Genomic DNA, 50,492 nt, shown 5'->3' on the forward strand with positions numbered 1-50,492 from the left:
TTTTCGCTGATTTCCCTTTATGGTGCGGAGTTCAATATAAATCGCTTTTTTGGTGGTTTCAGCTATTTTGTAGCTGAATCCTCCTCGCCGACGTACGGGACGAGCGGGCATGACGAAGACATGGCGCTCCTATGGGGTGACCGGGAACCTACGGCACCTTCCGTGGTGCGAATACCACGACACCTGGACCAAAGGCTCACTTCCCACTGGATAGCTTTGAAAGAGCGCCGTCAAGGCTCCCGGCCCGACGCCCCCCGAGTACCCCCGACGTACGGCATCCCGGTCGGATCGGAAGTCCCGTAAGCCCAACGCCTCGTCCAGCACCAGGAGGGTCACGTGAATTCCTTGGAGCTCGAACGCCGCCTGATCGAAGCGATCAACGCTCACGACCTGCACCGAGTACTCGACTGCTACAGCCCGGACGCCGTCCTCGTCGCACCGTCGGGCACGATGGAGGGACACGAGCAGATCGCCTGGCTCTACGAGCAGTACTTCAAGGCGTTTCCCGACTTCAAGAAGACGGTCTGGCTGGAGGTCCCCTGCGAGGATCCCGTGGTCGCGGAATGGACGCTCACCGGCACCCACACAGGCCCCTTCCTTCTGCCCGACGGGCGCGAGGTGGAGGAGACCGGCCGTCGCATCACCGTCCGCGGCGCGTGCATGGCCTACGTCGCCAACGACAAGATCATTACGCAACGGGACTACCTCGACCAGCTGGAGCTGTACAGCCAACTCGGCTTCGGCCTGGCCGACTTCGGTCTCCCCGACGTTTAGATCGGGTGTTCGCCCCACCCCCTGCCAAAGCTCCTTAGGTTAGGCTCTGCTAACTTCTACAGCGATGCAGTTGCAAGCGCCATGATCTAAGGAGCACCCCGGTGCCGACGTCCCTCCCCAGAACCATGCTCAAACTGGCCACCACGGGTGCTCTCCTCTTCGGTCTCGCCGCGTGCGGCGGCGAGTCCGCGGACACCGGCGATGCCGCCGGCCAGGCGGCCGAGAAGAAGATCACCGTCTACAGCGGCCGCAACGAGGCGCTGGTCAAGCCCCTGCTGGAGAAGTTCACCGCGCAGAGCGGCATCGCCGTCGAGGCCCGCTACGCCAGTACCTCGGCCATGGCCACCCAGCTCCTGGAAGAGGGGGAGAAGTCACCGGCGGACGTCTTCTTCGCCCAGGACGCCGGCGCGCTCGGCGCCGTCGCCAAGAAGGGGATGTTCGCCCCGCTTCCGGCCGCCGTGCTCGACAAGGTGCCCGCCACCTACCGCGCCAAGAGCGGGGAGTGGGTCGGCGTCACCGCCCGCTCGCGGGTGCTGGTCTACAACCCCGACCTGGTCCCCGCCGACCAGCTGCCCACCTCGGTGTTCGACCTCACCGCTCCGGAGTGGAAGGGCAAGGTCGGGGTGGCCCCGACCAACGCGTCCTTCCAGTCGTTCGTCACCGCCGTGACCGTGCAGCACGGAGAGGCCAAGGCGAAGGAGTTCCTCGCCGGGCTCAAGGCCAACGAGCCGCAGATCCGGGAGGGCAACGGCCCGATCCTGGAGGAGGTCGACTCCGGCAAGGTCGCCGTCGGCCTGATCAACCACTACTACCTGGGCGAGCTGGCCAAGGAGCGGGGCAAGACGCCCGACGGGCTCGCCGCCAAGCTGCACTTCTTCCCCGACGGGGACAGCGGCGCCCTGGTCAACGTGGCGGGCGTCGGCGTGCTGAAGAAGGCCGCCGGCAACCCCGACGTGCAGGCCTTCGTCGACTACCTGCTCGGCGCCGAGGCGCAGAAGTACTTCGCCGAGGAGACCTTCGAGTACCCGGTCCTGGCCGACGCCGCCCCGCCCGCCGGGGTGCCCGCCCTGGACGAGCTGAAGGTTCCCTCGGTCGACCTGAACGACCTCGACCAGCTTGAGGCGACGATCGCGCTCATCAAGGAATCGGGACTGGTCCCCTGAGAACGTCGCCGCTCTCCGTGAGGCGGCCGGGTCGCGGCGGATCCTCGCCGCGACCCGGCCGTCCCGGCGTCCCGGCAGGAGGTGCGAGGCGGCCCCGTCCGGCCAGGCCCGTGGTGCTGGCGCTGTCGGTGCTCGCCGTCGCGGTCGCCCTCATCCCGCTCGCCTACCTCGCCGTCCGGACCGCCGAGGCGGGCGGCGCCCGGATCGCCGAGGAGCTGCTCACCGCGCGGGTCGCGGCGCTGGCGGCGAGCACGCTCGCGCTCGCGGCCGTGGTGACCCTCGCCTGCCTGGTGCTCGGGGTCGGCTCGGCCTTCCTGCTGGTGCGCACCGACCTGCCGGGCCGCCGCGTCTTCGCCGTCCTCGCCGTCCTGCCCCTCGCGGTGCCGACCTACATCGCCGCCTTCGCCTGGGTGTCGGCGGTGGACGGCTTCGAGGGCTTCTGGGCGGCGGCCCTGGTGCTGACGCTCTGCTCCTACCCCTACGTCCTGCTGCCGACCGCCGCGGCCCTCGCCGGTGCCGACCCGGCGCAGGAGGAGGTGTCGCGGTCACTGGGCCACGACGCCTGGCACACCTTCACCCGGGTGACGCTGCGCCAGATCCGCCCCGCGATCGCCGGTGGCGGGCTGCTGGTGGCGCTGTACGTGCTGTCGGACTTCGGCGCGGTCTCGATCCTGCGCGCCGACACCTTCACCCGCGCCATCTTCCTCGCCTTCGACCTCGGCTTCGACCGTACCGGCGCGCTGGTGCTGTCGACCGTACTCGTGGTGCTGACCGTGTTCATCCTGGCCGGGGAGGGCGCGACCCGGCGGCGCGGAGCCCGCTACGCCCGGCTGAGCGGCACCCGCCGCCCGCCCGCCAGGGCCGCTCTGGGCGTGGCACGCCTGCCCGCCGCGGCCGCACTGCTCGCCGTCGCGGTCCTCGCGCTCGGCGTCACCGCGTACAGCCTCGCCCGGCGGATGGCCGAGGGCATCTCCCGTCCGGGAACCTGGCCGGAGGTGCTGGCCGCCGCGGGCAACTCCCTCCTGCTCGCGCTGGCGGGGACGGCGCTGACCATGCTGCTCGCGTTGCCGGTCGGGGTGTTGAACGCCCGGGTGCCGGGGCGCCTGTCCGCGACGCTGGAGCGGCTCAGCTACCTCAGCCACGCCCTGCCGGGGGTGGTGATCGGCCTGTCCCTGGTGTTCTTCGGGATCAACGTCGCCTTCCCGCTCTACCAGACGACCTGGCTGCTCGCGCTCGCCTACGCCGCGCTCTTCCTGCCGCTGGGCGTCGCCGCCGTCGCCACCGCGACGGCCCAGGCGCCGCCCGTACTCGAAGAGGTCGCCCGCTCCCTGGGCAAGGGACCGCTCGCGGTGCTGGGCACGGTGACCCTGCCGCTCACCCTGCCGGGGATCGGCGCCGGCGCGGCGCTCGTCTTCCTCACCTGTATGAAGGAACTGCCCGCGACGCTGCTGCTCCGCCCGACCGGTGTCGACACCCTCGCCACCGAGCTGTGGTCGAACACGGCGGTCGCCGCCTACGCGGGCGCCGCCCCCTACGCGGTTCTGCTCGTGGTGTTGTCATCGGTGCCCACCTGGCTGCTCGCCGCGCGTACCGGGATTCTCAGCAAGGAGGTTCAGCGGTGAGCCGGTTGGAACTGCGCGGGCTCGCCCGGCGCTACGGGTCCGTCGCCGCCCTCGACGGGGTCGACCTCACCGTGCCGAGCGGCACCCTCACCGCCGTCCTCGGCCCCTCCGGCTGCGGCAAGACGACCCTGCTGCGCTGCGTGGCGGGCTTCGAACGCCTCGACGCGGGCGAGATCACCGTCGACGGGCGGCTCGTCGCCGGTCCCGCCGCGCACACGCCGCCCCAGCGGCGCCAGATCGTGATCGTGCCGCAGGAGGGCGCGCTCTTCCCCCACCTGTCGGTACGCGAGAACGTGGGGTACGGGCTGAGCCGGGCCGAGCGGCGGGGCGACAGGATCGAGGAGGCGCTGAGCCTGGTCGGCCTGGCCGGGTACGGCGACCGGATGCCGCACCAGATGTCCGGAGGACAGCAGCAACGGGTGGCGGTCGCCCGCGCCATGGCGCCGCGCCCCTCCCTCATCCTGCTCGACGAGCCGTTCAGCGCGCTCGACGCCGGGCTCCGCGCCGAGTTGAGGCACGACGTACGGGCCGCGCTGCGCGCGGACCGCGCCACCGGGATCCTGGTCACCCACGACCAGGGCGAGGCACTGTCCACGGCCGACCAGATCGCGGTGATGCGCGAGGGCGTCATCGTGCAGAGCGGCTCCCCCACCGACGTCTACCACCGGCCCGCCGACGCCTGGGTGGCCGCCTTCGTCGGCGAGGCGATCCTGCTGTCCGCACAGGACGAGCCGGGTCACCACGGTGATCCCGCGGTGTTGCGCACCGCGCTCGGCCCGGTCATGGTAGCCGAACTCCCCCCGGGAGGCGGAGCGCTCACCGTGCTGGTCCGTCCGGAACAGGTCCGGATCACCACGCCACCGGCGCCGCAGGCCGTGATCGCGACCGTGGTCGGCGACGACTTCCACGGCCACGACGCGCTCGTCACCCTGAGCCTGTCCGACGGCACGCACGTCACCGCGCGGGTGACGGCCCCGACCGAGCCGATGACCGTCGGCGACAAGGTCGGTGTCCAGGTGGAGGGCGGCGGCCTGGCCTGGCCCGACCGGCCGGGCACGGGGTGACGCGGGAGGACACGGCCCCGCGATCAGGTCACGCCGAACGCAGGTCGCCGTCGAAGACCTTGTCCAGGAAGTTCTCCAGGTTGACGGTGGTCCTCGCGATCCGCTCCTCCATGGTGAGCGTCTCCTCGAACCGCACGCCGACCTCCGACCGCTTGATGTCCCGCATGTAGAGGGAGCAGGCGAGGTCGGCGCAGATGTAGGTGCCGACCGTGTTGCCCTGGCGGCCCGCGGCGCCGACCCTGGGCGCGACGAACAGGGCGACTCCGCTGCCGGAGTGGGGGGTCACGCAGATCGAGCACACGGTGCTCTTGGTGAAACTCCTGCGCACATCCTGCGCGACGCGCAGGGTGACGCCGACGAGCTCGCCCTGCCGCTCGGCGACCACGTAGCCCCGGTCGGGGGCGCCGGGATCACGCCAGCCGAGGAAGTCGAGGTCGGCCCAGGGGAACTCGGGCAGGCTCCTGGGCAGGTTGATCCTGCTCGCCTCCCCCTTGGAGCAGTTGACGAAGGCTCTGCGTATCTCTTTCTCGCCGACCGGATTCATCATTCACCTACCGTTACCACGATCATCGGAAAATCTCCCCGCGCCCCGCCTCCGTCGGCGCCGCGCTCGGCGCCTCCACCGGCCGCGAGTGGTCAGGTCATGGGCGACCAAGACAGGTTAGGCCAGTGCGCCGACCGATCGGACCAGGTCAGGCCTGGATGGGCAGGCCGGGGCAGGGCTCGGCCGAGCCGAGGTGCTCTCGGCTCTTCGGGCAGCGGCCAGTGTCTCAGCACGTCCCGGAGGACGTCGAGGGATTTTTCCTCGGCTCGGCGGCCGAAAGGCGACGGGAAAGAGACGACGGCCGGTCCCCATGGGGGCCGGCCACCGCTTCAACGGTCCTGACTCGGACGAGGTGTTCCGTTCCCCGAGGGAACCTCATGCCGTTGTCGGCCCTCGCCGAACAGCGGCCGTCAACGCGCTGAGCCCCGGTAAATCCAGCGCGGACGAGAACAGCATTCGGCATAGGCTGAGGTCAAGGAAACCTCGAAGCTTCCAGGGTGCTGTTAGGGCGGGTGGATGCGAACGATCCTCTTACAAGCCGAAGGCTCTGGCGCCGAACCGGCCGTCATCGAGCTTGCTCCAGGCCACGAGATCACTTTTGGTCGCGGGACGGCGAGTGTCCCCGTCGACTTTCCACTGGATCATCCGGAGATCTCCAGGCGGGCCGGGGTCATCCATGCCATGGAGGATTACTGGCTGCTCACCAACCTCAGCCGTAATTCCACCCTGGTCGTGGAGAATCCCGAAGGCGGAGGGGAGTTCCTCAAGGTGGCTCCGCGGCGGGTCGCGGCGCCCGTGCCGTTCGAGTTCGCCCGCGTGGTGCTTCCGGTGGCGGGCGGCGCCTGTTCCTTCCTGGTGTTCGCCTCGCAGCACAGTTTCATCGACCCCGACACACCCGAGAGTCTGACGGTCGGCGAGCCGACGATCTCCAGCTTCTCCCTGGACGAGACGGCGAAATACTTCCTCGTGCTGGTCGCGCTCTGCGAACCGCGCCTTCGCGACTGCGCCTCCTCGGTCATCCCGACAGTGCCGGAGGTGTTGGAGCTGCTGCGCGAGGTGCCCGGCTGCGAGGGGCTGACCCGCGCGGCGGTCAACTTCCACATCGACTATCTGGCACGTAAGAAACTGCGCGTCAAACCGTCGGCCGGTTCGCGCAAGGCCGACTGGCAACGCGCCGCGCTGGTCTCCGTCGCGCTGCGCTTCGATCTGGTGCGGGAGGAGCACCTGCAGCGACTGAGCCTGTGATCACGGCTGACGCCCGGCGCCCCCTCCGCCCGATCACGGCTGATGCCCTCTCCGCGCGATCACGGACGCCCCCTCCGCCCGATCACGGCTGACGTCCGACGCCTTTCCACGCGATCACGGCTGACGCCCGCGGCGCCCCTCCACGCGATCACGGCTGGTATTCGGCCCGGTGCTTCCGCACCCGTTCGACGAACGACCGGAACCGTTCGGGAACCCCGTTCTCCCTGCGGATCACCTCGTCGGAGGAGCGGAAGGCCGCGGCTCCCAGGAGGCCTGGATCTCCGGGCACCCCGGCCAGCAGGGGGAGACGTACGCACAGATAGCGGCCGACGGCGGGGATGGTGTCCTCCGGCGACAGGGGCGGGGTGAGAATGACGCCTCGGCGGTCGGCGGGCAGGTAGTACTGCAGCACCGACGGCGTCCAGCGCGCGAGGCCGTACTCGTCTTTCTCCACGTCGTGCAGTCGCGCGTCGAAGCCGCTCTCCGTCTTCAGTATCGCGGCGACCAGCGCCGGGCTCAGGCCCGGTTCGTCGCACATGGTGCCGGCTTCGACGATCAGGGCGCGATACTGCCGGGGAATGTCGGAATCGGCACGCAACCAGCGCCCGAACGGATCGGCCACGGACGCGTCGACCATCCCGGCCCCCGACGCGCCGGCCAGTACCAGAAAGGCCGCGGTCACCATCCCCGCCAACCGGATGCCCGTGCGCCGCGGCGGGGCCTCGGTGGTACCGGCCAGCACCCGCGCCCGGTAGAGCTGGCGGGCCGCACTGGGCCGGAGCCTCGCGTCAGGGGCGAGGCAGTCACTCACCCAGGAACGCCAGGTCTCGGGAAGCGAGACCGGGAGCGTCAGGGGGCGCTCGCCTGCCGCGTACTCGACGGCGGCGACGTAGCGCGCGCGGGCGGTCGGGGCGCTGAAGGGAAGATGGCCGGTGAGCAGCTGGCACGCCATCACGCCCAGCGCCCAGACGTCGGCCGAGAAGCGCACGGCGTGTCCCCGTTCGGTCACGGGCTCGCCCCAGCGTTCGGGAGGCACGTGGTCCACCGAGCCCATCGGGGGAAGATAGCCGTGGGTCCCGTCTATCTCGGTGGTCAGGCCGAAGTCGGCGAGACGTATCGAACCGTCGGCCATCATGAGCACGTTGTTGGGCTTGAGATCTCCATGCACCCATTTCTCGGCGTGCATGTACGCTATTCCCTCGCAGATCTCGGCGATCAGCCTCGGCGCGTCGGGAACGGGTTCCCCCGCTCGAATCAGATCGGCGAGCGACCGTTCCGCCAGGTCCATCACCAGAACACACGCGCCATCGAGATCGGGATTCTCCTGGTCGTCGACGACAAGCGTTTCGTGTAATCGAATCAGCCGGGAATGCTGGAGCCTGCTGTGCAGCCGTATTTCCCGCTGTGTCATTTCCATGAGATGTTTCAACTGCCGTCGGGTGACCGTCCCCGTCGGCAGAAACTTCAATGCCGAGGGCGTCGGGTCCTCCCCGTCCCGAACCCCCACATAGACGCTCCCCCAACTCCCCGTGGCGACGGGCCTGCCGACCCGCCATTCACCGACGCGATATCCTCGGGGAACATCGACCGCCCACCCCGTGTTGTCCATCGGTCTCCGCCCCCTTTGTCATCCTTCGATCGGAATCATCTCAGCAGGGTTCCTCGAATCGTTCGCCGGAATCATCGGCGCACAGTCCCTCGAATCGTTCATTGGTTTCACGTCGCGTAAATCGATGTTCTTTGCGAGCATCCTCCGCCGGGCTTTCCGCGGTGATCATAACAGGCGACTCGGGGTCGTTCCCCGTCCCGGATAACAGGCGCCCCGGGATCGCCCCCGCCCCGAATGCCGAGCGGCTCGGAATCACCTCCCGCATCGAACGGCGGGCGAACCGAAAACCCCCTCGCGTCACCGGCGTCGAAAGCCGATGATGAACGGGTGCCCGCCACCTCCCCCTCCGCCCCGCGCACCCCAGGCACGACCGCACCGGCCGCCCCCTTCGCCGGGCGGCCCGTCGGCGCGGTCGCGCTCGCCGCGTTCGCCGTGCTGCTGGTCGCGAGCCCACGCTACGGCTACCACCGGGACGAGCTGTACTTCCGGATGCTGGGCGAACACCCCGCCCTCGGATACTTCGACACCCCGCCGCTCACCCCGCTGATCGCGCGGGCCTCGGTCGCCGTGTTCGGCGACACCGTGGTCGCCCTGCGCGTCGTTCCCGCCCTGATCGCGTCGCTCACCGTCGTCCTGGTCGCCCTCCTGGCCCGGGAGCTCGGCGGCGACCGCGGGACGCAGATCGTCGCCGCGGCGGGAATCGCCACCACGAGCCTGCTTCTGATCGGCGGGCACTCCCTGCTCACCCTGGGTGTCGATCTTCCGTTCTGGGTCGCGGCGGCGCTTTTCGCCGTACGGGCGCTGCGTGGCGACGGCCGCTGGTGGCTCGCTGTGGGCGCCGTCGCGGGGGTGGCGACGTACAACCGGCAGCTGATCGTGTTGTTCCTGGTCAGCCTGGGGGTGGGGGTCTTGGTGGCGGGGCCGCGCGACGTGCTGCGGGAGCGTGGGCTCTGGCTCGGCGCGCTGCTCGCGCTCGTGATCGCCGCGCCCAACCTGGTCTACCAGGCGACCCACGGCTGGCCGCAGCTGGTGATGGCCGGGGCGCTGGAGGCGGACGAGGGCGCCGACAACCGTCTCGCCTTCCTGCCTCTGCAGCTCCTGCTGCTCGGCCCGCCGCAGGCGGTCCTCCAGGTGGTCGGCGCCGTACGGCTGTGGCGAGAACCCCGCCTGCGCTGCCTCGCCCTCGCCTATCCACTGGCCTGCGCGCTGACGCTCTACTCCGGCGGGCGCCCCGACTACGTGGCGGGCCTGCTCGTGCTGCTCTTCGCGGCGGGGTGCGGCCCGGTCGTCCGGTGGATGTCCTCAGGCGGGGGGCGGCGCGTACTGGTCGTCGGCGCGCTCGCGGTCAACGCGGTCACCTCCGTCGTCATCGCGCTGCCGGTGATCCCTCCCTCGGCCCTGGAGGGCACCCCGGTCGCCGGGATCAACGAGGTGGCGCGCGAGTCGATCGGATGGCCGGAGTTCGCCGCGCGGGTCGCGGCGGTGGTCGACGGGCTCACGCCCGAGGAGCGCGCACGGGCCGTGCTCCTCACCGACAACTACGGCGAGGCCGGGGCGCTGGACCGCTACGCCGACCGGTACGGCCTTCCCGAGGTCCACAGCGGGCACAACGAGCTCTACTGGCGCGGCCCGCCGCCCGCGTCCGCCCGGGTCGCCGTGGTGGTGACCGACTCCCCCGGCGGCTACGCCCGCGCGTTCACCGCCTGCGAGGAGCGCGGCAGGATCGACAACGGCGTCGGCCTGTCCAACGAGGAGCAGAACCTGCCCGTCCTCGTCTGCCGTGACCCGCTGCTGCCCTGGCCGCGACTCTGGCCCGAGATGCGGCACCACAGCTGACCTCCCCGGCGGCGAACCGGCCGTCTTTCCTGTGGCTCGGGTCCTCCAGGTTTCCCGGGGCTCGGGTCCTCCGGACGGGCTCACCGAGCGGGCAGGGTGAGCCCGCGTTCGGCGAGGGCCTCGCGTAGCAGGCGGATCGCCCTGGGACCCACGCCGTGCAACCGCAGAAGATCCTTCTCGGTCGTGGCGGCCACCTGGGCGAGCGTCGTGTAACCGGCCGCGGCGAGAGCCCGGCCCGCGGGACGTCCGATGCCGGCGGGGATGTCGGTGGGAACGTCGCCCTGGCCTGGGGTCGTCATGGCGTCTCCTCGGGGGAACGAACGCCGGTCACCCGGCGACGCGGGAGAACGCCGCGCCGTGGGAGCCCGGCATGCTGGGGACCCCGTGCCGTGGAAACCCGCGGCACGGTGGCGCGAGTTTGGCATGCTCCTACGACAAAACCGGCGAGGCGCGTACCGGGCGTCGAGTGATCACGAGCGTTGAACGATCGCGGGCATCCGGCGACCTTGGAGGAACCGTTCCCACGGAACCGGGCGCGTCGGAGCTCCTCGGGGATCCCGGCGTCGGCGGCGAGGTCCGCGCCGGGATTCCGGGTCAGGCAGTGATCATGAAAGCGAGTCCGAGCAGCACTACGACGGGGATCACCCAGACCACGGCCTCGATCGCGAACTCCTTGTACACGGTGAGCTTCTCCCTCTGGACGCTTGGCCCCTTTTAGGCACTGCCTGACATGAAGACGACGATGCGCAGCATATGCGCATCGGGAGATGTCCTCACATCCGGGCCGACCGACCCCCGCGACGAGGCGCGGCAAACCGGGGCACGCCGTCTCGGGGGAGCGTCACAAGGCGTTATGACCCGGTGAGGGGGAGCGTCACAAGGCGTTGTGACCCGGCGAGAACGCGAAACACCGGCCAACGACCGGTCCGCGGGAATGCCGGACGCGGGTGGTCGTGCTGTCGTGGTCGAGAGATCCGCGATCACCCTGGGAGCCGTCATGACCGTTCGAGAGCTGCGCCTGGTCGTCACCGCCGACGACTACGACGAGGCGTTGCGCTTCTACCGCGACGTGCTCGGCCTGCCCGAGCGGGCCGCGTACTCCTCGCCCGACGGCCGGGTGACGATCCTGGAGGCGGGGCGGGCCACCCTGGAGATCGCCGACCCGTCGCAGGCGGAGTTCATCGACCGGGTCGAGGTGGGGCGGAGGGTGGCCGGGCACATCCGGGTGGCGTTCGAGGTGGACGACTCGCCCGCCGTCACCGCCGAGCTGGCCGGGGCCGGCGCCACGGTGATCGCCGAACCCGTCCGGACTCCGTGGAACTCGCTCAACTCCCGCCTTGAGGGTCCGGCCGGGCTCCAGCTCACGCTCTTCACCGAGCTGGGAGAGGCCCCCCCAGGAAGCCCGCTAAGGCCTGTCTGACAATTCAAAACGGCGGAGCCAGAGCATGACGGATGCCGGGGTGACGCCTGCGAGGTAGCGGATGGCGAGCTTGTCGAAGCGGGTGGCGATGGCTCGCCACTGCCTCGCCTCGTCGCGTCACGAGCGATTATCCAACCGCATCCACCGTGATCATTTGTCAGGCAGGCCTTGGTCGCGTCACCACTGTCGGGTTGATCAGTTCGTCCTGGTGCCCATGGCTGGTCCCCTGTTCATGGCCTGGGCAGCCCTCAGGCCGTCCCGGGCCGGTGATGAGTCAGACGGGGTCGATCGCGAGGTCGGTGACCTGGTCGTCCTTGATGCCGAACACGAACGCGAAGGACAGAGGCCCGCCGGGGAACTCACCGTCCCCGGAGGCCACCAGACGGTCGCCCGCGAACGAGGTCGGTGTGATCACGATCTTGGGGTTGATCAGGTGCCCCTGGATCCACTCGCGGATCTCGGCCTCGCCGGCGTAGGTCGTCCCGTCATCGCGCACGGTGGCCCCGTCGCCGAAGACCGCGGCCAGCGCGTTAGCGTCGTGCGCGTTGGTGGCCGCGATGAAGTTCTCGACAGCCTTGGGAAGGGTGATGTCGTCCATTTCTGCTCTCCGGTCTTCTCGGGTACCAGGACGCGGGCGCGTCCTGGCACGTCCCTGCAGCACCTCAGCAGCACAATGACGATGCGGGCGGCGACCCGCCGCACGCCGTGCAAGGCGGTGACCAGCTCGAGGTGCCGAGCAGGGGTCAAGTCGGCATAGACATGCGCGGGGCGCATACTGACGAAGGCTTCGTCGGGTCGGTCGTGTGGTAACTCACCCCACCCCGACGAGGCTCCTCACGTTCTGGCAACAGGCTTAGAAGTCCGCACCGCGCGAGAGCTTTTCGTTCGCGCGCAGCTCCGCGAGTGCGTTCTCGTGCATCGCAACAACGACGTCGTAGCCAGAGTTGCCGAGCACGATCCGTTGCGGCGGAACGGGTGCGTTCATCGCGCTGATCACGGCCTGCACTCCGCGTTCAGGGTCACCTTCTTGCTTGCCGTCATGTTCCACGAACGCCGCCTTGACGCCCTCGACCAGCGGCACGTAGGCGTCGACGGTCTCGTTGACGGGCTCGTTCTGGAAGCCGGCGAAAGCCTTGGTGCGGAACGCTCCCGGCTCTACGACGAGCACGCGCACACCGAACGGCTCAACTTCATGGCGCAGTGTCTCCGACAGTCCTTCGAGCGCGAACTTCGCCGCCGAGTAGTAGCCGAACCCCTGTGCGCCGACAAGGCCCGCCACCGACGACATGTTCACGATCCAGCCGTCGCCGCGTGCCCGCATACCAGGCAGGACCGCGCGTATCACCTCGACCACGGCGAACAGGTTGAGGTCGAACGTGCGGCGGATCGTCTCGTCGGGGGCCCCCTCGACCGAGCCGAACCAGCCACGGCCCGCGTTGTTGACGAGCACGTCGATCCCGCCGAACCGCTCCTCCGCCGTCTTGACCGCCGCACGCACCTGCTCGGCATCGGTGACATCGAGCTGGAGAACCAGCACACGGTCGCCGCGCGGTTCAGCCCATTCCTGCAGTTCAGAGGGCCGACGTGCTGTCACCACCACCTGATCGCCCTGTTTCAGTGCAGCCTCGGCATAGACCAGGCCGAACCCTCCGGGTGTCCCGCCAGTGACGAACCAAGTCCTCACGGACTTCTCCTTTCGCTATAGCGAGCAATGTAGCGCTATATAAGCTACTGTAGCAAGCATGCAGAACGCACGGGATCGACTCCTGCTCGTCGCGGCGGAGTTGCTGGAGAGCGGCGGCACGGTGTCCACGAGGGCGGTGTGCGAACGCGCCGGGGTGCAGGCCCCGACGCTGTACCACCACTTCGGCAGCAAGCAGGGCCTGATCGACGCCGTACTGAACCACGGCTTCACCCAGTACACCGTGGTCGAGAGCTCTGGCGACCCGCTGGACGACCTGCGCGAGGGCTGGGACAGGCACGTGCGGTTCGGGCTGGAGCACCCGTCGTTCTACGGGCTGCTTTACGGCCGCGCCGAGCCGGGAAAGCCCTGCGCCGTCACCGCTCCCGCGCACGCCGCGTTGCGCGAGCGGTTGACCGCCGCCGCCGCCCAGGGCCTGCTCAAGGTGCCGGCGGACGAAGCCGCCGAACAGGTGCTTGCCGCCAACGTCGGCATCACGCTCACCTTGATCAGCCAGCCGGAGCCGGACTTCAGGCTGTCCGGACGCGTCCGCGAGGCCGCGCTGGCCGGAGTCCTGCACACGCCCTCCGCCGACGCCCCCGCGACCCGTGCGAGCGCCGCACTGACGTTGCGTGCGCTGGTCGACAACGACCCGGGCGACCTCACCCCTGGCGAACGCGCGCTGCTCGGCGAGCTGCTGGACCGCCTGGCCCGCTAGAGCACGCGGTGTTCCTCGGAGGGGCCGCACGACCTCGTCGCTCGGAGCCGGGCAGAGCTCCGAGTGCGGCGCCGGGCGGGGCTCGGAACGCGGCGCCGCACGTGGGGCCGGGAGGAGCTCAGAGGACGGCGCCACCGGTGGCGTCGATGGTGGTGCCGGTGACCCAGCGGGCGTCGTCGGAGACGACGAAGGCGACGACGTCGGCGATGTCCTCCGCTACGCCGACCCTGCCGAGGGCCGTCAGTTCGGCCGCGTAACCCTCGGCTTCGAGGTTGCCCCGCAGCCAGCCCGCGTTCATGTCGGTGTCGGTGAGGCCCGGCGAGACCGAGTTCACCGTGATCCCGCGCGGACCGAGTTTCTTGGCCAGCGTCCGGTTCAGCGTTTCTATCGCCCCCTTCGTCGCGACGTAGGCGGCGATATCGGGGGAGGCGATCCTGGTCACACCGGAGCTGATGTTGACGATGCGCCCGCCGTCGCACAGGAGTGGCAGTGCCCGCTGGATGATGAAGAACGGCGCCCTGACGTTGACGGCGAACATCCTGTCGTACGCCTCGGGCGTGGTCTCCGCGATGCCCGCGCGAATGACGATCCCCGCATTGTTGACGAGGATGTCGAGCCCTTCCACCTCCTTCTCCAGGGCGGTGAAGAGCGTCTCCACGTCCCCCTCCACACCGAGCTCCGCCCTGACCGGGAAGGCCTCTCCCCCGGCCTCGGTGATCGCCGTCACGACGTCCTCCGCCGCCGCCTCGTCCCTGGCGTAGTGGACGGCCACCCGCACCTTCTCACGTCCGAGCCGCAGGGCGATCGCCCTGCCGATTCCCCTGCTCGCGCCCGTCACCAACGCGGTTCTCACATCGCCTCCCATTTTTAGCGATCGCTACAAAACGGAACCGTAGCAGGGTTTTTTAGCGATCGCTATACAATGCTCCGGTGAGCAGGAAACGAGCCTTCGACCGTGACGCCGCGCTGGACACGGCGATGCTGGAGTTCTGGCGGCACGGCTACGAGGCCACCTCCATCGCCTCCCTCACCACCGCGATGGGCATCCGGCCGCCCAGCCTGTACGCCGCCTTCGGCGACAAGCGACGCCTGTTCGACGAGGTCGTCGCGCGCTACCGAACGCATGACTTCGCCCCGGCGGCACTCGCCGAGGAGCCGACCGCGCGGGCGGCGATCGCCAGGATGCTGCGTCAGGCCGCGATCGACTACGCGGACCCCAGCCATCCGCCCGGCTGCCTGGTCATCAGTGCGGCGGTCAACGTCGGCCCGGAGTCGGCCGACGTGCGGGAGGCGATGCGCGAGATCAGGGAGGCCGCCAAGTCGGCGATCGCGGCACGCATCGCCTCGGACGTGGCGGCGGGCCTGCTACCCCAGGACACCGACGTCGGAGCCCTGGCCATGTTCTACGCGGCCACGATCCAGGGCATGTCCACCCAGTCCCGCGACGGCGCGACCCGGCAGGAGCTGGAACGGATCGCCGAGCTCGCGATGCTCGCCTGGCCCGGGGAACGGGAAGGGGAACGCGGCGGAGAGCGCCACGGGGAGCGGGAGGTCGAGCGGAAAGGGAAATAGGACGGGAAACGGGACAGCGAGCGAGCCGGGGAGCGGGCCGGCCCGCAGGACGGCCACCCGGACGTGGTCCGGGGTGGTCTCCCGGCCGGGTCACTCGCTCTTGACCGAGGTCTCCTCCGGCGCCGCGTCGCGGAGGGAGGTACGGAGCCAGCGGGTGCCGTACGGCTCCAGGGTGAACTTCACCCGGCCGTCGGCGGGCAGATCGAGGGTGCCGTCCACCAGCAGGTCGACCAGCTTGTCGCGGTCGCCGAGACCTTCGAGCACGAGATCCACCTTCGCCTCGCGGTCGGCGAAGTTGTGGACGGCGACCACGGTGCCGCGCTCGGCGTCGGCCCGGTGGGCCAGCACCGCCGTGTCACCGGCGTCCAGGATCTCGTACTTCCCCCAGGCCAGCTCGGGCGACTCCCGGTAGCGCTCGATCAGCAGCATGATCCACTTCAGCAGCGAGTCCGGGTCGCGGCGCTGGTCCTCGACGTTGACGTTGCGCGGGCCGAACTTGCCGGCGGGCGAGGAGACCTTGGTCTTCGGGTTGGGCGAGAAGCCGCCCTTCGCCGACCACTGCATCGGGACCCGGACCGCCATCCGGCCCCCGGCCTTCAGGTTCTCACCGAGGCCGATCTCCTCGCCGTAGAAGAGCACCGGTGTGCCCGGCAGGGAGAACAGCACGCTGTAGGCCAATTTGATCCGCCGCATGTCGCCGCCGAGCATCGGCGGAAGGCGACGGCGCAGGCCCCGGTCGTACAGCTGCATGTTCTTGTCGGGGCCGAAGGCCTCGAAGACCTCGTGCTTCTGTGCCTCGGTGAGCTTGTCCAGGGTCAGCTCGTCGTGGTTGCGGACGAACATCGCCCACTGGGAGTCGTCGGGCGGGTCCGGCCGGTCGCGCAGCGCGTCGGCGAGGGCTTCGGGGTTCTGGCGGGCCATCGACAGGTAGAAGCGCTGCATGGCGATGAAGTCGAAGCACATGGTGACCTCGTCGCCGTTCCCCGAGTCACCGAAGTACTTCAGCAACTCCGGGTAGGGCAGGTTCACCTCGCCCAGCAGGATCGAGGAGCCGTCGCGGCGGTTCATGAAGGCGCGCAGGTCGGCGAGGAACTCGTGCGGGTCACCGCTGATCTCCTCGATCAGGAACGGCACCGCGTCCACCCGGAAGCCCGACAGGCCGAGTTCCATCCAGAACCCCACGATGCGCGCGATCTCGTCGCGGACCTGCGGGTTCGCCGTGTTCAGGTCGGGCTGGGTCTTGTAGAAGCTGTGGTAGTAGTACTGGCCGGTCTTCTTGTCCAGCTCCCAGAGGCTGTCCTCCTTGTCGGGGAAGACGATCGCCTTGGGATCGACGGGGTCGGGCTCGTCCTGCCAGATGTACCAGTCGCGCTTGGCGGAGTCGCGGCTGGAGCGGGCCTCCTTGAACCAGGGGTGCTCGTCGGAGGTGTGGTTGACCACCAGGTCGGCGATCACCCGCATCCCCCGGTCCCTGGCGGTGCGCATGAACTCCACGAAGTCGCCAAGGGTGCCCAGACGGGGATCGATCGAGTAGAAGTCGCTGACGTCGTAACCGTCGTCGCGGCTGGGCGTGGCGTAGAACGGCATCAGCCAGATGCAGGTCACCCCGAGCCGGTCCAGATGGTCGATCTCCTGGGTGAGGCCCCGGAAATCACCGATGCCGTCACCGTTCCCGTCCTTGTAGGTCTCCACGTCCAGGCAGTAGACGACGGCGTTCTTCCACCACAGATCAGCTGTATAGGTGAGGCGCATGCGTCCGCACTACCCTCCCTTGACCTTTTTATGAGACAACGCCGACACTGGGTCGACGTCGATGAGATCCCGGGGCCTCCGACACGTTACGGTGGATGGAATGGCCAGGAGGAGATCATGCGACAGCTGAGGCGCGGCGCGCCCTTCGGCTGGCTGCTCGCTCTCCTGCTGCCGATGCTCGTCTCCGGAGGGCTGAGCGGGGGCGGCGCCGCCGCCGTCCTCCTGCGACACTCCACCGTCGCCCAGGTCTCCGGCGAGCATCAGCGGCCCTCCCGCCCGGTCTCCGACGTCGGGCACAGGAACGCCCTCGCCTCCGGCCTCTCCGTCGCGGGGATCGGCCTGCTGGGTGGCGGGGGCGGCCATCCGCTCGCGACCCCGCCGTCCGACCTCCGGCACCTCTCCCTGGCCACCGGCCTGGGCACGCGCCCGGCCCGCGACGACGACACCCGTCCGCTCGCGGCCCTGCTCGTCAGGCCGGGGCGCGCACCCCCCGCCTCCACCGTCGGCTGAATCGTCCCGGAGCCCCTCCGGGCCTTTCGCCGTACCCGGAGAACGCCTTTCCTTCCCCCAAGAGCCGGAAGGCCGCCTTTTCGAAGGTCGTCCTTCCGGAGGCCGTCGCGCCTGGAAAGCGCTGCTCCCGTACGCGAGACATGCCGACGTCCACGAAAAGGCACCTCCGGCATTCCCGAGGACAATTTCCCAGCCTGTGGAGGCTTCCATGTCGCGTGCCCCGCTGGTACGCGCGGTGGCGGCGTTCGCCGTCATCGCCACCTCCCTGTTCATCGCCTTAACCATGTCGCCGCGCCTCGGTCTCGACCTGCGCGGCGGCACCCAGCTCGTACTGGAGACCCAGGACTCACCGACCGTCAAGGCCGACGCGGCGGCCACCGACCGCACCCTTGAGGTGCTCCGCCGCCGGGCCGACGGCCTGGGCGTCGCGGACGCGCCGCTGGCCCGCTCCGGCGAGCGGCGCATCATCGTGGAACTGCCGGGCGTGCAGGACCCGACCAAGGCCGCCGAGGTCATCGGCAAGACCGCGCAGCTCACCTTCCACCCCGTCATCGCCGTCCCCAACCCCGCCGACGAGACCAAGCCCAAGGACGGCGAGCTGATCCTGCCCGACGAGGACGGCAGCCCGCTGCACGTGGGACCGGCCGCGCTCACCGGTGACGGCGTCAGCGACGCCCAGGCGGGGATCGACGCCCAGCAGGGCAGCGGCTGGTTCGTCACCGTCGACTTCCGCGACAACGGACGGGCGGAGTGGGCCGAGCTGACCGGCCAGGCCGCCTGCAACCAGCCGGGCGACCCCAAGCGCAGGGTCGCCATCGTGCTCGACTCCAAGGTGATCGTCTCACCCCAGGTGAACGAGAGCGTGGGCTGCAACGTCGGCCTGGCCGGAGGTTCCACCCAGATCACCGGCACCTTCACCGCGGAGGAGGCCGCGGACCTCGCTCTGCTGATCAAGGGCGGCTCGCTGCCGGTGCCCGTCGAGATCGTCGAGCAGCGGACCGTCGGCCCGACGCTCGGCGCCGCCGCGATCACCGCCAGCGCCCAGGCCGCGGTCATCGGCATCGTGCTCACCGCGCTGTTCATCATCGTGATCTACCGGCTGGTGGGCCTCATCGCCGCCTTCGCCCTCGCCTGCTACGCGCTGATCTCGTACGCGGCGCTCGTGGGGCTCGGCGCCACACTCACCCTGCCGGGGCTGGCGGGCTTCGTGCTCGCGATCGGCATGGCGGTCGACGCCAACGTGCTGGTCTTCGAGCGGGCCCGGGAGGAGTACGAGGCGGAGCCGGGGCTGCGGGGCTCGCTGGAGAAGGGCTTCCGCAACGCCTGGAGCGCGGTGGCCGACTCCAACATCACCACGCTGCTCGCCGCCGGGCTGCTGTTCTTCCTGGCGTCCGGACCGGTACGCGGTTTCGGCGTCACGCTGAGCATCGGCGTGATCGCCTCGCTGATCACCGCGATGGTCATCACCCGCGTCATAGCCCAGTGGGCGGTGTCCTTCCAGGGCGTGGCCGCACGGCCCGGGATGACCGGCCTGTCCAGCATCGGCCGCGTCCGCACCTGGCTGAACACGCACAAGCCGGACCTGATGGGCCGCCGCGCACTGTATCTCCTGGTCACGTGCGTGCTGGTGGCCGCCTCCGTGGCGGGAGTGGCGGTGCGGGGGATCAACTTCGGCGTGGAGTTCACCGGGGGCAGGCTCGTGGAGTACTCCTCGAGCACCCCGATGACCGCCGACGCCGCCCGCGCGCTCGTCAGCGAGGCCGGGTTCCCCAACGCGGTGGTGCAGACCTCCGGCGATGACATCTCCGTAAGGACCGGACAGATCAGCCCCGCCGAGGTGGTGCGGATCGAGAACGCGCTGGAGAGCCAGGGTGCGCAGGTCACCAAGGAGCGTGACGAGCTCATCGGGCCGAGCCTCGGGGACGAGCTGCGCCGCAACGCGCTGATCGCGCTGGGGGTCGCGCTCGCCGCGCAGCTCGCCTATCTCGCCTTCCGGTTCCGCTGGACGTTCGGGCTGGCGGCGGTGCTCGCCCTCGCCGCCGACGCGGCGATCGTGATCGGCGCGTTCGCGTGGATGGGCAAGCCGGTGGACGGGGTGTTCCTCGCCTCGATGCTCACCGTGATCGGCTACTCGGTCAACGACAAGGTGGTGGTCTTCGACCGGGTCCGCGAGCTGTGGGGAGCGCACCCGAAGGCCTCGTTCGCCGAGGTGACGAACACCTCGATCCTGCAGACGGTCCCCCGTACGGTCAACACCGGCCTGGGCGCGCTGTTCATCCTGGCCGCGCTCGCGGTGCTCGGCGGTGACTCGCTCACCGACTTCGCGGTGGCGCTGCTGATCGGAATCGTCGTCGGCACGCTCTCCTCCGCGCTGGTCGCGGGGCCGCTCGCCATCGAGCTGGAGAAGCGCAGCCCCGGCACTCCGCCCTCGCCCAAGCGGAAGGGGCCGAAACGGGCTCGTGAGGGTTCGGGCGCGGTGGTCTGACAACGGCGATCCGACAGCGGCATACCTGACAGCGGCAACCCGACCGGGACGATCCGACCGAAGCAGACGGCGGAGGCCGGGGAACGGCGGCCGGAGGATGGAGGCCAGGCGGCGGTCCGAGCACGGTGCTCGGACCGCCGCCCTCTTTTTCCCGTTAATCCTACAAATTAAGGGTGAATTTATACACAAAACTATTTCCATCTGCGGCTAAAGGCGGAACTCCCCGGCGAGCAGAGGTATTCGGCAGGGGCACAACCCTGTTGCGACACCTTTGGCCGTCAAAACGATGCCGGTCACGAAAACGGGGAGAAAGTATGAGTCACGCGGTGAAGATGAGCCCTCAGATGCAGAAGTGCATCGATGCCTGCATGGAGAGCCACAGCCGTTGCGAGCAGACCATGTCCTACTGCCTGAGGCAGGGGGGTCAGCACGCCGACATGGCGATGATGGCCCCGCTCATGGACTGCTCCGACATAACCCGTATGTGCGCGGACATGATGATGCGCCAGTCGCCGATGGCGATGGAGATGGCCGCGATGTGCGCGAAGGTCGCGAGCAAGTGCGCCGAGGCGTGCATGTCCATGAACGGCGACGCGATGCTGAAGGAGTGCGCCAACGCCTGCCGGGCATGCGCCGAGGCGTGCCAGGCCATGGCCGGCGCACGGGCCTGAACCTTCCCCCCTGCCCTTACCGGGCCGTCCAACATCGACATCCGCATCACCCGCGCGGCGATGTCCGTACCGGCGCCCATACCTGCGTCCACGCCGCAGGTATGACGCCGTCGGAACGCGGGACGACGTGAGGGGACGCGGTCTCGAAGGGGGCGCCGCCGATCGAATCGGCGGCGCCCCCTTTCCGCGTGAATACTCCGCTTTCCAGCGGAAGACGCGCCTCGAATCCCGCTAGTGTGCTTGGCGTCTGATTTCCCTGCTGCCGAAGGCGGATGCAATCGTGGCGGACGACTACGCGACAACTTTCAAGATCGTTGATGTTGACGGTGACGGCCTCATCTCGATCCCCGAACTGACGAGACTCATGGAGGTGCTCGGCCAGCCGATCACCCCGGAGGCGGCCGCGGCGGCCGTCGCCAGGATCGACCAGGACGGCGACGGCCTCATCTCCCTGGAGGAGTTCGCCGACTACCTCGCCCAGACCCGGCCGAGCTGACCTTTCACCCCCGATCCGAACACCTCACCGAACCGACCTGAGCACTCGGGCCCGCCCCGGACGCCTCAGGCCGAGTCGGCCCCGGCGTCCCGGAGCCGATCCGGGCACCGGACCCCGGATCGGCCGCGAACCGGATCCGATCGAGGCCCCCACCCCACCCGGGCAGGGGCACCCCGATCGGATCCGGTCCCGCCGTTTCCACCCCCGCCCTCCCGTCTCACCCCGGCCCTCCCCCCTCGGCCCCGCGCCGGCCTTCCCCCCGCCTTCACCGCCGTTCCCGCCGCCGACCCGGTGGCATGTTGACGCGCCATTGACCGGGCAATAACTTTGGGTAGTCATATGAGCGCAAGGCGTAGCGAAGGCTCGGATTGACGTGTGAGCACCGATGTTCCCGAGTGGTTTTCGCACGCCCATCCCTTTCCAGAAGGTGATCTCGCGTCTCACGCGTGAGGTCGTCCGGTCGCCACGATCCGCGCTTCCGCTCGCTTCCCGTCACATCCCGGCCCAAAAAGTGATCCGGCGGCTCTCGCCCGACCGCCTCAAGAGCCGGCCCTCCCGGGAAGCCTCACAGAGGAAGAAGGCAGAAACAGTAGATGAGGAGCGCATCCAGCGGCAGCGCGGGGAGTGCGCCGCATGACTCGCGTGGGGCCAGGCATCCGGTGACCATCATGGCCGAGCAGATGACCGATCTCTTCCTCGACCTCGGTTACCACGTCGTCGAGGGGCCCGAGGTCGAGGCCGAGTGGTTCGCCTTCGACGCCCTCAACATGGACGACGGCCACCCCGCCCGCGCCCCAGAACGCGCCTTCCACATCGAGAACCCCGCGGGACCCGGCCGGAGGTCGGGCCTCCTGCTGCGTACGCACACCTCACCGGTGCAGGTGAGGGCGATGCTCGGCACGCCCCCGCCCCTCCGGGTGATCTGCACGGGCCGCGTCTTCCGCCCCGAGGCGGCCGACGTCACCCACAGCCCGGTGTTCAACCAGGTCGAGGGCCTCGCCGTCGACCTGGGCCTCACCATGGTCGACCTGAAGAAGACCCTCGACCACTTCGCCGTCTCCATGTTCGGCAGGGGCACGGCGACCCGGCTCCGCGCCCGCCGGTTCGCCTACGCCGACCCGTCGGCCGAGGTGGACGTGGAGTGCGCCGTCTGCCGTGACCTCCCGAAGGAGGACCCGGCGAGAGCTCTCCGGGGAGACGCCCCTTCGGATCCGTGCGGGACGTGCGGTGGAGAGGGATGGATCGGGTGGGGCGGGTGCGGCATGGTCCATCCCCGGGTGCTGACCGCCTGCGGTATCGACCCGCACAGATACGGCGCCTTCGCCTTCGGCATGGGCATCGAACGCACGCTGATGCTCCGGCACGGACTGAAGGACATGCGCGACGTCGTCGACGGCGACATCCGCTTTCCCCTCCAGATGGACGGGTTCGCCCCCGGCAGGTCGCGGCCCATGCTCCTTCCCCTGGACAGGGTCACGAACACGGCGATGACGCGGGCCGTTCCCGCCGCGCGGGCCGTGCCCGACATGGAGATCATCCCGTTGGCGCGCGGCGGGCACCGCGCCGGGAGCACCCGAAGACGGGAGGCCGGTGGAGGGCTGCCCCCGTCACAGGACCTGCGGCGGCGGATCGGGCACGCGCTGGCGAGAGCGGGATACGTCGAGACGCCCGGTTTTCCGTTCGTCTGCGATGCCGCCTGGGACGCCTTCGGCCTGGCACCCGACGATCCGCGCCGCGCCACACTCACGCTCACGAACCCGATCAGCCCGCACGAGCCGTCGCTGCGCACCACGCTTCTCCCCGGACTGCTCACGACGCTCGGCCTGAACCTCAAACGGGGAAACCTCGCCCCCGCGCTCTTCGAGCAGGGAGTGGTCTTCGCCCCCCTCACGAGCGACGCCCCTCCGCCTCGCCCCCGCGCGGACCGCCGCCCCACCGGCGCCCAGCTCGACGCGCTGGCGGCCGCGATCCCCGCCCAGCCCAGGCACCTCGCCGCCGCCCTCACCGGCGAGTCGTCGTGGGCCCGCGCGGTCGACGCCGCGCGTACGGCGGCGCACGTCATGGGGGCCGGGCTGGTCACCCGGCCCACCGAGTACGCGCCCTGGCTGCCGGGACGCTGCCTGGAGCTCCTCGTCGGCGAGGCCGTGCTGGGCCATGCGGGCCAGCTGCGCCTCGGTACGGTTCAGGCGCTGGGCCTGCCTCCCGGGACGAGCGCGATGGAGATCGACCTCACCGCCATGGAGCATCTCGCCGATCTCGGGAGAACGTGACGCGGGAAAGGGCCGCGACGCGTCAGGCGGTCTTGAGATAGATCTGGCCGAAGACCTCGGAGAGCTTCTTGAGGTCGGCGGCCATGTCCGTCTCGGGGTTGGCCGGGTTGTAGACGGCGGCGAGGCGGCGCTGGATCGGGGCGAGCTTCTTCATCTGGTCCCAGGCGGTCAGCCTCTTCGTGGTGCCCTGGGCGTCCTGGACGCTCGTCCACACGTTCACCTGCTGGGCGGCGTTGTCCTTGACGGGCACCGAGAGCCGGGAGACGACCTTCTCCGCGGTCACCTCGCCGACGATCCCGGTCTCCTCTGCGGCGACCTGGGCGAGAACGTCCCACGACCGGGCGCGGACCTGGATCCACTGGTTGAGGTGGGCCTGCTCGGCGTTGATCTTCCAGGTGTCGTAGCCGCCGTACAGCAGGCCGGTGTCCAGGGAGATCTGGTCGACGCGGCCCGCGATCAGGGGAGACTCGATCTTCTCGGGGGCGAGCAGCGGGTACCGCTTGCGCATCTCGGCCTTGCAGGTGTCGTTCGCGCCGCAGGCGAGCTCGGGCACCACCGTGTGGATGCCCAGCCGCTTGCCGGGCGCGGCCTGGCGGAGGGCGTCGGAGGCCGCGGTGACGAACGCGGCGACCTCCTCGTTCGTGGTGAAGGTGGTGTTGTAGCCCAGCTGGGAGGTGAACCGGATGCCCGCGACCTCGGGGCGCGCGGCCAGCGCGCCGATGCGCTTGACGGCGGCGGTGAAGGCCTCGGTGCCGGCCTTCCAGTCGTCGGCCAGTTCGGTGTCGATCCAGACCCTCAGCTGCAGGGCCTTCGCCGCGGTGATCGCTTGGCCGGCGGGGGTGAGCGCCGCGGCCGCGACCGCGGGGTCCTGGACGTTCTTGGCGGTGGAGGTGCCGGTCTGTTCGGCTCTGGAGGGCGTGCCGTCGCCGCCCTCACCGTGTCCGTCGACCGAGCACGGCTGCCCTTCCTCGCACTCGGGAAGGCCGCCCTCTCCGGCCCCTTCGGGGAAGGGGGAGTTCTCGTCGCCCTCGGCACCGCCACCGGGCGGCTCCGGGCAGACCGAGCCGGCGGCCGAGCAGTCGATGAACTTGCCGTCGCTCGGGGTCGCCTCCTTGAGGTTGGCGTTGTCGTCGGCCCCCCAGAACAGCGCGACCCCGAGGGCCTCTTCTGGCTTGGCCAGCCAGTGGCAGACGACGTAGGCCGGGGTGTCGGGTCCCATCGTGTCGTTACAGCTGCGGGGATCGTCCTGCGAGTACGCGGCCGCGGGGGTCATGACACCGACGAGCGCGAGCGTGGCGCCCGTGGCGAGGGCTCGGCGCAGTGTAAGTCGCATGATCTGAACTCCCCGGCAAACTGGACAAAACGATCGACCCGCACTTTACCCAGATCACGGTGGACCCGACAGCCCCGGTCAGGGAATCATCAGCATTCCGATATATCCCGTCGAACCCATACCAGCCATCACACCGGGCACCCCCGTCGCACCCGCATGGACCGATCCCGGCCTCGCGCGGCGGACCGTCCCCGCGAGAGGACCTGGGCATTACGGCTAGCGGGAATGCCCGGAGCCCGGTGGCATGGGGTGCCGAACGGAGGCTGCCAGCGCAGACGACGGACGACGGACCGGGTAATGATGATGACGTGGGTAACTGTCCAGAGCTGGAGGACTCCCCCGGCCGTCAGGCCGTGGGTGAGAGACTCCACCGCCGTCGACGAAAGAGCACTCCTCGACGCATACCGAAACGGACTCTCATGTCGCCGCCTGCCAAGAATCTGAGCAACGGATTCCACGGCCTTCCAGGGGCAGATGAGATCATGCATCTCGCACTGGCGACCGGCAATCTGTTGAACCGGCTGGAAAGCGCCAGAAGCAGAATCGATCACTCGCTGACCCAGCAGCGCCGCTTCGTGTCCGACGCCTCGCACGAGCTTTTCACACCGATCGCCGGGCTTCGGACACTCCTGGAAGAAGCACGGCTACACCCCGACGAGACGGAGCTGGACGAGCTTCTGGACGACGCGCTGGAGGGCGTCGGCCGACTCCAGACGATCGTCACCGACCTGCTGGTGCTGGCCAAGGTGGGGGCGAACACACCTGACTCGTTCGTCAACGTGGATCTGGCGGAAATGGTCCGCGCCGCGGTCTCGCGGCATGGAAAGGGCGTCCCCGTACGGCTGCGGCTCGTCCCCGGTGTGCGGGCGAACGTCGTCGACGTGGAGATCACCCGCCTCTTCACCAATCTCCTGGACAACGCCCAGCGCCACGCCAGGCACGCGGTGCTGGTCGAGGTGCGCAGGAAGGGCCGGTACGGCGAACTCGCCGTGGCCGACGACGGTGACGGCATCGCCGCCGCCGACCGTGAAAGGATCTTCGAGCGATTCACCCGCCTGGACACGGCACGCTGCCGCAGCCGGGGAGGCACCGGACTCGGCCTCACGATCGCCCGTGACATCGCCACGGCTCATCGGGGGACCATCGACGTGGAGGACTCCGCCATGGGCGGCGCGCGTTTCGTCCTCCGCCTTCCGCTCGCCGATCACCAGGCGTCCGAACACCTCTGACGCCGGGCCCGATCTCTCTCTCCGCCCGTCGTCGGCGAGCCGCGATCGCCCTTCGGCACCGTCACGAAGGCACCGTCACGAAGGCGTTGTCACCACCGGCGCCGTCACAAAGGCGCCGTCACGAAGGCGCCGTCACGAAGGCGCCGTCACGAAGGCGCCGTCACCACCGGCACCGTCACCGAGAGCGATGTTCCCTCCCCCTCCGTACTCACGACCTTCAGCTTGCCGCCGAGCGTCTCGACACGGTCCCTGAGCCCGATGAGCCCCGACCCCTTGCCGTAGTCGGCTCCCCCGCTTCCGTTGTCGCGGACCGAGAGCCGGACGCCCGATCCGTTCATGTCCAGCGTGACGTACACCACGGAGGCGTTCGCGTGCTTCACCACGTTGGTGAGCGCCTCCGCCGCCGTGTAGTAGACGGCCGCTTCGACGCGCTCCGGCAGGCGCGGGACGGAGGCGAGTTCGAGATCGACGGGAACGGCGGAGCGGCGCGCGAGCGTCTTCAGCGCGGGCACGAGCCCGCCCTTCGAGAGGATCGCCGGGTGGATACCGCGTGAGAGCTCCTGCAGATCGTTCACGACCCCGGTCAGCCCGTGGACCGTGTGGGAGATCTGTTTCCTCAGCTCCGTCATCGACGGTGGCACGCATGCCTCCATGGCGCGTAGTTCGAGTCCGAGCGAGACCAGGCGCTGCTGGGCTCCGTCGTGCAGGTCGCGCTCGATGCGGCGGCGGGTCTCGTCGGAGGCGGCGACGACCCGGGCGCGGGAGGCGGCGAGATCGGCGCGGTTCTGGGCTTTCATGATGGCCGTACCGACCAGTTCGGCGAAGTCCGCCAGGCGTTCCTCCATCTCCTCGAACTTCGTTTGCGAGGTGGTGGAGAAGATGAGCAGTCCGCCCCACAGGCTCCCGTCGACGATCACGGGAGCACCCATCCCCGCGACGATCCCTCCCGCCTTCGACCACCGCGCGATCGCCCCGTCGCCCTGCACGTAATCGGTCCTTCGTGCCGGACGCCCCGTCCTCAGCATGATGGCCGTGAGGCTCACCTCGTCGAGCGGCCACTCCGAGCCGATGGGCAGCGTCTTGTCCAGGCAGTCCTGCCGGCTCCACGAGCCCACCACCGTCACGTGGCCGGGGTCGTAGCGAGTGATCGCCGCGTGCTCCGCCTCCATGAGGGAACCGACCTCGAAGGCGACCGCGCTGAACAGCTCCGTCGAGGAGATGCCCTGCGCCGCGAGTGTCGCGACGCGCCGCAGCGCCATCTGCTCCTCGGCGATCCGGCGGAGCTTGTCGCGGTTCGCCGCCAGGGCGATCCCGGTGTTCTCGCGATCACGGGCCGCCAGCAGCAGCGCCTCCAGGGAGGGCACCATCCGCTCACGCAGGCGCCTTCGTACGGCCTCGGGAAGGCGGGCGGGCAGGAGCAGCGTGCCGGTCCTGACGTCGTTCTCGGTGAGCGGTATCGCCTCTCCCCCCTCCTCCGCGGGCACCTCCCCGAGCCGGATCTCCACGTTCGGCGCCTCCATAACCTCCGCCAGCAGACGTGAGGACGCCGGCAGCGCCGCCCGCAGATTCTCCGCGCGCAGCAGGATGTGGGCCAGTCGTGTGGAGAGGTCCGCCTCGCGACGACGCTGCTCCGCCCGGATGCCCAGTGAGCGCGCCAGTGCCGCGATCGCGCTGGTCGCCAGCGCGACGACGATGAAGATCGGGAGCGGGGCCCAGAGCCAGCGTGTCTCGAGCGAGAGGGTCCCCGGGGGCGGAAGGTTGAAGTAGTCGAAGGCGGCGGCGCTGGCGACCACGCTCACCAGCCCGAGCCCCAGCCCCCACTCCAGCGAGATCAGCAGAATGCCGAGAAGATAGATCCCTCCCAGGGAAATGCCCGGAGCCATGCTCTCCAGGAGAAGAGACAGCAGGGCTCCCGCCGCGACACTCAGGACGACACAGATGATCCCCGCCGAAAGGGGTGGACGCTTTGTGCGCAGCAGCAACGACAGCAGCCGTTCCGGCATAGAGACTAAGATACTCGCATGTCAGAGGGGGGTTGACGGCTCCTGTCCGGCCGAATTCCGGTCTGGCGGCGCATGGACGGCCACCCGGAGTGACAAAGGAATGAATCCTTTGATCTCGCGTGACCATTTTTGTAACAACAATGCGGCGGGAAACAGCGGGGAAGGGGGCGAGAGCGGTGAGTGAGGACCGCATAAGAATAGCGCTGGCGGACGACGACGTGCTTTTCCGCGAGGGGATGGCGAGCCTCATGTCGCGGTCGGGCCTGGAGGTCGTCGGCCAGGCCGGGGACGCGGAGGGGATCCTCGCCCTCGTCCGGTCGCACCGGCCCGATCTCGTCATTCTCGACATCCGGATGCCCCCGACCCACACCAACGAGGGCCTTGACGCGGCGCGGGTGATCCGCGAGGAGTTTCCCGAGACGGGGATCCTCCTGCTGTCGGCGCACATCGAGGTGGAGGAGGCGATGGAGCTTCTCGCGACGGGGCATCGGGTCGGCTACCTGCTCAAGAGCCGGGTCACCGGCGTGGAGGACTTCGTGGAGACTCTTGAGCGCATCGCCCAGGGCGGCTCGGTCGTCGATCCGAGCCTCGTGAAGGAGCTCATCAGGTCCCATCGCAGGGACGACCCGCTGGGACTTCTCACGACGCGTGAGATGGAGGTCCTGTCCCTGATGGCGGAGGGACGCTCCAATTCCGGCATCGCACACAAACTCTGGATCACCGAAGGGACGGTCGAGAAGCACGTGCACAGCATCCTGTCCAGGATGCAGATCCCGGGGACGGAGGACGACCATCGCCGCGTTCTCGCCGTGCTGACCTTCCTCGACTCCCGCTGAGCGACGATCGAGAGGACGTCGGCCACGAAAGCACGACGTCACCGGTGAGAATCCCCCTTCCTACCCGGCCTCCTGGAGGATCTCGCGAATCGCCGCCCCGGAAAGGGCGGATTTCGAGAGGAACGCGACGGCGGGACTGCCCGCGATCATCTCCTCGAAATCCCTTTCCTCGTACGTCGAGATCAGGATGACGTGCGGAGGGCGACGGTGACCGTCCACGAGCCGCTGGGCCACCTCGAAGCCGTTCTCCTCACCGAGATCGATGTCGACGAGCGCGACGTCCGGCCGGGCGTCGTCGACCTGCCGGAGGGCGTCGTCGCTCGCCGCGGCCATGCCGACCACGGCGATCCCCTCCCCCTCGAGCAGCGCGCGGGCGGCGCAGCGGAAGTGATCGTTGTCATCGACGATGAGACAGCGTATGGCCACGATTCAAGGATTCCAGGAAGGCGGCTTCCTGGCATTGCAGCTAGCGGGAAAACCGGATAGAGGAGTGCTTCTACGGTCCACCGGCTTCTGCCGCCCGCCGGAGCCCACCCCCGCGGGAGCCACCGGCCCGCACCGGAGCGGGCCGGACATGCCTGCTCGGCCGCCTCCGCGTCGCTCCACCGGCCCGCACCGGAGCGAGGTTCCCGGCAGGAGGGCATCCCGAATACCAAGCGATAATCGGGACATGCTTCCAGCCCAGTGGGCCTCCTAGATGCCGGCCGAATCCTCGCAGACCCTGGAGCGCGGCCTGCGCCTGCTGCGCCTGCTCGCCGACGGACGGCGGGGGCACACCCCCACGGAGCTGGCGGCGGAGCTGGAGCTGAGCCGCCCGGCGGTGTACCGGCTGCTCACCAGCCTCCAGAACGAGGGCTTCGTCCGCAGGGACGGCGGCGGACGCGTCCACCTGGGCTTCGGGGTCCTCGTCCTGGCCCGCGCGGTGCAACCGCTGCTGCGGGAGGGCGCCCTCCCCGCCCTGCGCGGGCTGGCCGAGGAGGTGGGGGCGACCGCGCACCTCACGGTGGCCGAAGGCGACGACGGCCTCGCCGTGGCGGTGGTCGAACCCTCCTGGACGAACATGCACGTCGCCTACCGCGAGGGCTCCCGCCACCCGCTGAGCCGGGGTGCGGCGGGACTGGCCATCCTCGCCCTGCGCGAGGGCCGCACCGGCTATCTGCTCTCCGAGGGCCAGCTCCAGGAGGGGGCGAGAGGCATCGCCGCCCCGGTGGCCGGTCTCCCCTGGCTGGAGGCGTCGGTGGGCGTGGTCGCCTTCACCCGGCTCGATCCGGACACCGTGGGGCCCCGGGTCGTCGCCGCCGCCGAGGAGCTGTCCGCCTCGCTGACCTGAGGTTTCCTCATCGCAGATCAGCTAAATAATCAAATAAATAGACAAATGCGGACAAGAACGGCACGGAACCGGCAAGATGGCAAAATAGGATCTTCCTTCCCCTGCATCAGAGAAAGAGCAGGCCGTGTCCGACGAGACCTCCCCGCACGATGCCTCCACGATCAACTCCAGCGTGGCCCACTCCGCCCGCATCTGGAACTACTGGCTCGGCGGCAAGGACAACTACGCCATCGACCGCGAAATCGGCGACCAGTTCGTCGGTATTTTTCCTGACATCGTCGATATCGCTCGTTCGTCCAGGGCATTCCTCTCCCGCGCCGTCGAGTACATGGCCGGTGAGGGCGGGATCCGTCAGTTTCTCGACATCGGCACCGGGCTGCCCACCGTCGACAACACCCACCAGGTCGCCCAGCGGGTCGCCCCGGACGCGCGCATCGTCTACGTCGACAACGACCCCATGGTGCTCACGCACGCCCGCGCCCTGCTGACGGGCACCTCCGAGGGCGCGACCGAGTACATCGACTCCGACCTGCGCGACCCCGACAGGATCCTGGAGGCCGCCGGGAACACCCTGGACTTCGACAGGCCCGTCGGGCTGATGCTGATGAACATCCTGGGTCACATCACCGACATCGACGAGGGACGGGCGATCACCCGCCGCCTGCTCGCCGCCCTGCCCTCCGGCAGCTACCTGGCGGTGGCCGACGGCACCAACGTGATCCGGGGCGTGGAGTTCGAGAAGGCCATCGCCATCTGGAACGAGGCCGGCTCGGTCCCGTACACCCTCCGCAGTCCCGAGCAGATCGAGAGCTACTTCGAAGGGCTGGAAGTGGTGGAACCCGGCGTGGTCTCGTGCCCGCTCTGGCGTCCGGGACCGTCGATCGTCGGCGGCCTCCGCGAGGTGGACGAGTTCTGCGCCGTGGGACGCAAGCCCTGAGCACGCCCTGCCCGAGCGGGCCCTGAGCACGCCCTGCCCCTCAGGGCCGCCGGACCGCGGGCGACCGGCCCTGACACGGGCGGCCCTGACACGTGGCACCTTCCGTGCCCATCGGGGCCGCCGGACGATGGGCGACCGCGCCACGGGCGACCCTGACACGTGGGCACCCTCCGTCGGGTTCCGCCGAGCCCATGGGTATGGTGAACGGCGGTGCGCCGGGAAGTCTGGTCGGCAGTGTCCGACCCGACCCCTGAAGCGGAGCTCACATGGGCAACACCTCTCCCGGCACGCCTCGCCTGTTCAGCCGCGGCTCGTGGGACGAGGCCCGCCGCATCGCCGACATCCTGCGCGGGGAGACCGTCGGCGGAGCGCTGCTGCTGGTCGGCGCGGTAGTCGCGATGATCTGGGCGAACTCCCCCTGGTCGGGCGCCTACGAGGCGCTGCGCGCCATCAGGATCGGGCCCGCGGTCCTGCACCTGGATCTGACCCTCGCCACCTGGGCCGCCGACGGGCTGTTGGCGATCTTCTTCTTCGTGGCCGGGCTGGAGCTCAAACGCGAGTTCGTCGCCGGCGACCTGCGCCAGGTGCGGCGGGCGGCGGTGCCGGTCGCGGCGGCGTTCGGCGGTGTGATCGTCCCGGCCGGGCTGTATCTGCTCGTCACCCTCTCCAGCGACGCGGCCGACTACGCGGGCAAGGGCTGGGCGATCCCGACGGCCACCGACATCGCCTTCGCGCTGGCCGTGCTCGCGGTCGTCGGCCGGTTCCTGCCCACGGCGCTGCGCACCTTCCTGCTCACCCTGGCCGTGGTCGACGACCTGCTCGCCATCGCCATCATCGCGCTCTTCTACACCGCGCACCTGTCGCTGCTGCCCCTGCTGGGCATGCTGGTGCCGCTGGCGATCTTCGCCCTGCTGGTGCGGCGCCGGGTGCGCGCCTGGTGGCTGCTGCTACCGCTCGCCACCGCGACCTGGGCGCTGATGCACGCCTCGGGTGTGCACGCCACCGTCGCCGGGGTGCTGCTCGCCTTCACCGTGCCGGTCGTCCGCAGCGAGCGGGCCGGTGGCCCCAGCGCCGGACCCGGCCTGGCCGAGCACTTCGAGCACCGCATGCGACCGATCTCGGCCGGGGTGGCCGTGCCGATTTTCGCGTTCATGTCGGCGGGGGTGGCCATCGGCGGCCTGAGCGGCCTCGCCTCCGCCCTCACCGACCCGATCGCGGTGGGCATCGTCATCGGGCTCGTGGTCGGCAAGCCCATCGGGATCATGGCCGCGACCTGGCTGGTGTCCCGCTTCACCCACGCCGACCTGGACGAGAGCCTGAGCTGGGTGGACGTGGCCGGGCTCGCGATACTCGCCGGCATCGGCTTCACCGTCTCCCTCCTCATCGGGGAGCTGGCGTTCGGGGCCGGCAGCGAGAGTGACGCCCACGTCAAGGTGGCGGTCCTCACGGGCTCCCTCGTCGCGGCCCTGCTCGCGACACTCATCCTCCGCATGCGCAATCGCATCTACCGGCGCATCCACGAGGCCGAGACCGTCGACCGTGACGGCGACGGCATCCCCGACGCCTACCAGCAGCCCTGAGAGGACGCCTGCCGATGACACCCCGGCAGGCCGTACTCAAAAACGGCTCCGGGGCGCATCCGGTGGGGCCATCGGAGCGAAACCGAGATCGGCCAGCGCGGCCGCGCCACGGGCGGCGTGGCCGCCGCCGACGAGCACCAGGGTCCGCGCCGACTGATAGCGACAGCCGGCGGCGTCAAACGCGTCCGCCGTGGCGAGCAACCGCTCCCGGTCGTCGTCGAGCAGCGCCTGGGCCCGTTCCACGATGGCGGTGGCGACCGGGTTGCCGGCCACGACGGTCCGAGCCTCGGCCAGACGGTCGCGGGCATCGGAGCTCCCGGCGAGTACGGCGGCTTCGGCACGCAGCGCCACATACCAGTGCAGCCAGATCCAGGTGACCCATTGCCATACCTCGCCGGGCTCAGGCGCCAGCCGCTCCAGCGCCTGCGGTGCCCGCCCACGGTGGAGCAGGAGCATCGCGTCGAAGACCGCCCCGTAGCCGTGGGTATTGCCCGGTGAGGGGTCGAGACGATTCAGGACCGCGCTCCATTCGCGCCAGGCGTCCTGGTCGTCGCGTAGGCCGTGGATCATCGCCACCGCGGCCGCCGACGGGCCGAGGACGGACCTGGCGGGGCTGCCGGCCTGCTGCCACGCGTCGAGGAACCGGACGCTGCCGGTGACCACCTCCTCGACGTTGCCCGCCATCGCGTCGGTCACAAGGAGCCAGCTCGTGGCACGATGGCCGACTTCCGCCAGCAGCGGATGATCCGCGAGTCGCCGCGCCCACCGGCGGGCCCCCGGCAGGTCGCCGGTGCCGAGGCCGGCCTCGGTGACCTCACCAAGCGCCTCGATCAGCTCGTGGGTACCGGCCGGGGTGTCCGGTGTGGACGAGAGCAGCATGATCCGGCGCCGGGCCGAGTCGGCGGCGGCGAACGGGCCGCCGGCCCAGCTCCGAGCACAGGTGAGCGTATCGAGCGCGGCGGACTCGGCGAGCGGGTCACCCGTGCGGTGAGCGAGTTCGACCGCTCGTTCGGCGCGTGCGATCGCCATGGGAATCGCGTTGTCGTTCACGCCCGGTGCGGCACCGATCTCGGTGAGCGCCCGTCCGGCCTCGGCCAACGCCACCGCGCCCTGGGCGGCCGGATCGTCGCCGCCCAGCTTCCGCGCCCGGGTGATGAGCGTGATCACCTCTTCCGGTGGCAGTTTCCTGACGAACTTTCCGGAGAACCGGTAGGCGTTGGCGGCGGCGGTCGCCAGGTCACGGGCGGCGCCGGCGGTGTCACCGGCCCGGTCGGCGGCCTCCGCGGCCGCACGGTGCAGGCGGTACATGTCATCGCCGTGCATCCGGCAGCCGGCCACGGCCGCGGCGTGCCGGAGCATCGATGCCCCGGCGGCGGGGTCGTCGGCGAGCGCGGCGGCCTGCTCGTAGCGCCCCTGAGACTCGCCGATCAGGTGACGGACGAAGGTCAGCTCCGCCATGAACCGAGCGAGGCGGTACGCGTCCGCGCGCTGTTCCGGCCGGTCGGCCGCCCACGCCAGGGCGGCGCGTAGATCGTCCACCACCGCGTCGAACCGGGCCCGCCAGTCGGCTCGCACCATCGCCAGCTCGGCGGCCTTGGTCAGGCACCAGCGAACGTGCCGGGATCGGGCGTCGACCAGCTCACCGGCCTCGGCCAGCCGCTCCACCCCGTACTGACGGATGGTCTCCAACGCCCGGTACTTGGTCCCGCCCGGGGACCCCGTCACCACCAGCAGGCTCTGTTCGGCCAGCCGTGCCAGTCCCTCGGCGACGATGCCTTCCTCGCCCCCGGCCGCCTCCGCCGCCGCGGCAGCGGTGAACGGTGCCACGAACACCGACACCCGGCGCAGCAGCGCCCGGTCGGCCGGTTCCAGCAAAGCATGGCTCCAGTCCAGCGCCCCCCGCACCGAACGGTGCCGCTCGTCGGCACGGGAGCCACCGGTCAGCATCCGCAGCGGATGGGACAGGGCGGCGTTGATGCCGTCCAGCCCGAGCGTGGAACACCGGGCGGCGGCCAGTTCGATCGCCAGCGCCATCCCATCCAGCCGCTCGCAGATCGAGGCGATCTGATCGCGCAGCGCGGGATCCAGCGACCGGCCCACCGCCGCCGCCCGTTCCCTGAACAACGCGACCGCGTCGGACTCACCGTCGACGGACAGCGACAGCGGCGGGACCGGATACACCCGTTCGAACGGCACCATCAGCCGTGCCTGGCTGGTCGCCAGCACCGTCATCCGAGGGCACGCCGCCAGCAGCCGCTCGAGAAACAGCGTCACCCCGTCCACCATGTGCTCGCAGTTGTCCAGCACCAGCAGCGCACGGCGGTCGGCCAGCGCGGCGAGCACGGATTCGGTCATGTCGCGGCCGGGCTGCTCACCGAGGCCGAGCGCCCCGGCGACCGCCGTGGCGATCAGGTCCGGATCGGTGACCGGAACCAGGTCGACGAACCACACCCCGTCGGCGTACTCGCCGGCCGCTTCCGCGGCCACCGCCAACGCCAGCCGCGTCTTGCCCACCCCGCCGGAACCGACCGCGGTCACCTGACGGTGTTCCTTGATCAGCTCGGCCAGTTCGGCCCGCTCGCTCACCCGGCCGACGAACGAGGTCAGCGGGGCCGGCAGAACCGGTGCAGGGTGAGACGGGCCGACGCCGATCGGCTCGGACGCGCGGCGGGCGAGCGCCCGCCGATCCGGCACCTCCAGCTTGCGCAGCAGCGAGGAGACGTGACTCTCCACGGTGCGCACCGAGATGTGCAGCCGTGCCCCGATCTCGGCGTTGCTGAGATGGGCCCCGACCAGCTCCAGCACTTCGGCTTCCCGGGGCGATATGTCCGCTGCTGCAATCACTGTCACATATTGCCGCACCCCCTCCGTGCTCTCATCCGTGGTGGCCACCGGGCGCGATCCGTGCCGTCGATCCGTGGGCGGTTCCGTGGGCGGTTCCGTGGTCACCACGGATGCCGGCCGGGCAGGCCGGAGGCGAAGCTGTGAACACGCGAACAGCGGGTCGACGAGGCCCACGACCACAGGAGTGACCATGACCGGCTCTTCCGCCCAGGGAATCAAGACCGTGCTGCACCCGGTGTCCGACCTGGCCAAGGCCAAGACGGTGTACGCGGCCCTGCTCGGCGTCCCGCCCCAGGTTGACTCGTCCTACTACGTCGGCTTCGAGGTCGAGGGCCAGCACATCGGGCTGGTGCCGGGCGGTGGACCGCAGGGCATGACCTCGCCGGTGGCCTACTGGCACGTACCGGACATCGAGGCGAAGCTGGCCGAGGTGATCGCCGCGGGGGCCATCGTCCGGGAGGCCGCGCACGAGGTCGGCGGCGGACGCCTGGTGGCCACCGTCGTCGACCTCGACGGCAACGTCCTGGGGCTTCTGCAGGACCGTTGATCGCCGCCTGCCCCTGCCATGCCCGCCGCTTGGCGGCCGCCGACAAGACCACGAACCCACCTCGCTCGAAGGATCCGCTGAGGCGGGCGGCGAGACGACCTCGACGACGCCATCACCACCGAGGACCACAAGGTCCCTTCTCGAAATCCAGAAAATCAAGATCCTCCAGGAGGAGATCCGCCATGAGCAGCACCGAAGGCAGCACGTACGAGGGATTCACCGCCGAGGAGCGGGCCGCGATGAAGGACCATGCCCAGGAGCGGAAGACGGCGGCGCGCCGCAGCTCGCGCGCGGACAAGGCGGCGCAGGACCAGCGGGACGTGCTCGCGAAGATCGCCGAAATGCAGGAATCGGACCGGATCCTGGCCCAGCGCGTCCATGCCGTCATCACCGCCGACGCACCGGCCCTCGCGCCGAAGCTCTGGTACGGGATGCCCGCCTACGCGCTGAACGGCAAAATCGTGTGCCACTTCCAGAGCGCGGCCAAGTTCAAGACACGCTACGCGACGCTCGGGTTCAGCGACCAGGCGAATCTGGACGACGGCGCGATGTGGGCCGCCGGTTTCGCCCTGACCGAGGTGACGGCCGAGGTGGAGGCGCGGATCAGCGCGCTGGTGAAGCAGGCGGTGCGCTGAGACTCGCCCGGGAACGTGCGCCCCGAATCGCGCCGAGTCGGGTCCGTACATCACTTCGCTCGAACGGCGTCGGCTCGCGTACGTCACCGGGGCGGCGCCCGGCGGAGGTGGGATTCCTACGGGACGGACACTCTGGGACGACGTTTGACATCTCCCATCCCCCTGACAGATGGTTGTTCGTATAAAGGACGTATGCGTCCTATAAACGGACAGAGCTGGGAGAAGCGGATGCCGTACTACCGGGTCGTCGGGGAGATCCCCCGCAAGCGGCACGTGCAGTTCCGGCGGCCCGACGGCGGGCTGTACGCCGAGGAACTGATGGGCGAGGAGGGGTTCTCCAGCGACTCGTCGCTGCTCTACCACCGTCACCTCCCCACGGCGATCGTCAAGGCCGAGGCCGTCGAGCCCGACGAGTCGCGAAACCTCACCCCCAACGTGCCGCTCTCCCCCCGCCATCTGCGTACCCAGGACCTCAAGCCCCAGGGGGACCTCGTCTCCGGGCGCGGGCTGATCGCCGGGAACGCCGACGTCCGCATGTCGTACGCCGCGAGCGAGGAACCCAGCGGGCTCTACCGCAACTCCATGGGCGACGAGTGCGTCTACATCGCGAGCGGGCAGGTCAGGTTCGAGTCGACGTACGGGGCGATCGAGGCCGGGGAGGGTGACTACGTCGTCGTCCCCACCGGGACGATCCACCGGTGGGTGCCGAAGGGCCGCGTCACGGCGTTCACCATCGAGGCGGCCGGTCACATCCGGCCGCCCAAGCGCTATCTGTCCAAATACGGCCAGTTCCTGGAGCACGCCCCCTACTCCGAGCGCGACCTGCGCACCCCGCAGGAGCCCCTGATCGCCGAGGGCGAGGAGGTGCCGGTGCTCGTCCGCACGCGCGGCGGGCTCACCCGGCTGGTCTACCGCGACCACCCGTTCGACGTGGTCGGCTGGGACGGCTGCCTCTACCCGTACGCGTTCAACATCAACGACTTCGAGCCGATCGTGAAGCGCACCCACGCCCCGCCGCCGGTGCACCAGACCTTCGAGGGTCCCAACTTCGTGATCTGCTCGTTCTGCCCCCGGCCGCTCGACTTCCACCCCGACGCGATCCCGATCCCGTACAACCACCACAACGTCGACTCCGACGAGCTGATGTTCTACGCGGGCGGCGACTACACGGCGCGCAAGGGATCGGGCATCGACGTCGGCTCGGTCTCCCTGCACCCGGCGGGGTTCACGCACGGGCCGCAGCCGGGCGCCGTCGAAGCCGTCATCGAGGCGGTCCGGCAGGGCCACACGCAGACGAGCGAGCTGGCCGTGATGGTCGACACCTTCCGCCCCCTCGACCTGGGTCCCGCCGGGCTTTCCGTGGAGGACCCCGCGTACGCGTGGACGTGGGCCCGTTGACGAACGCGGCCCCGGACCCGGAGCCGCCTCCGGACACGGCCCGAGGCCGGGACACGAACGCGGGAGCGTCCCCGGACGTGACCACGAACACGGATACGGTCTCCGGTCCGAGCGCGACCTCCGACCCGCCACGGGGTAGGGGCAGAACCATGAGCGTAGACGCGAGCACGGGAACGGGAACGGGCGCCGGCGTGGACGGTAGGGACGCGAGCGGCACGGGCGTGGACAACACGGACGCGAGCGGTGCGGGCGCGAGCGGCACGGACGTGGACGGCACAGGTGTGAGCGGCGCAGGTGTGAGCGGTGTGGGCATGGGAACGGCGACGCTCTTCCGGGAGCTCGTCGACGACGCGGGGCTGTTCCCGCCGACCGGGCTGCCGATGGCGGAGGCCCTGGAACGCCACAGGAACGACCTGGCGGGCAACGACCCGGTGCTCACCCACCGGTTCCTCTGCCCGGCCGGACGCCTGGGGGAGCTCCGCGACCACCTCACCTTTCCCATCCGGCTCGGTCTGATCCTCGACACCCCCGACATCCCGCCGTTGGAGGACGTCGCCGTCGAGCTGGTCGAGGTGCGGCAGGCGCCGGGCGAGACCCCCGGAGCGGTGTGGGAGCGACTGGCCGGACGGTTGCCCGGCGACGCCCGGCTGTTCGTCGAGGTGTCCGCCGGCGACCCTGCCTCCCTGGCCTCCCTGACCTCCCTGCCGCGCGACGGCGAGGGCCCCGGTCTGAAGTTCCGCTGCGGCGGGCTGACCGCGGGTGCCTTTCCCAGCGCCGCGGACCTGGGCACCCTCATCGCGCACTGCGCGAGGCACGGCGTGCCGTTCAAGGCGACCGCGGGGTTGCACAACGCGGTCCGCCACTTCGATCCCGCGCTCGGCGTCGACCGGCACGGATTCCTCAACCTGGTCCTCGCGGTCTGCGCGGCCGTGGAGGACCGCGACCCGGTGCCGGTGCTGAAGCTCACCGACGTCGGCGAGCTGGTACGGCTGGCACAGGCCGTGCCCGACGACACCTCGGCACGCGCCAGGGAGCTGCTGGTGTCGTACGGGTCGTGCGACACGCACACCCCGATCGAGGACCTGGTGGCGCTGGGCCTGATCGCCCGGCGCCCGCCCGCCCCCGCCGGCACGGCGCCCCACACCACCACCACCGGCACCGCCATCCCCGATACAGCGACCACCGGCGGAGCGGCCCACGGCATGGCCGCCCCCGACACAACAGAGGAGAACGTGTAATGGGTTGGGACCTGGAGAACCTGCCCTACGGAGTCTTCTCCCGTCATGAGGGAGAGACCCCTCGCGTCGGCGTCCGGTACGGAGACCACGTGGTCGACCTGGCCGGGGCGCTGCACGACGAGGTGTTCGCCACCGGATCGCTCAACGCCTTCATGTCCAGGGGCCCGGCCGCGTGGCGGGACACCCGGGCCCTGATCCAGAACAAGCTGAGCACCGACCATGTGGTGGTGAGGCCGCACCTCATCCCCCTCGACCAGGTCACCCTGCACCTGCCGATCGAGGTGGCCGACTACGTCGACTTCTACTGCTCGCTGGAGCACGCTTCCAACCTGGGCCGGATGTTCCGCCCCGACGAGGAGCCGCTCAAGCCGAACTGGCGTCACCTGCCGGTCGGCTACCACGGCAGGGCGGGGACGGTCGTGGTGTCCGGGACCCCGGTCACCCGGCCTTCCGGGCAGCGCGGCGCGGGGGTCTTCGGCCCCTCCGCCAAGCTGGACATCGAGGCGGAGCTGGGATTCGTCGTCGGCGCGCCGACCGCCCTCGGGGAGCGGGCAGGACGGTTCGAGGACCACGTGTTCGGCGTGACCCTGGTCAACGACTGGAGTGCCCGCGACATCCAGGCGTGGGAGTACGTCCCGCTGGGCCCGTTCCTCGGCAAGTCCTTCGCCACCTCGATGTCTCCGTGGATCACCCCGCTCGCGGCCCTGTCGGAGGCGCGTGTCGAGGGCAGGCGGCAGGATCCCGAGCCGCTCGACTACCTGCGCCGCGAGGAGCCGTGGGGGCTCGACCTGCGGATGGAGGTCTCCGTGAACGGCGAGGTCGTCTCCCGTCCCCCGTACCGGGACATGTACTGGACGCCCGACCAGATGCTCGCCCACATGACCGTCAACGGCGCCGCCCTGCGCACCGGCGATCTCTACGCGAGCGGTACGGTCTCCGGCTCCGGGCCGGGCGAGCGCGGCTCGCTGATCGAGCTGACCTGGAACGGGACCGAGCCGCTGAAGCTGCCCGACGGCTCCGCCAGGACCTTCCTGGAGGACGGGGACACCGTCACGATCACCGCGACCGCTCCGGGACCCGGCGGGACCGTCATCACTCTGGGTGAGGTCTCCGGAAGGATCGAGCCCGCGCGGTAACCCGGCGATTCGAGGGAAGGGATGAGCCGAGGCGCTCGAAATGGCGGCCTGCGGGGAGAACCGGGCCTGTCCGCGACATGGCGAAAGGCATACGGTGGGCAAAGGAACCTACCTGACGTCCGGAACGTTGTACAAGTAGGACAGGAGGGTCGGAGCATGGAGTATTGGGTCATCTGGTTGATCTTGGCTGTGGCGCTTGGTGTCGCAGAGATACTCACCCTCACCACCGCTCTCGGCCTGCTCGGGGGCGCCGCCCTCATCACCTCCGTCGCCGCCGCGCTGGGGCTGCCGATCCCGCTCCAACTCGTGGTGTTCGTCGCCTCCATGGCCGCCGGAGTGACCTTGGTCCGTCCCGTCGCCCAGCGCCACATCGCCAAGCTGCAACCCCGGAGCCAGCGCTTCGGGATCCAGGCGATCGTGGGCAGGTCCGCCTACGTCCTGAGCGAGGTGACCGGCAGGGACGGCCGGGTTCGGATCGGCGGCGAGGAGTGGTCCGCCAGGGCCTACGACGAGACTCTGGTGATCCCCGCCGGAGCGACCGTCGACGTCATCGAGATCGAAGGCGCGACCGCACTCGTGTATCCACGGGAGTGAACGCCACGGCCCCTCTGCCCATCCAGCCGGACCGCGGGAGTGCCGCCATAAATAAATCCACGTCGGGAGTGACGCCATGGATCCTCTACTCGTAGCCGGACTGCTCATCGCTTTGTTGGCGGTGTTCACCGTGATCCGCTCGGTGCGCATCGTCCCCCAGGCGCGAGCCCGCAACGTGGAACGACTCGGCCGCTATCACAGCACGCTGAAGCCCGGCCTGAACTTCGTGATCCCCTACATCGACCGGGTCTATCCGATGATCGACCTGCGTGAGCAGGTCGTCTCCTTCAGGCCCCAGCCGGTGATCACCGAGGACAACCTGGTCGTCGAGATCGACACGGTCCTGTACTTCCAGGTCACCGACCCCCGGGCCGCCGCGTACGAGATCGCCAACTACATCCAGGCCGTGGAGCAGCTCACGGTCACCACGCTGCGTAACGTCGTCGGCTCGCTCGACCTGGAGATGACGCTCACCTCGCGTGACACGATCAACAGCCAGCTGCGAGGTGTGCTCGACGAGGCGACCGGCAAGTGGGGCATCCGGGTCAACCGGGTGGAGATCAAGGCCATCGACCCGCCGAAGAGCATCAAGGAGGCGATGGAGAAGCAGATGCGCGCCGAGCGGGACAAGCGCGCCGCGATCCTCAACGCCGAGGGCCAGCGGCAGTCGCAGATCCTGACCGCCGAGGGTGACAAGCAGAGCGCGATCCTGCGGGCCGAGGGTGACCGGAGCGCCGCGATCCTCAAGGCCGAGGGTCAGTCGCAGGCCATCGACGAGGTCTTCCAGGCCGTGCACCGCAACGACCCCGACCCCAAGCTGCTGGCGTACCAGTATCTGCAGGTCCTGCCCGAGCTGGCCAACGGCCCGAACAACACGTTCTGGGTGATTCCCAGCGAGGTCACCTCCGCCATCCAGGGCGTCTCCAAGGCGTTCACCGAGGCGCTGCCGCAGTCGTCGGCCGTCCGCGAGACCCCCAGGGTGAACGAGGCGGCGGCCGAGGAGCGGAAGCAGGCCGAGCAGGCGGCCGCCGACGCGGTCGCCGAGGCCGCCGAGACCGATCTCGGCCCCCGCCAGCTCAACGCGCCTCCGGTGCCTCTCCCCGGCAACGGCCTCCTCGGAGCGGAGACGGAGTCGCAGCAGGAGCGTCACCTCCAGGAGGAGCACCGCCCCTGACCCGGAGGAGGGTTTCTCTTCCTGGTCCTCCCGCCCCGGCGATCCGGGCGGGAGGACCTTTTTCATGGCCGAGGCTCGTAGGGCAACGATCATGACCGGTGTTCGTCGGCGCGGGCATCCGCGCCCGGCCCCGGGCCGTCGCGGGGGTCGGTGCCCTGGAAGTACGGGACCGTGTCGATCTCGACGACCAGGTGGTCCTCGGTGATCACCGGCTGGGGCCTGAAGGAGACGACCTGACCGGTGCTCCAGTCGAGATCTCGCGGTCGGACCCGTTTGTTCGGCCGGTTTAGGGAGAAATGTCTGGGTATCCCCCTGGGTCCCGGGACCCGGGCGTGAAGCAACGCTGTGGGCGGGGTTAAGAAAACCGCGATGGACACCCCCGAAGGCGACCGGGCACAGTGCGTATGGTCGAAACCGAGGGGGAATCCGCGATGAAGGCACTGGTCAAGGAGAGGGCCGAGCCCGGTCTGTGGCTCGTCGACGTGCCGGAGCCGTCCGTCGGACCCGGCGAGGTGCTGATCAAGGTGTTGCGCACCGGGATCTGCGGCACGGATCTGCACATCCGGAGTTTCGACGCGTGGGCCCGGCAGACGCTGAACACGCCGCTCGTCATCGGCCACGAGTTCTGCGGCGAGGTCGTCGAGGTCGCGCCCGGCGTGGAGGACATCACCCGCGGCGACCTGGTGAGCGGCGAGGGGCACCTCGTCTGCGGCAAGTGCCGCAACTGCATGGCCGGTCGGCGGCACCTGTGCCGCAGCACGATCGGGCTGGGGGTGAACCGCGACGGCGCCTTCGCCGAATATCTGACGCTCCCCGCCTCCAACGTCTGGGTGCACCGGGTCCCGGTCGACCTCGACGTGGCCGCGATCTTCGACCCGTTCGGCAACGCGGTGCACACCGCCCTCACGTTCCCGATGGTCGGCGAGGACGTGCTGATCTCCGGCGCCGGGCCGATCGGGCTGATGGCCGCCGCGGTCGCCACCCACGTGGGCGCCCGCAACGTGGTCGTCACCGACGTCAGCCCCGAGCGGCTGGAGCTGGCCCGCAAGCTCGGGGTCGCCCTCGCCCTGAACGTCGCGGAGACCTCCATACAAGAGGGCATGAACGGGCTGGGCATGCGCGAGGGCTTCGACGTGGGCCTGGAGATGTCCGGCAACCCGAAGGCGCTCCGCGACATGATCGCCTCCATGTCGCACGGCGGGAAGATCGCCATGCTCGGCCTGCCCGCCGAGGAGTTCGCCGTCGACTTCGCGACGGTCGTGACCTCGATGCTCACCATCAAGGGCGTCTACGGCCGGGAGATGTACGAGACGTGGTACGCCATGTCCGTACTCCTGGAGAAGGGCCTCGACCTCACCCCCGTGATCACCGACCGCTTCTCCTACCTCGACTTCGACGCGGCCTTCGACACCGCCGCCGGAGGCAGGACCGGCAAGGTCATCCTGGATTGGACGACCTGATGCCCGGCCCCCACCGCGACCTCGGCGGAACCGGAAAGACCACCTCGGATTGGACGGCCTGATGTTCGACAACCTGCGCGACGACTTCCGTACGACCCTGAACGAGATCGCGGAAGCCGGGCTGCTCAAGCCCGAACGGGTCATCACCACCCCGCAGCGCGCCGACATCGCCGTGGCCGGCGGCGGTGAGGTGCTGAACTTCTGCGCCAACAACTACCTGGGCCTGGCCGACCATCCCGAGGTGGTCGCCGCCGCCAAGGAGGCCCTCGACCGCTGGGGCTTCGGCATGGCGTCCGTCCGCTTCATCTGCGGCACCCAGGAGGTGCACAAGGAGCTGGAGGCGCGGCTGTCGGACTTCCTCGGCCAGGAGGACACCGTCCTGTACAGCTCGTGCTTCGACGCCAACGGCGGCGTGTTCGAGACCCTGCTCGACGACCGGGACGCGGTGATCTCCGACGCGCTCAACCACGCGAGCGTCATCGACGGCATCCGCCTGTCCAAGGCCCGGCGCCTGCGCTACGCCAACCGTGACATGACCGAGCTGGAGGCGCGGCTCAAGGAGTCCGCCGACGCCCGGCGCAGGCTGATCGTCACCGACGGTGTCTTCTCCATGGACGGCTACGTCGCGCCGCTGAACGAGATCTGCGACCTGGCGGAGCGGTACGGGGCGATGGTGATGGTCGACGACTCGCACGCCGTCGGTTTCGTCGGCGACAACGGCGGGGGCACCCCCGAGCTGCACGGCGTACGGGACAGGGTCGACATCCTCACCGGCACGCTCGGCAAGGCGCTCGGCGGGGCGAGCGGCGGCTACGTGGCGGCGCGCGGGGAGATCTGCGAGCTGCTCCGCCAGCGTTCGCGCCCCTACCTGTTCTCCAACTCCCTCGCCCCGGTGATCGCCGCCGCCTCGCTGCGCGTCCTCGACCTGATCAGCGGCTCGGACGAGGCACGGACGCGGCTGCGCGCCAACACCGAGCGGTTCCGCATCGGCATGATCGAGGCCGGATTCGACATCCTGCCCGGTGACCACCCCATCGTCCCGGTGATGATCGGCGACGCCGCCGAGGCCGCCGCGATGGCCGAACGCCTGCTGGAGCTGGGCGTCTACGTGATCGGCTTCTCCTACCCCGTCGTCCCGAAGGGCGAGGCCCGCATCCGGGTCCAGCTCTCGGCGGCCCACTCGTCCGAGGACGTCGACCGCGCGCTGGAGGCCTTCGCCACCGCCCGTGGCTGAACACCCGCGGTGGAGCTCACCGGCGAACACCCGCTGACGGGCGTTCGCCGCGGCCCGCGGGTAAAAACACCGCACCCGGCCCCGGACCCGGGGTGTCGTGCCCGGCCCCCTCCACCACACGTTCGTCTACCGGGGTGCCCGGCGAGTTCCCCGCCGGAAGTCGCCGGGCACCCCGAACGGGAGTCCGGGCATGGTGTGTTCAGGCGAACGCGAGGAACGCTCATGTGCTCTTCGCTGAAAATCGTCGTCCGCGTGGCGTGTGGCTTTCATGGCTGTGACCGGCATCGGCTGAATTAAGGTTACGTGTTGCCCACGTAGCACGATGAGCCAGTGGTATGGGGCGCTCTCCCCCTTTCTTGGACAGTCAAGGTCGAGGAGAGACCGATGCCCCGCAGACATGCCACCATCATGGGATGTGTCCTGGCGGTCACCGCCCTTACCGCGACGACCGCCCCCGCCGTCGCCTGGCACCTGACGTCCGACGCCTCGGCCACCGTGTCCGCGACGAAACCACCAACGGGAATGCTCGCGGCCATGCAGCGCGATCTCCATCTCACCGCGGAGCAGGCCCAGGCCCGGTTGCTCAACGAGACCCGCCTGACGGAGATCGAGGCGCGGCTCCATAGAAGACTCGGTGACCGTTTCGCTGGTTCGTGGCTTACCGAACCCGTCGCGCAGACTCTTGTAGTGGCCACCACCACCCCCACCGATCTTCCCCATATCCTCGCCGAGGGCGCCAGGGGCAAGGTGGTCGGCCTGTCGCTGGCGCAACTCAACGTGATCAAGAAGCAGACGGACGAGATCCTGTCCACTCACCCGTTCGCTGGAGGGCATGTGCGTTACGTCGACGTGCGGGCCAACCAGGTCGTCGTCCTGTCCGATGTGCCGTCGACGACCAGGGCCGTCCTCAAGGCCGCCGGCGTGAATTCGAGCGCGGTGCGGGTGCTCTCCTCCTCTGAGCGGCCCCAGCCCCTTTCCGATCTGGTGGGTGGCGAGGCTTATTACGTCGGTGCCACAACCCGTTGCTCGATCGGCTTCTCCGTGGTCCGCGGTCTTCAGAACGGTTTCGTCAGTGCCGGTCACTGTGGCACGGTGGGGATGACCACCAGCGCCAACGTCGACCGGGGCCCTCAGGGGATCTTCCAGGCATCGCTGTTCCCGTCCCGCGACTTCTCCTGGATCGCGGTGAACGGCGACTGGACCCCCAGGCCGTGGGTGAGCAGCGGCGCGGGCGAGACGGTGGACGTCGCCGGCTCCAGAGTGGCCATCGAGGGGGCGTCGGTCTGCCGGTCCGGCTCCACCACCGGCTGGCACTGCGGAACCATCCGGCAACTCAACGCCAGCATCGCCTACCCCCAGGGCACCGTCTCCGGACTGACCCGGACCAACGTCTGCGCCGAACCCGGCGACTCCGGCGGCTCCTTCATCTCCATCGACCAGGCCCAGGGCGTCACCTCCGGCGGCTCCGGCGACTGCAACTCCGGCGGCGTCACCTACTTCCAGCCGGTCAACGAGATCCTCACCACCTACGGCCTGTCCCTGGTGACCACCAATGGCAATCCTCCGCCTCCGAGCACGGGCACCTGCACCGGCTACCCGCACACCGCCGACGGCCGACTGATCGCTGGGAAGCCCGCTCACCAGGCGATCTATCACCGGTCGACCGCCGACGGCCCCCACTTCGCCTGCCTGGCCGGTACCATCGGCACCGACTTCGACCTCTATCTGCAGAAGCAGGAGGGCCAGGCCTGGGTCACCGTCGCCACCTCCAATGGGCCGACCTCCAACGAGAAGATCGACTACACCGGCACGGCCGGTTACTACCGATACCGCGTAATCTCCTCCAGCGGCTCCGGCGCCTACCTTCTGGGGTACAAGGCACCGTGACCTGCCCGGTGGCCTTCGCTGGAAATCGTTGTCCGGCGTGGCGTATGGCTTATGTGGCTGTGACCGGCATCGGCTGAATTAAGGTTATGTGTTGCCCGCGTAGCACGATGCGCCAGTGGTATGGGGCGCTCTCCCCCTTTCTTGGACAGTCAAGGTCGAGGAGAGACCGATGCCCCGCAGACATGCCGCCATCATGGGATGCGTCCTGGCGACCACCTTTACCGCGACGGCCGTCCCTGCCGCCGCCCGGCCCCTGACGACCGGCGTCGCAACCACCGCGACCACGATGAAACCACCGCCGGGAATGCTCGCGGCCATGCAACGCGACCTCCATCTCACCGCGGAGCAGGCCCAGGCCCGACTGCTCAACGAGACCCGCCTGGCGCCGGTCGAGGCACAACTCCGCGCGAAGCTCGGTGACCGTTTCGGCGGTTCCTGGTTCACCGGAACCATCGCGCAGACCCTCGTGGTAACCACCACCACCCCCGCCGATCTTCCCGACATCATCGCCGCGGGCGCACGGGGTGAGGTGGTCACCCGGTCGCTCCCGGACCTCCACAAGGCCCTGGCGATCACTGACGCGTCTCTGTCCACTGCCGGGGGAAAAGTGCGCTTCATCGATGTGAAGAGCAACAGGATCGTCATCCTCACCTCGGATCTTTTAGCCACTGAGGATGAGATAGAGGCCAGCGGTGTGGGCGCGAACGCCGTGCAGGCGGTGCACTCCGCCGAGAGCCCGCGGCTCCTTTACGACGTGGTGGGCGGCGACGCCTACTACATCGGCACCACGTCCCGCTGCTCGGTCGGGTTCTCCGTGACCAAGGGGACCCAGAACGCTTTCGTCAGCGCCGGTCACTGCGGTGCGCAGGGCAAGGCCACCACCGGCTTCAACCGGGTGTTGCAGGGTGTCTTCCAGGGGTCGACCTTCCCGGACAGCGACTTCGCCTGGGTTTCCGTGAACGACGGCTGGACGCCCAGGCCGTGGGTGAGCAACGGCGCGGGCGAGACGGTGGACGTCGCCGGCTCCAGAGCGGCCATCGAGGGGGCGTCGGTCTGCCGGTCCGGCTCCACCACCGGCTGGCACTGCGGAACCATCCAGCAACTCAACACCAGCGTCACCTACTCCCAGGGCACCGTCTCCGGGCTGACCCGGACCAACGTCTGCGCCGAACCCGGCGACTCCGGCGGCTCCTTCATCTCCATCGACCAGGCCCAGGGTGTCACCTCCGGCGGCTCCGGCGACTGCGCCTCCGGCGGCGTCACCTACTTCCAGCCGATCGGCGAGATCCTCACCACCTACGGCCTGACCCTGACGACCACCGCCAACCCGTCTGGCACGGGCGCGAACACCTGCACCGGCTATCCGCGCATCGCCGAGGACTCGCTGACCGTAGGTAGTTCCGCCTATCAACCGCGCGGTCGTCGCTATTACTCGGCCTTCGGCGGCGTCCACTCCGGTTGCCTGAACGCCAACGACAACACCGATTTCGATCTCTATTTGCAGAAGTGGAACAACCGGGCCTGGGTCACCGTCGCCGCCTCGGAAAGCCCGCACCCCGACGAGAGGATCGACTACACCGGCACAGCCGGTTACTACCGATACCGCGTGGTCTCCTCCAGCGGCTCCGGCCCTTACAGCCTGGAATACAGGATGCCGCAACGCGCCCAAGTCTCACCTCCTGCCACTCCGACCTTTTCCCGGTGACCCGACCGCCGAGGTCTACGGCATCGACGGGGTGGCGGGAGGTCCGGGACGGTCGAGGACCCGATCGACGGTGTCCCTCGCCGGGCCCCGGAATGCTCCGGCGAGCATCGCCGGAGTCGCACCCGCGTGGCGTGTGGCTTCCGTGGCCGCGACCGACAACAGCTGAATTAAGGTTGTGCTGCCCGCACCGCATGATCAACCGATGGTGTGAGGCGCTCCCCCCTCTTTCTTGGATAGTCAAGGTCGAGGAGAGACCGATGCCCCGCAGATATGCCGCCATCATGGGATGCGTCCTGGCGACCACTTTTACCGCGACGGCCGTCCCTGCCGCCGCCCGGCCCCTGACGACCGGCGTCGCAACCACCGCGACCACGATGAAACCACCGCCGGGAATGCTCGCGGCCATGCAACGCGACCTCCATCTCACCGCGGAGCAGGCCCAGGCCCGACTGCTCAACGAGACCCGCCTGGCGCCGGTCGAGGCACAACTCCGCGAAGAACTCGGCGCCGACTTCGGCGGTTCCTGGTTCACCGGAGACCTCGCACAGAATCTCGTGGTGGCCACCACCGATAAAGAACACACTCCCCAGATCGTCACCAGGGGTGCCCGCGCCGAGATCGTCGGCCGGTCGTTGGCGCAACTCAACTCGACCCTCCAGACGGTCGAGACGGCCCTGTCCGCCCACTCGGGCGGGCCGGTGCGCTATGTCAACGTGCGGACCAACCAGGTCGTCGTCCTGTCCGATGTGCCGTCGACGACCCAGGACGCCATCGAGGCCAGCGACGTGGACCCGGTCGCGGTGCGGGTGGTGTCATCCATCGAACGACCCCAACTCCTGTCCGACCTGGTGGGCGGCAACGCTTACTACATCGGCGCCTCGGAGCGCTGTTCGATCGGGTTCTCCGTGACCAAGGGGACCCAGAACGCTTTCGTCAGCGCCGGTCACTGCGGCGCCAAGGGCGCCACCACCACTGGCTTCAACCAAGCCGACCAAGGTGTCTTCCAGGGGTCGACCTTCCCGGACAGCGACTTCGCCTGGGTCGCCGTGAACAACAACTGGACACCCAGGCCGTGGGTGAGCAACGGCGCGGGCGAGACGGTGAACGTCGCCGGCTCCAGAGTGGCCATCGAGGGGGCGTCGGTCTGCCGGTCCGGCTCCACCACCGGCTGGCACTGCGGAACCATCCAGCAACTCAACGCCAGCGTCACCTACCCCCAGGGCACCGTCTCCGGACTGACCCGGACCAACGTCTGCGCCGAACCCGGCGACTCCGGCGGCTCCTTCATCTCCATCGACCAGGCCCAGGGCGTCACCTCCGGCGGCTCCGGCGACTGCAACTCCGGCGGCGTCACCTACTTCCAGCCGATCGGCGAGATCCTCACCACCTACGGCCTGACCCTGACGACCAGCAGCGGATCCACCCCGCCCCCACCGCCACCGGCGGCCCCTGGCACGTGCACCGGCTATTCGAGGACCGTCACCGGCACGCTGGCCAATGGTCAGTCCGTCTATCAGCCGAACAACCGCTACTACCAGTCGACCGCCGACGGCATTCACTCCGCCTGCCTGGCCGGCAGCGGCAGCGTCGACTTCGACCTCTACCTGCAGAAGTGGAACAACCAGAGCTGGGTCACCGTCGCCACCTCGGAAAGCCCGACCCCCAACGAGAAGATCACTTATACCGGCACGGCCGGCTACTACCGATACCGCATAGTCTCCTTCAGCGGCTCCGGCGCCTACACCCTGGGATACAACGCGCCATAACCCGCGTCCCAAGAAGGTGATTCCGGGCTGTGGATGACGAAACAAGCCGGAAACAGGGCGGAGTTTCGGGGGGGGGGGGGGGGGGGTTTTTTTTTCCCCGCCCCCCCCCCCCCCCTTTCTCGGGGTTGGGGGGGGGGGGCGGCACCGGGGGGGGGGGTGGATGTGGTGTGTTCATGTGGGTGTGGTCGCCGGCG

At 69.5% G+C, this 50,492-nt stretch carries 42 protein-coding genes; 31 read left to right on the plus strand and 11 right to left on the minus strand.

The genetic code is table 11. The features are described 5' to 3' along the window. The first annotated feature begins 336 nt into the window (after window positions 1-336). From ACFY3D_RS15740 to ACFY3D_RS15755, 4 genes are all read left to right on the plus strand, one after another. Window positions 337-774: an ester cyclase gene (locus ACFY3D_RS15740; RefSeq protein WP_389979943.1), complete on the plus strand. Its 438-nt coding sequence runs from the start codon at window positions 337-339 to the stop codon at window positions 772-774. A 101-nt stretch (window positions 775-875) separates the two neighbouring features. Beyond that, window positions 876-1,937: an iron ABC transporter substrate-binding protein gene (locus ACFY3D_RS15745; protein WP_389979946.1), complete on the plus strand. Its 1,062-nt coding sequence runs from the start codon at window positions 876-878 to the stop codon at window positions 1,935-1,937. A 110-nt stretch (window positions 1,938-2,047) separates the two neighbouring features. Beyond that, the gene (locus ACFY3D_RS15750; RefSeq protein ID WP_389979948.1) at window positions 2,048-3,559 is read left to right on the plus strand and encodes an ABC transporter permease; all 1,512 of its coding nucleotides are present in this window, start codon (window positions 2,048-2,050) and stop codon (window positions 3,557-3,559) included. Continuing rightward, entirely contained in the window at window positions 3,556-4,623 is a 1,068-nt protein-coding gene (locus ACFY3D_RS15755) for an ABC transporter ATP-binding protein (protein ID WP_389979951.1), read from the plus strand. The genes ACFY3D_RS15750 and ACFY3D_RS15755 overlap by 4 nt, the downstream gene beginning before the upstream one ends. A gap of 28 nt (window positions 4,624-4,651) precedes the next feature. Here ACFY3D_RS15755 and ACFY3D_RS15760 read toward each other — a convergent pair whose 3' ends face one another. Beyond that, on the minus strand, window positions 4,652-5,170 hold the full coding sequence (locus tag ACFY3D_RS15760) for an FBP domain-containing protein (RefSeq protein WP_389979954.1): 519 nt from the start codon (window positions 5,168-5,170) through the stop codon (window positions 4,652-4,654). Between the two features lie 678 nt (window positions 5,171-5,848). On the opposite strand from ACFY3D_RS15760, the gene ACFY3D_RS15765 reads away from it, so the two are divergent. Further along, window positions 5,849-6,412: a hypothetical protein gene (locus tag ACFY3D_RS15765; RefSeq protein ID WP_389979957.1), complete on the plus strand. Its 564-nt coding sequence runs from the start codon at window positions 5,849-5,851 to the stop codon at window positions 6,410-6,412. Between the two features lie 148 nt (window positions 6,413-6,560). Here the strand turns inward: ACFY3D_RS15765 and ACFY3D_RS15770 are convergent, their stop codons facing one another. Then, window positions 6,561-8,021 (minus strand): protein kinase, encoded by a 1,461-nt coding sequence (locus ACFY3D_RS15770; protein WP_389979960.1) that lies wholly within the window; start codon window positions 8,019-8,021, stop codon window positions 6,561-6,563. A gap of 327 nt (window positions 8,022-8,348) precedes the next feature. Between ACFY3D_RS15770 and ACFY3D_RS15775 the strand changes: the two genes are divergently transcribed. After that, the gene (locus ACFY3D_RS15775; protein ID WP_389979963.1) at window positions 8,349-9,857 is read left to right on the plus strand and encodes a glycosyltransferase family 39 protein; all 1,509 of its coding nucleotides are present in this window, start codon (window positions 8,349-8,351) and stop codon (window positions 9,855-9,857) included. 80 nt (window positions 9,858-9,937) lie between these two features. On the opposite strand, the gene ACFY3D_RS15780 is transcribed toward ACFY3D_RS15775, so the two are convergent. Further along, on the minus strand, window positions 9,938-10,156 hold the full coding sequence (locus ACFY3D_RS15780) for a helix-hairpin-helix domain-containing protein (RefSeq protein ID WP_350945699.1): 219 nt from the start codon (window positions 10,154-10,156) through the stop codon (window positions 9,938-9,940). A 698-nt stretch (window positions 10,157-10,854) separates the two neighbouring features. Between ACFY3D_RS15780 and ACFY3D_RS15785 the strand changes: the two genes are divergently transcribed. Continuing rightward, window positions 10,855-11,277, plus strand: coding sequence for a VOC family protein (locus tag ACFY3D_RS15785; RefSeq protein ID WP_389979966.1), 423 nt, complete (start codon window positions 10,855-10,857; stop codon window positions 11,275-11,277). 274 nt (window positions 11,278-11,551) lie between these two features. Here the strand turns inward: ACFY3D_RS15785 and ACFY3D_RS15790 are convergent, their stop codons facing one another. Next, on the minus strand, window positions 11,552-11,875 hold the full coding sequence (locus ACFY3D_RS15790; protein WP_354842435.1) for a nuclear transport factor 2 family protein: 324 nt from the start codon (window positions 11,873-11,875) through the stop codon (window positions 11,552-11,554). Window positions 11,876-12,130: 255 nt separating this feature from the next. Continuing rightward, entirely contained in the window at window positions 12,131-12,961 is an 831-nt protein-coding gene (locus tag ACFY3D_RS15795; RefSeq protein ID WP_389979969.1) for an SDR family NAD(P)-dependent oxidoreductase, read from the minus strand. Window positions 12,962-13,019: 58 nt separating this feature from the next. Here ACFY3D_RS15795 and ACFY3D_RS15800 point away from each other — a divergent pair, with 58 nt between their 5' ends. Further along, the gene (locus tag ACFY3D_RS15800; protein ID WP_389979972.1) at window positions 13,020-13,676 is read left to right on the plus strand and encodes a TetR/AcrR family transcriptional regulator; all 657 of its coding nucleotides are present in this window, start codon (window positions 13,020-13,022) and stop codon (window positions 13,674-13,676) included. Window positions 13,677-13,794: 118 nt separating this feature from the next. On the opposite strand, the gene ACFY3D_RS15805 is transcribed toward ACFY3D_RS15800, so the two are convergent. Next, complete coding sequence (locus ACFY3D_RS15805; protein ID WP_389979975.1) at window positions 13,795-14,529, minus strand: SDR family oxidoreductase; 735 nt, start codon at window positions 14,527-14,529, stop codon at window positions 13,795-13,797. Window positions 14,530-14,606: 77 nt separating this feature from the next. Here ACFY3D_RS15805 and ACFY3D_RS15810 point away from each other — a divergent pair, with 77 nt between their 5' ends. Continuing rightward, window positions 14,607-15,248, plus strand: a complete 642-nt coding sequence (locus ACFY3D_RS15810) for a TetR/AcrR family transcriptional regulator (RefSeq protein ID WP_389979978.1) — start codon at window positions 14,607-14,609, stop codon at window positions 15,246-15,248. 90 nt (window positions 15,249-15,338) lie between these two features. Here the strand turns inward: ACFY3D_RS15810 and ACFY3D_RS15815 are convergent, their stop codons facing one another. Next, window positions 15,339-17,000 (minus strand): alpha-amylase family protein, encoded by a 1,662-nt coding sequence (locus tag ACFY3D_RS15815; RefSeq protein ID WP_389979981.1) that lies wholly within the window; start codon window positions 16,998-17,000, stop codon window positions 15,339-15,341. A 117-nt stretch (window positions 17,001-17,117) separates the two neighbouring features. Here ACFY3D_RS15815 and ACFY3D_RS15820 point away from each other — a divergent pair, with 117 nt between their 5' ends. The 5 genes from ACFY3D_RS15820 (at window position 17,118) to ACFY3D_RS15840 (ending at window position 23,432) form a co-directional block, all read left to right on the plus strand. Next, window positions 17,118-17,510, plus strand: a complete 393-nt coding sequence (locus ACFY3D_RS15820; protein ID WP_389979984.1) for a hypothetical protein — start codon at window positions 17,118-17,120, stop codon at window positions 17,508-17,510. Between the two features lie 208 nt (window positions 17,511-17,718). After that, window positions 17,719-19,995 (plus strand): protein translocase subunit SecD, encoded by a 2,277-nt coding sequence (gene secD, locus ACFY3D_RS15825; protein ID WP_389979989.1) that lies wholly within the window; start codon window positions 17,719-17,721, stop codon window positions 19,993-19,995. Between the two features lie 314 nt (window positions 19,996-20,309). After that, complete coding sequence (locus ACFY3D_RS15830) at window positions 20,310-20,666, plus strand: four-helix bundle copper-binding protein (RefSeq protein ID WP_350945704.1); 357 nt, start codon at window positions 20,310-20,312, stop codon at window positions 20,664-20,666. Between the two features lie 280 nt (window positions 20,667-20,946). Next, window positions 20,947-21,162, plus strand: coding sequence for an EF-hand domain-containing protein (locus ACFY3D_RS15835; protein ID WP_350945705.1), 216 nt, complete (start codon window positions 20,947-20,949; stop codon window positions 21,160-21,162). A 593-nt stretch (window positions 21,163-21,755) separates the two neighbouring features. Then, window positions 21,756-23,432: a hypothetical protein gene (locus ACFY3D_RS15840; protein ID WP_389979993.1), complete on the plus strand. Its 1,677-nt coding sequence runs from the start codon at window positions 21,756-21,758 to the stop codon at window positions 23,430-23,432. A 22-nt stretch (window positions 23,433-23,454) separates the two neighbouring features. Here ACFY3D_RS15840 and ACFY3D_RS15845 read toward each other — a convergent pair whose 3' ends face one another. After that, complete coding sequence (locus ACFY3D_RS15845; RefSeq protein WP_389979996.1) at window positions 23,455-24,765, minus strand: hypothetical protein; 1,311 nt, start codon at window positions 24,763-24,765, stop codon at window positions 23,455-23,457. Window positions 24,766-25,247: 482 nt separating this feature from the next. Between ACFY3D_RS15845 and ACFY3D_RS15850 the strand changes: the two genes are divergently transcribed. Further along, a complete protein-coding gene (locus ACFY3D_RS15850) occupies window positions 25,248-25,994 on the plus strand; it encodes a sensor histidine kinase (protein WP_389979999.1) in 747 nt (248 codons plus the stop codon). A gap of 146 nt (window positions 25,995-26,140) precedes the next feature. Here the strand turns inward: ACFY3D_RS15850 and ACFY3D_RS15855 are convergent, their stop codons facing one another. Next, on the minus strand, window positions 26,141-27,997 hold the full coding sequence (locus tag ACFY3D_RS15855) for a DUF4118 domain-containing protein (RefSeq protein WP_389980002.1): 1,857 nt from the start codon (window positions 27,995-27,997) through the stop codon (window positions 26,141-26,143). A gap of 176 nt (window positions 27,998-28,173) precedes the next feature. Here ACFY3D_RS15855 and ACFY3D_RS15860 point away from each other — a divergent pair, with 176 nt between their 5' ends. After that, a complete protein-coding gene (locus ACFY3D_RS15860; RefSeq protein WP_389980005.1) occupies window positions 28,174-28,833 on the plus strand; it encodes a response regulator in 660 nt (219 codons plus the stop codon). Between the two features lie 60 nt (window positions 28,834-28,893). Here ACFY3D_RS15860 and ACFY3D_RS15865 read toward each other — a convergent pair whose 3' ends face one another. Further along, window positions 28,894-29,259 carry a LytR/AlgR family response regulator transcription factor gene (locus tag ACFY3D_RS15865; protein WP_389980008.1) on the minus strand — a complete coding sequence of 122 codons (366 nt, stop codon included), beginning with the start codon at window positions 29,257-29,259 and terminating at the stop codon, window positions 28,894-28,896. A 271-nt stretch (window positions 29,260-29,530) separates the two neighbouring features. Here ACFY3D_RS15865 and ACFY3D_RS15870 point away from each other — a divergent pair, with 271 nt between their 5' ends. The 3 genes from ACFY3D_RS15870 (at window position 29,531) to nhaA (ending at window position 32,680) form a co-directional block, all read left to right on the plus strand. Further along, on the plus strand, window positions 29,531-30,163 hold the full coding sequence (locus ACFY3D_RS15870; protein WP_362520472.1) for a helix-turn-helix domain-containing protein: 633 nt from the start codon (window positions 29,531-29,533) through the stop codon (window positions 30,161-30,163). Window positions 30,164-30,287: 124 nt separating this feature from the next. Further along, the gene (locus tag ACFY3D_RS15875) at window positions 30,288-31,100 is read left to right on the plus strand and encodes an SAM-dependent methyltransferase (protein ID WP_362904906.1); all 813 of its coding nucleotides are present in this window, start codon (window positions 30,288-30,290) and stop codon (window positions 31,098-31,100) included. A gap of 266 nt (window positions 31,101-31,366) precedes the next feature. Next, window positions 31,367-32,680: a Na+/H+ antiporter NhaA gene (gene nhaA, locus ACFY3D_RS15880; RefSeq protein ID WP_389980011.1), complete on the plus strand. Its 1,314-nt coding sequence runs from the start codon at window positions 31,367-31,369 to the stop codon at window positions 32,678-32,680. Window positions 32,681-32,716: 36 nt separating this feature from the next. Here the strand turns inward: nhaA and ACFY3D_RS15885 are convergent, their stop codons facing one another. Beyond that, the gene (locus ACFY3D_RS15885; protein ID WP_389980014.1) at window positions 32,717-35,524 is read right to left on the minus strand and encodes an ATP-binding protein; all 2,808 of its coding nucleotides are present in this window, start codon (window positions 35,522-35,524) and stop codon (window positions 32,717-32,719) included. 190 nt (window positions 35,525-35,714) lie between these two features. Here ACFY3D_RS15885 and ACFY3D_RS15890 point away from each other — a divergent pair, with 190 nt between their 5' ends. The 12 genes from ACFY3D_RS15890 to ACFY3D_RS15945 all read left to right on the plus strand — a co-directional run bounded on the left by ACFY3D_RS15890 (window position 35,715) and on the right by ACFY3D_RS15945 (window position 50,298). Next, entirely contained in the window at window positions 35,715-36,071 is a 357-nt protein-coding gene (locus tag ACFY3D_RS15890; protein WP_362904912.1) for a VOC family protein, read from the plus strand. Between the two features lie 182 nt (window positions 36,072-36,253). Then, window positions 36,254-36,706 carry an iron chaperone gene (locus tag ACFY3D_RS15895; protein WP_389980017.1) on the plus strand — a complete coding sequence of 151 codons (453 nt, stop codon included), beginning with the start codon at window positions 36,254-36,256 and terminating at the stop codon, window positions 36,704-36,706. A gap of 228 nt (window positions 36,707-36,934) precedes the next feature. Continuing rightward, window positions 36,935-38,104 (plus strand): homogentisate 1,2-dioxygenase, encoded by a 1,170-nt coding sequence (locus ACFY3D_RS15900; RefSeq protein ID WP_389980048.1) that lies wholly within the window; start codon window positions 36,935-36,937, stop codon window positions 38,102-38,104. A gap of 149 nt (window positions 38,105-38,253) precedes the next feature. Next, window positions 38,254-39,342 (plus strand): hypothetical protein, encoded by a 1,089-nt coding sequence (locus tag ACFY3D_RS15905; RefSeq protein WP_389980020.1) that lies wholly within the window; start codon window positions 38,254-38,256, stop codon window positions 39,340-39,342. Next, window positions 39,342-40,478, plus strand: a complete 1,137-nt coding sequence (gene fahA, locus ACFY3D_RS15910; protein WP_362926200.1) for a fumarylacetoacetase — start codon at window positions 39,342-39,344, stop codon at window positions 40,476-40,478. The genes ACFY3D_RS15905 and fahA overlap by 1 nt, the downstream gene beginning before the upstream one ends. A 156-nt stretch (window positions 40,479-40,634) precedes the next feature. Next, entirely contained in the window at window positions 40,635-41,072 is a 438-nt protein-coding gene (locus ACFY3D_RS15915) for an NfeD family protein (protein ID WP_350945720.1), read from the plus strand. A 76-nt stretch (window positions 41,073-41,148) separates the two neighbouring features. Further along, complete coding sequence (locus tag ACFY3D_RS15920; protein WP_389980023.1) at window positions 41,149-42,246, plus strand: SPFH domain-containing protein; 1,098 nt, start codon at window positions 41,149-41,151, stop codon at window positions 42,244-42,246. A 431-nt stretch (window positions 42,247-42,677) separates the two neighbouring features. Beyond that, the gene (gene tdh / locus ACFY3D_RS15925; protein WP_389980026.1) at window positions 42,678-43,706 is read left to right on the plus strand and encodes an L-threonine 3-dehydrogenase; all 1,029 of its coding nucleotides are present in this window, start codon (window positions 42,678-42,680) and stop codon (window positions 43,704-43,706) included. Window positions 43,707-43,767: 61 nt separating this feature from the next. Continuing rightward, a complete protein-coding gene (locus ACFY3D_RS15930; RefSeq protein WP_389980051.1) occupies window positions 43,768-44,940 on the plus strand; it encodes a glycine C-acetyltransferase in 1,173 nt (390 codons plus the stop codon). 384 nt (window positions 44,941-45,324) lie between these two features. Beyond that, window positions 45,325-46,827 carry a S1 family peptidase gene (locus ACFY3D_RS15935; RefSeq protein ID WP_389980029.1) on the plus strand — a complete coding sequence of 501 codons (1,503 nt, stop codon included), beginning with the start codon at window positions 45,325-45,327 and terminating at the stop codon, window positions 46,825-46,827. A 169-nt stretch (window positions 46,828-46,996) separates the two neighbouring features. Continuing rightward, window positions 46,997-48,532 (plus strand): S1 family peptidase, encoded by a 1,536-nt coding sequence (locus ACFY3D_RS15940; protein WP_389980031.1) that lies wholly within the window; start codon window positions 46,997-46,999, stop codon window positions 48,530-48,532. 257 nt (window positions 48,533-48,789) lie between these two features. Continuing rightward, window positions 48,790-50,298 carry a S1 family peptidase gene (locus tag ACFY3D_RS15945; RefSeq protein WP_350945726.1) on the plus strand — a complete coding sequence of 503 codons (1,509 nt, stop codon included), beginning with the start codon at window positions 48,790-48,792 and terminating at the stop codon, window positions 50,296-50,298. Window positions 50,299-50,492: the final 194 nt, after the last annotated feature.

Source organism: Streptosporangium sp. NPDC000509 (genome assembly GCF_042898365.1).
In the GTDB taxonomy this organism is placed as follows: Bacteria; Actinomycetota; Actinomycetes; order Streptosporangiales; family Streptosporangiaceae; genus Streptosporangium.

Coding starts and splice junctions, on each gene's coding strand:
- fahA (WP_362926200.1), top strand. CDS start 39,342: ATGGGTTGGGACCTGGAGAACCTGCCCTACGGAGTCTTCTCCCGTCAT.
- ACFY3D_RS15800 (WP_389979972.1), top strand. CDS start 13,020: ATGCAGAACGCACGGGATCGACTCCTGCTCGTCGCGGCGGAGTTGCTG.
- ACFY3D_RS15780 (WP_350945699.1), bottom strand. CDS start 10,156: ATGACGACCCCAGGCCAGGGCGACGTTCCCACCGACATCCCCGCCGGC.
- ACFY3D_RS15945 (WP_350945726.1), top strand. CDS start 48,790: ATGCCCCGCAGATATGCCGCCATCATGGGATGCGTCCTGGCGACCACT.
- ACFY3D_RS15845 (WP_389979996.1), bottom strand. CDS start 24,765: ATGCGACTTACACTGCGCCGAGCCCTCGCCACGGGCGCCACGCTCGCG.
- ACFY3D_RS15770 (WP_389979960.1), bottom strand. CDS start 8,021: ATGGACAACACGGGGTGGGCGGTCGATGTTCCCCGAGGATATCGCGTC.
- ACFY3D_RS15840 (WP_389979993.1), top strand. CDS start 21,756: ATGAGGAGCGCATCCAGCGGCAGCGCGGGGAGTGCGCCGCATGACTCG.
- ACFY3D_RS15890 (WP_362904912.1), top strand. CDS start 35,715: ATGACCGGCTCTTCCGCCCAGGGAATCAAGACCGTGCTGCACCCGGTG.
- ACFY3D_RS15940 (WP_389980031.1), top strand. CDS start 46,997: ATGCCCCGCAGACATGCCGCCATCATGGGATGCGTCCTGGCGACCACC.
- ACFY3D_RS15815 (WP_389979981.1), bottom strand. CDS start 17,000: ATGCGCCTCACCTATACAGCTGATCTGTGGTGGAAGAACGCCGTCGTC.
- ACFY3D_RS15785 (WP_389979966.1), top strand. CDS start 10,855: ATGACCGTTCGAGAGCTGCGCCTGGTCGTCACCGCCGACGACTACGAC.
- ACFY3D_RS15790 (WP_354842435.1), bottom strand. CDS start 11,875: ATGGACGACATCACCCTTCCCAAGGCTGTCGAGAACTTCATCGCGGCC.
- ACFY3D_RS15760 (WP_389979954.1), bottom strand. CDS start 5,170: ATGATGAATCCGGTCGGCGAGAAAGAGATACGCAGAGCCTTCGTCAAC.
- ACFY3D_RS15915 (WP_350945720.1), top strand. CDS start 40,635: ATGGAGTATTGGGTCATCTGGTTGATCTTGGCTGTGGCGCTTGGTGTC.
- ACFY3D_RS15895 (WP_389980017.1), top strand. CDS start 36,254: ATGAGCAGCACCGAAGGCAGCACGTACGAGGGATTCACCGCCGAGGAG.
- ACFY3D_RS15850 (WP_389979999.1), top strand. CDS start 25,248: ATGCATCTCGCACTGGCGACCGGCAATCTGTTGAACCGGCTGGAAAGC.
- ACFY3D_RS15920 (WP_389980023.1), top strand. CDS start 41,149: ATGGATCCTCTACTCGTAGCCGGACTGCTCATCGCTTTGTTGGCGGTG.
- ACFY3D_RS15930 (WP_389980051.1), top strand. CDS start 43,768: ATGTTCGACAACCTGCGCGACGACTTCCGTACGACCCTGAACGAGATC.
- nhaA (WP_389980011.1), top strand. CDS start 31,367: ATGGGCAACACCTCTCCCGGCACGCCTCGCCTGTTCAGCCGCGGCTCG.
- ACFY3D_RS15935 (WP_389980029.1), top strand. CDS start 45,325: ATGCCCCGCAGACATGCCACCATCATGGGATGTGTCCTGGCGGTCACC.
- ACFY3D_RS15905 (WP_389980020.1), top strand. CDS start 38,254: ATGAGCGTAGACGCGAGCACGGGAACGGGAACGGGCGCCGGCGTGGAC.
- tdh (WP_389980026.1), top strand. CDS start 42,678: ATGAAGGCACTGGTCAAGGAGAGGGCCGAGCCCGGTCTGTGGCTCGTC.
- ACFY3D_RS15820 (WP_389979984.1), top strand. CDS start 17,118: ATGCGACAGCTGAGGCGCGGCGCGCCCTTCGGCTGGCTGCTCGCTCTC.
- ACFY3D_RS15855 (WP_389980002.1), bottom strand. CDS start 27,997: ATGCCGGAACGGCTGCTGTCGTTGCTGCTGCGCACAAAGCGTCCACCC.
- ACFY3D_RS15830 (WP_350945704.1), top strand. CDS start 20,310: ATGAGTCACGCGGTGAAGATGAGCCCTCAGATGCAGAAGTGCATCGAT.
- secD (WP_389979989.1), top strand. CDS start 17,719: ATGTCGCGTGCCCCGCTGGTACGCGCGGTGGCGGCGTTCGCCGTCATC.
- ACFY3D_RS15900 (WP_389980048.1), top strand. CDS start 36,935: ATGCCGTACTACCGGGTCGTCGGGGAGATCCCCCGCAAGCGGCACGTG.
- ACFY3D_RS15870 (WP_362520472.1), top strand. CDS start 29,531: ATGCCGGCCGAATCCTCGCAGACCCTGGAGCGCGGCCTGCGCCTGCTG.
- ACFY3D_RS15765 (WP_389979957.1), top strand. CDS start 5,849: ATGGAGGATTACTGGCTGCTCACCAACCTCAGCCGTAATTCCACCCTG.